The sequence below is a fragment of the Novosphingobium soli genome (genome assembly GCF_042432915.1).
In the GTDB taxonomy this organism is placed as follows: Bacteria; Pseudomonadota; Alphaproteobacteria; order Sphingomonadales; family Sphingomonadaceae; genus Novosphingobium; species Novosphingobium soli.
The window spans coordinates 57,672-114,915 of the sequence record NZ_JBHLWK010000010.1 but is presented as its reverse complement, the minus strand read 5'-3'; the positions used below and the strand labels follow the sequence as shown (position 1 = coordinate 114,915).

Below are 57,244 nucleotides of genomic sequence, written 5' to 3'. Positions count from 1 at the left end.
CGTTCGTTCATGGATACTCTCCTCGATTTCATTCTGATCCTTGCGCCGGGAAGCCGCGGGGTTGCCTGCATGCTCCGGCGCGATACTCAGGGAACGGCGTACAACCGCCGTTCGATCCACTGCCCGGCGCGCCGGGCGCGGCGTCCGTCGCACGGCACGCGCCGCGCGCGACGGACCTCACTTGCCCCAGTCGGCGCGCTGGGTGCCATCCACGGCCTTGTTCGAGCCCTCCGCGGGCGCACCGGCTCGGGGCGGTTCCTTCTCGTCGTTGCGCCCGCGGTCCTCGCCGCCGACCGCCTGGCCGGTGACGCTGCGCGAATCCACCGGCTCGTACTCGCCGCGGCCCGCGCGGGCGTCTTCCTGCTCGCGCCAGGACTTGGACGGATCGCCCGCGGTGCCGGTCACCTTGCGGGAATCCTGGGGCTCCAATTCGCCTCCACCAGACATGGTGTGCTCCTTCTCTCACGATGCGGCATTTGCAGCCGCTGCCCCCTCTCAAGAGCCGCGCCGGGCGCGGAGTTTCGCCGGGCACGCCGTGATCCGACATGCCGTGCGCGGCGGACGGCCGGGCGATCCTGTCCGCAACCGAAACGAGCGGGAACTTGCGCGAGCGGTGCGGGTTTGCGAGTGATCTTGCGACGCTACGGCCCCCCCGCCGCGGTGCGAAGGGGGACACCGAACCACATGACGCGCGACGAGGATGGCACCGGCGAGCGGTTCATGGGCTTTGGCGGCGATCTTGCGCGGCGGATCGTCGAACACGACTGGAGCCAGACACCGATCGGGCCGATCGAACGCTGGCCCGCCAGCTTGCGCAATACCGTGGGCATGATGCTCCCCTCCCCCGTCCCGCTGGTGCTGCTCTGGGGCCAGGAAGGCGTCATGATCTACAACGACGCCTATTCGCGGTTCGCCGGCGGACGCGACGCCAGCCTGCTCGGCTCGAACGTCCGCGACGGCTGGGACGAAATTGCCGACTTCAACGACAACGTCATGCGCGTCGGCCTCGCCGGCGGCACGCTGAGCTACCGCGACCACGCGCTGACGCTCCACCGCAACGGCCAGCCCGAGCGCGTGTGGATGGACCTCGACTATTCCCCCGTGCCCGGCGACGACGGCGAGCCGGGGGGTGTCATCGCCATCGTCGTGGAGACCACCGAAGCGGTGCGCGCCCGCGCCGCGCTGGAGGAGAGCGAGAACCGCCTGCGCTTCCTCGATCACCTCAGCCGCGCGGTTGCCGGCAGCCGCGACGCCGACGAGATCCTCGCCGTCACCACCCGGCTCACCGCCGAGCACCTGGGCCTCACCAACTGCGCCTACGCCGACATGGACGCGGACCAGGACGGCTTCACCATCCGCGGCAACTGGCACGCGCAAGGGTCGCCGTCGATCGTCGGGCACTACAGCCTTGCCGACTTCGGCCGGCTTGCGGTTCGCGAGCTGTCCGCCGGCCGGCCGCTCATCATCAACGACAACGCGGCCGAGATCGCGCCCGAAGAGGCCAAGACCTTCCAGGACATCGGCATCGCCGCCACCATCTGCATGCCGCTGCTGAAGGAAGGCCGGTTGACCGCGCTGATGGCGATCCACAGCAGCACGCCGCACCACTGGACCGACTACGAGCTGAGCGTGATCCGCGAAGTGACCGAGCGCTCCTGGGCCCATGTGCAGCGCGTCGGCGCCGAGAACGTGCTGCGTGAGCGCGAGGAGTACAACCGCCAGATTCTCGACGGCGCGACCGACTACGGCATCGTCGCCACCGACCTCGACGGCATCGTCACCCTGTGGAACGCCGGCGCCGCCGCGATGCTGGGGTGGACCGAAGCGGAGATGCTCGGGCAGCCGATGGAGCTGTTCTTCACGCCGGAGGACCGCGAGGCGGGCCGGCCCGCCCGCAAGCGCCAGGAGGCGCTGGAAAGCGGCCGCGCCCAGGACGCGCGCTGGCACTTGCGCAAGTCCGGCGACCGGTTCTGGGGACTCAGCGAGATGTCCCCCCTGCGCGACGAGACCGGCCAGCCGATCGGCTTCGTCAAGCTGATGCGCGACCGCACTGCCGAGCACGAGACCCACGAGGCCCTGCGGCTGAGCGAGGACCACTTGCGGCGCGCCCAGGTGGCAGGCGGGATCGGCCTGTTTTCCGTAGACATCGACAGGAACATCGTCAGCGGCACCGAGGAGTTCTGCCGGATCTTCGGCTTCGAGCCGGACGCGCTGGTCGCGCCGGGCGACCTCGAGGACATCGTCGTCCTGGCCGACCGCCACATCGCCTCGAGCAAGGCCGGCCGCGCCTCGGGCACGGCGCCGCTCGACGTCGAGTACCGCATCCTGCGCGCGGACACCGGGGAAGAGCGCGTGATCGCCCGCAAGGCGGACTTCGAATACGACGAAGACGGCCACCCGGTGCGCATGATCGGCGTGGTCCAGGACGTCACCGAGCGGCGCCGCACCCAGCTCGCGCTTGAAAAGAGCGAGGCGCAGTTCAGCCTCCTGGCCCAGAACATGCCGATCCAGGTCTGGACCGCAAGCGCCGACGGCCAGCTCGACTGGTTCAATGACCGGGCCTACGCCTTCTCGGGCGCCGAGCGCGGGAGCCTGGAGGGCGACGGTTGGATCGGCCTGATCCATCCCGAGGACCGGGGCGAGGCCATGAAGCGCTGGTCCGAGGCGGTGGCATCCGGCGGGATCTACGACGCCGAGCTGCGGCTGCGCGACAGCGAGGGCGTCTACCGCTGGCATCTCTCGCGCGCGCTGCCGCTGACCGACGCCGAGGGTGCGACCTCCGCCTGGATCGGCAGCAACACCGAGATCGAGGCGCAGAAGCAGGCCGAGGCGGCTTACGCGCAAGATCGCGACCGGCTCTGGGCGATCAGCCGCGACCTGATGCTGGTGTGCGACTACACCGGCATGATCACCGCCGTGAACCCTTCGGCCGAGCGCCTGCTGGGCTGGCACGAGGGGGAGATGCTCGGCCGGCGCATTGCCGCCTTCGTCCATCCTGACGACCGCGAAGCGACGGCTGCCGAAGTGCGCAAGCTGGCGGCCGGCGCGGGAACGATTGCGTTCGAGAACCGCTACCGCACCCGCGAGGGCGACTACCGGCTGCTGGCCTGGACTGCAGTGCCCGACGGTGGGCGGATCCACGCCGTCGGCCGTGACATCACCGAGCAGCGCGCCGTGGAGGAGGCCCTGCGTCAGAGCCAGAAGATGGAGGCCGTCGGGCAGCTGACCGGCGGTATCGCGCACGACTTCAACAACCTGCTCCAGGGCATCACCGGGAGCCTTGACGTCATGAGCACGCGGATCGCGCAGGGCCGGACCAGCGACCTCGACCGCTGGCTGGCAGGCGCGCGCACTTCGGCCGAGCGCGCCGCGGCGCTGACGCACCGCCTGCTCGCCTTCTCTCGCCGCCAGCCGCTCGACCCTCGCCCGGTCCGCAGCAATCCGCTGATCGCCTCAATGGAGGACCTGCTGCGGCGCACCCTGGGCGAGCACATCGAGTTGGAGTTCGTGCTGGCCGGAGGGCTGTGGCTGACCCGCTGCGATCCCAACCAGCTCGAGAGCGCGATCCTCAACCTGGTCATCAATGCCCGTGACGCCATGCCGGGTGGTGGCAAGCTGACGATCGAGACCTGCAACACCCATCTGGACAGCCACTACACCGCGCGGGAGAGAGACGTGCGGCCGGGCCAGTACGTCTGCATTGCCATCACCGATACGGGCTGCGGCATGACCGCCGATGCCGCGGCCCGCGCCTTCGAGCCGTTCTTCACGACCAAGCCGATCGGCCAGGGCACCGGCCTCGGCCTATCGATGATCTACGGATTCGCCCGGCAGTCGGAGGGTTACGCGCGGATCTATTCGGAAGAGGGCCAGGGCACGACGGTCAAGCTCTACCTCCCGCGCGAGCACGGCGTGGAAATCCCCGAGAGCCAGGCGCAGACGCAAGAAGAGCGGCCCTCCGCGCGCGACGGCGAGGTGGTGCTGGTGGTCGAGGACGAGCCGGTGGTGCGCGGCCTCATCCTGGAAGCGCTGGACGAGCTGGGCTACGGCGCCATCGAAGCCGCGGACGGTCCCTCCGGGCTGGCCATCCTGCAGTCGAACCGGCGCATCGACCTGCTCATCACCGACATCGGGCTCCCCGGTCTCAACGGCCGCCAGATGGCCGACGGCGGCCGCGTCTCCCGCCCCGGGCTCAAGGTGCTGTTCATGACCGGCTATGCCGAGAACGCGGCGCTCGCCTCCGGCTTCCTGGAGCCCGGCATGGCGATGATCACCAAGCCCTTCGCCATGGACCTGCTCGCGGCGCGCATTCGACAGATTATCGAGGGCTGACTACGCGCTTGCCCCGGTGCAGCCGCCCTGCCAATAGTTCCCGCCGGAAGCATGCTGGGGCAAGCGTGCGGCAAGGGACGCGATGATGGCTCAAGACACCCTCAAGTACGACGGCTTGCGAGTCCTGGTCGTGGAAGACGAGTTCCTCGTCTCCATGCTGCTGGAGGAGATGCTGGCGGACCTGGGGTGCGAGGTCGTCGGGCCCTATGCCACGCTGCCCGCCGCGCTGGCCGGTGCCCGCGGCGAAGCGTACGACGTCGCCGTGGTCGACCTCAACCTGGCTGGCGAGAAGGCCGATCCCATCATTGCCGAGCTCGCCGCGCGCAACGTTCCCCTCGCCATCGCCAGCGGCGGGTACGAGGCGGAGACCGGCCACAAGCCCACCGCGCTGCTCAACAAGCCCTACAGCGCCAACCAGCTCGACGAGACGATCGACATCCTGCGCGCCGCGCTCGACGGCCGCGGGTAAACCTCTCCCGCCTGCCTTCCGGGATCAGGCGATGATGGTGAAGGGGATCGTCACCAATCCGGCGTCCCCGGCCTTCGAGGGCTTCCAGCGCCAGCGCTTCACCGCCTGCAGCGCGGCGCGGTCCAGCGCCGCGCTACCGCTGCTGCGCGCGACCCGGATCTCCGCGACGTGGCCGTCGATGCCGACCACCACCCATAGCTTCACCGTGCCTTCCGCATGCGCACGGCGCGCTTCCACCGGATAGACCGGCGGCTTGGCGAAGAGCAGCGTGCTGGAGAGATCGCCGTTGGCAGCCGTCGTCGCGGGTGCGGGCGCCGGCGCCGGGGGCGCTTCGGCCTTCACCCCTTCGCTGGTGACGGTCGGCGGCGCGGGCGGCGGCGGGGCCTCCACCATGACCTGCTGCGGCCCCGGTCCCGGCAGTTCGATCAGCGGCTTGGGCGCGACGCTCTGCGTCTGGGCGGCCGGCGGCGTCTCGGCCTTGGGCTGCTCGGGCGGCGGCGGTGGCGGCGTCACGTCGAGTTCGCGGACATCGACCACGGTCAGGCGGCGGTGTTCTTCGTGCGCGGCGACGATGTTGAGCGTCGCGAGGCAGGCCGCCATGCCGGCGATGACGGCAACCGACGCCACGATCGCAACGGGGTTGGCGCGGGCAGGTCGGTACACCGACCGCGGCGCTTCCAGCGCAACGAACGAATCGGCGCGGAGCGGCGCCACGCGGACCGCCGGCTCCTCGGGCACACGCGGCGGAGCCGCGGTCCTCGCCAGATCCTCCAGGGCGTTCGCAGCGAGTGTCGCCAATTGTAATCTCCTGCCCACTACTATTGCGAGTGATTTGCATATACACTAAGCAGCTCGTCGTCCAGAGGGCACACGGCACCTCAAATGCGTGTGGTGGCACGCATTTTCTGCCGCGTGGAGCGCCCTCTGTCTCGAATCCAGCTTTGAAGGACGCGACATTTTGGAAGCTGCCGACGCCCTGGCCCCGCGCGCCGGAGACACGCATGACCTCGCCCCTGCGATGGATGCACCCCGCGCCGCCGCGCCCGCGCCGCCCCGACCGGCGAAGGTGCCCGCGCCGCGCAAGTCGAAGACCAAGAAGAGACGCGCCTTCTGGCTCAAGCAGCTGCACACCTGGCACTGGGTCAGCGCCGCCATTTCGCTGGTGGGAATGCTGCTGTTCGCGGTAACCGGCATCACGCTGAACCATGCCGCCTCGATCGGCGCCGAACCCGCGGTGACGCAGAGCCAGGGCACCCTGCCGGCATCCGTGCTCGCCAAGCTCCCCGCAGCCGGCGCCGCCACCGACCCGCTCCCGGCCGACGTGGCGCGCGCGGTGGCCGGAGTGGTGCCCCTCGATCCCGCCGGGCGCCAGGCCGACTGGTCGAGCGAGGACGAGGTCTATGTCGCCATGCCGGGTCCGGGCCGCGACGCCTGGGTCAGCATCGACCGGACGACGGGCGAGGTCCAGGCCGAGGTCACCGACCGCGGCTGGATCTCCTACCTCAACGATCTGCACAAGGGCCGCAACACCGGCGGCGCGTGGGCGTGGTTCATCGACCTGTTCGCCGGCGCCTGCCTGATCTTCACGATCACCGGCCTTTTCCTCCTCCAGCTGCATGCCCGTCACCGCCCGCTGACCTGGCCGCTCGTCGGCCTGAGCCTGGCGATCCCGCTGCTGCTGGCGCTCCTTTTCATCCACTGACGAGAAAGCCCGTGATGACACGATCGAAGATCCTGCCCGCGCTGCCGATGCTGGCTGCCGGTACGGCCACGACCCTGGGCGCCACCCTTGGCGCGGCGCCCGCGCTCGCCGCCTCGGTGACCATCACCATCCCGCAGGTGAAGGTGGCCGAATACCACCGCCCCTACGTCGCGGGGTGGATCGAACCGGCCGCGGGCGGCAACGCCCGCACGCTGTTCGTGTGGTACGACGTCAAGAAGCGCGGCAACGAGCCGGGCACCAAGTGGCTGGCGGACCTGCGCAGCTGGTGGCGCAAGGGCGGCCGCTCGCTCAAGCTTCCCGCGGACGGCGTCAGCGGCGCCACCCGGGCGCCGGGCACCTACACCGTCGGCATCCCCGCCAACCTCCCCGCCGGCCAGTACGTCCTGAAGGTCGAGGCCGCGCGCGAGACGGGCGGGCGCGAGCTGGTCTCGGTGCCCTTCTCGGTGCCGGCCAAGGGCGGCTCGGCGTCCGGCAAGACCGAGCTCGGCACCATCACCATCCGCTGACCACTTCCATCCTAACACAGCCTACAGGGGACCTTATATGCGCCTTAGCACCATCCTGATCGCCGCCGCGGCCTCGTCGGCACTGGCGACGCCCGCCCTGGCCCACCGCCAGTGGCTGCTGCCTTCGACCAGCACGCTCGCGGGCACCAGCGAGTACGTCACCGTCGATGCCGCCGTGTCGAACGACCTGTTCTATCCCGACCACGTCGCGATGGACCCGGCGCAGGTGGCGGTCTGGGCGCCCGACGGCACCGAGGCGAAAATCGAGAACCCCTCGAAGGGCCGCTACCGGGGCACTTTCGACGTGGCCATCAACAAGCCCGGCACGTGGAAGATCGGCATCGAGCGTTCCTCGATCATGGGCACCTTTAAAGTGGGCGAAGAGCAGTGGCGCGTCGGCGGCCGAGGCCGCCCGGCCGGCGCTCCCGGCGCTCCCGGCGCTCCCGGCGCAGCTCCCCGACCGGCCGGCGCGCCCGCGGCTGGCCCGGCAGGCCCCGGTGCGCAGCCGATGCGCATGGTCCCCACGGTTGCCGACATTCCCGCCAACGCCACCGACATCAAGCTGACGGAATCGCTCTCGCGCAACTTCGTCTACGTCACCGCCGACGCGCCGACCAAGGTCGCCCTGACCGGCAAGGGGCTGGAGCTCGATCCGGTGACGCACCCCGATGCGCTCGTCGCCGACGAGGAGGCCAGCTTCCGCTTCCTGATCGACGGGAAGCCGGCGGCAGGCGTGAAGGTCACCGTGGTCCCCGGCGGCAAGAAGTACCGCGAAGCCGAAGCGGCGCAGGAACTCGTCACCGGGCCTGACGGCGTGCTGAAGGTCCAGTGGCCGGTCGCCGGCTGGTACTGGCTGAACGCCAGCGCCGAGGACGCCAAGCCCAGCGACAAGCGCGCGACCGCCCGCCGCATGTCGTTCACCACCACGCTCGAAGTGGTCGCCCCCTGACGACGCCTCCGGCCCCGCGCCTCGCCGTCCCGCTCGAGATCGACGCCGCCTGCCTCTCCACCTGGAGGCGGGATGCGCCGGTCGTCGAGATGGGGGGCGAGACGATGGGCACCACTTGGCGCGCGCTGGTCGCTGCGCCGCCGGCGTTCGACCGGGCGGCGGCCCGCGCGGCGGTCGAGGCGCGGCTGGAGGATATCCTCGCGCAGATGAGCCACTGGCGCGAGGACTCGCTGCTCGGCCGATATAATCGCGCGGTTGCAAGCACTTGGGTGGCGCTGCCGGTCGACTTCGCGCACGTGATCGAAGCCGCGCTCGACGTGGCGGAGCGCTCGGGCGGGGCCTTCGACCCGGCGATCGGCGCGCTCGTCGACCTGTGGGGATACGGGCCCGTTAAGGTGGCATTAGCGCCCAGTCAGGAGGACGTCAGGCGCGCGCGCGCGATCTCCGGCTATGGCAGGATGGCGTGGGATTGCGCGGGACGGCGGCTGCGCCAGCCGGGAGGATTGCGGCTGGACCTGTCCGGCATCGCCAAGGGTTTCGCGGTGGACGCAGTGGCTGCCGTGCTGGAAAGACAGGGCTGTGACCACCTCCTGGTCGAGATCGGAGGCGAGCTCGTCGGCCGCGGTCTGCGCCCCGACGGCGATCCCTGGTGGGTGGACCTGGAGACGCCGGTGGAGGATGTCCGCCCCTTGCGCATCGCCCTGCACCAGCTCGCCGTCGCGACCTCGGGCGACTACGTGCGCGGGCGGCACACGATCGATCCGCGCAGCGGCTACCCGGTGGAGCATGCCGTGGCCGTCAGCGTGGTCCACGCCTCCGCCATGCTGGCCGATGCCTGGGCGACCGCGCTCAGCGTCCTGGCACCCGAAGCGATAGCGGCGCTGGCCCGGCGCGAGACGCTGCTGGTGCGGGCTCTGACACGCACCCCCGCCGGCATCGAGGAGTGGATCAGCCCTGCACTCCGAGCCCTGATGGAGCCGGAGGAACCGGCGGGCTGACAAATCGCAAGTCCGCCGGATATCGCCGATCTTCCGCAAGCCGCGACCGCTTGCGTATTTCGACATGAACATTTTTGAGATCACATCTTGATATTGAGAGTGACTCTCAATATCAGCCCCTCCGTCAGTCATTCGACTGCATGAGGGGAAGACATGTCCATCAAGCCATCCAAGGCGGCCGCGCGCCGCACGTTTCTTGCGCTGTCCTGCATCGCGCCGGCCTTCACGCCCGTCGCCCATGCGCAGCAGGCCGACACCGGCGAGCGCAGCCTCGGCGGCATGACCGTCAGCGACACGGCGATCACCGAACAGCCGGGCCGCAAGCTCGAATCGCCGAAGCGCACCCGCCCTGTGCTGGACACGCCGCAGACCATCACCGTGCTCAGCAACGAGGTGATCGAGCAGCAGAACCTGCTGACGCTGCGCGACGTGCTCTCGACCGTGCCGGGCATCACCTTCGGCGCCGGCGAAGGCGGCACCGGCCCGGGCGACAACATCACCTTCCGCGGCTACAGCGCCAGCAACGACATCACCGTCGATGGCGTTCGCGACAGCGCCCAGATCACGCGTACGGACTCGTACAACCTCGAGCAGGTCGAAGTGACCAACGGCGCGAACTCGGTGATCTCGGGCGCCGGTTCGGTGGGCGGCAACATCAACATCGTCACCAAGCGCCCGAAGGCGGACGATGCCTATCTGGCCACCGCGGGCATCGGCACCGACAACTACTACCGCGCCACGGTGGACCTCAACAAGCGCGCCAGCGACCTCGTCGCCTTCCGCCTCAACGCCATGTGGCACCGCAACGACGTGCCGGGCCGCGACGTGGAGGACTACAAGCGCTGGGGCGTCGCTCCGTCGGTCACCATCGGCATCGATGGCCCGACCAGCCTGACGCTGCAGTACAACCACCAGGAAGACGACAACATCCCGCAGTACGGGATACCGTATTACGCGGGCGAGGTCGTTCCCGGCATCCATCGCAGCGACTACTTCGGTTTTCGCAACGTCGACAAGCAGAAGATCAACGTCGACCAGTTGACCGCGATCTTCGAGCACGCCTTCAGCGACACCGTCTCGATCCGCAACCTCGCTCGCTGGCAGGATTCGCAGCAGATCACGATGGTGAACCCGCCCCAGGGGACCTACTGCCTTTCGACCGGCCTCCAGCCCACCGGCGCCGCCTGCCCGGCGACGGTTCCGGCCGGCTACTATCTGCCCTCCGGTCCCCGCGGCACAACGCGTGATACCCGCAACCAGCTGATGTTCGACCAGGTCGACCTCAAGGCGGTGTTCAACACAGGCGCCATCGAGCACACCATCGACATCGGCGCGGCGGCCACCTGGGAGAAGTACGACCTCTACAACGGCAACGTGCTGCGCAACGCCAACGGTACGGCGGCCTTCACATCCTTCCCGCTCATCTACATAGACAATCCCAATGTCGTCGTGCCCGGACCGGCAGGCCGCGTCTACGGCAACAACGTCTATACGGGGCCGGTCAACTTCATCCGGACCGGACATACGATCGGTGAACAGACGAACGTCGCCGGCTACATCTTCGACACGATGAGGTTCGGCAAGTTCGAGCTGAGCGGGGGCGCGCGCCTGGAGCGCAACAGCGGCACCTCGCGCACCGACAGCATCGCAGCGACGACCACGGCGACGGTCACGCAGGGCCAGGTGACCCCGGGCCTCAAGGCGAGGAACGCCGACACCCTGTTCTCGTACCGCGTGGGCCTGAACTACAAGCCGGTGGAAGCGGTCAGCATCTACGCCGCCTACGGCAATTCGCGCACGCCGTCGAAGAACTCGGTCAATGGTTCGTGCACGGCGGAAACACCGGGCGTCGTGAACACGACCTGCAACATCAACCCGGAATCGGCCAAGAACTACGAGATCGGCGTCAAGGGCGAGCTGTTCGACGGTGGGCTGCTGCTGACCGCCGCCGCGTTCCGCAACGAGCGCGACAAGTACGCGGTCGTCTCCGGAGATCCGACCGTGCCCAACCAGCAGCTCGACGGCAAGTCGCGCGTGGACGGGATCGCGCTGGGTGCCTCGGGCACGATCACGCCGAACTGGACGATTACCGCCAACTACACCTATCTCGACGCCGAGCTGCTGCAGTCGGTCTCCGACGAATGCCTGGCCGACCCCGGCTCGGGCACCTGCACCAACACTCCGGCAAACCCGAACCCGGGCGCTGGGCAGTTCCTGCCGCAGACGCCCAAGCACTCCGGCAGCCTGTTCACCACGTACCGCCTCCCCTTTGGCCTGACCATCGGGTATGGCTTCACCTATCAGGGCAGCTTCATGCTCACCGCCGCCACCCCGACTGCGGGCGCGATCAAGTCGGACGACTTCCTCATCCACCAGGGCTACCTGGCGTATGAGTTCTCGCCGAACTTCTCTGCACAGCTCAACGTCAAGAACATCGGGGACAAGCTTTATTACACGCGCATCCGCGGGAATGGCGTGGGCTGGGCCACCCCGGGCGATGCACGCTCGGCGGTGCTGACGCTGACCGCGAAGATGTAAGCCGACCCGCAGTCAAAAGGGGGAAGCCCGGCGCCCGCTCACCGAGTGCGTGCGCCGGGCTTTTCCTTTTGACCCCGAACATTGTCAGCGCCCGCGACTTGGGCGAGAGAGACAGGCATGGTCATCGAGATCCCCGAACTGTTCGACGCCGCCGAAGTGCGCGAGATGCGCCAGGCGCTGGAGGCGGCGGAGTGGAGCGACGGCCGCGCCACCGCGGGCCACCGCGCCGCCCGGGTCAAGGAGAACGAGCAGCTTGCGCTCGACCACCCCCTCGCCCGGCAGCTCGCCGACCGGGTGCTCGAACGCCTGGGCCGGACCCCGATGTTCATCGCAGCCGCCCTTCCCGCGCGCGTGCTGCAGCCCCGCTTCAGCCGCTACGACGGGCACGGGCACTACGGCAACCACGTGGACAACGCGATCTTCCCGATCCCCGGCACCGGCGAGCACCTGCGCTCCGACGTGTCGAGCACCCTGTTCCTGAGCGAGCCCGAAAGCTACGAGGGCGGCGAACTCGTCATCGAGGACATGTTCGGCACGCACAGGGCCAAGCTCCCCGCAGGAAGCCTGATCGTCTATCCGGGCTCCAGCCTGCACCGGGTGATGCCGGTGACGCGCGGCACCCGTCTGGTCTCGTTTTTCTGGACGCAGAGCTTCGTCGCCTCGCCCGAGCGGCGGCGGCTGCTGTTCGAGCTCGACGGCGCCATCCAGTCGGTCGCCACCGACCATCCCGAGCACCCCTCCGTCGACAGCCTGACGCAAGTGTACCACAACCTCCTGCGCCAGTGGTCGGCCACGTGAGCGAAGCGTCCCCGCCGCTGCCCCCGCTGACGGCGATCCCGGAGACTTTGCGGACGCTGTCGGACTACGAGCGGCGCGCCGAGCACCATCTCCCGGCCGAGGTGTGGCGACACATCCAGGAAGGCTCCGGCCGCGGCATCACGCTGCGCGAGAACCGCGCCGCGTTCGACCGGATCGGGCTGCTGCCCCGCGCGCTGGCGGACCTCGACGGGTCGACCGCGATCGACCTGCTCGGGCGTGCGCATGCCGCGCCCGTGATGCTCGGCCCGGTCGCCTACCAGCGACTGGCGCACCCCGAGGGAGAGCTGGCCAGCGTGCGCGCCGCGGCTGCGCTGGACGTGGGCATGATCGTCAGCACGCTTGCCAGCGTGACGATGGAGGACATCGCCGCCGCTGCCATCGCCATGGCCGGCGAGCTGGGACGGCGCCCCGCGCCGCTGTGGTTCCAGCTCTATCTCCAGCCCCTGCGCGAGCACAGCCTGCAACTGGTCCGCCGCGCCGAGGCGGCGGGCTACGAGGCGATCGTGCTCACCGTCGACGCCGCCCTCAAGCCCCAGGGCATCACGCTGCCGCCCGGGGTGGAGCCGGTGAACCTGGCGGGGATGCCGCGCCCGCGCCAGACCGCGGTGCCCGGGGGGCGGATCCTGCTCGGCACTCCGCTGGCGCAGGCCGCGCCCGGGTGGGACGACCTCGCCTGGCTGCGCCGCGCCACCACACTGCCGATCCTGCTCAAGGGCGCGGTCCTGGGCGAGGACGCGCGCCGCGCGGTGGATGAAGGCGTCGATGGGCTGATCGTGTCGAACCACGGCGGCCGCGTGCTCGACGGGGTGCCCAGCGGCCTGGAACTGCTGCAGAACGTGGCGGAGGCCGCGGCGGGCCGGGTGCCGCTGCTGGTGGACGGCGGCGTGCAGCTGGGGACCGATGTCGTCAAGGCGCTGGCGCTCGGGGCCCGCGCGGTGCTGATCGGGCGGCCGCAGATGCACGCGCTGTCGGTGGCGGGGATGGCGGGCGTGGCGCACATGCTGCTGGTGCTGCGCACCGAGATCGAGGCGGCCATGGCGCAGCTGGGCTGTCCCGAACCGCGCCTGCTTTGCCCAGAGCGGCTCGTCGCGCTCAGCTGAGCGTCAGGCCGCCGCGGCGACCATGCTCAGTTCCTCCGGGTGCGGGACCACCAGCGTCTTGCCGCTGAACTGGACAAGGCCGCGCTGTCGCAGGTCGCCCAGCACCCGGTTCACGTGGACCGGCGTCAGCCCGACGATATCGGCGATGTCCTGCTGCGTGAGCGGGATGGTGCAGCGGTCGCCCATGACGCGGTTGATCTCGCGCAGGCGGGCATAGAGCTCGGACAGAAGCGAGCCCACCCGCTCGGTGGCGGACTTGCGGCCCAGGCTGACGATCCAGTCGGTCTGGCGGTTGAGCGTCTTCACCACGCCGGCGAGGAGCTTCATGACGCCATCACCCGGCTTGGCGTGGATGCCGGCGAGCGGCATCTCGGTGACCTTCACTTCGGTGAGCGCGATGACGGGGAGGTCCGACCGGCCCGCCAGCAACCACTGCGGCTCGCAGTAGTCGCCCGGGAGAAACAGGGCGGTGATCTGACGGCGCCCGTCAGCCAGCAGGCAGTAGCGGCAGGCCCAACCCTCCTCGATACGAAAGACCTTGTCCTGGACCTCCTCCTTGCGGGCGAGGTGCTCGTGTCGACGGAAGTGGCGGATTTGGTCCGCTGCATGACTCGATCGCATGGTTTCCTCTTCCTTCACCCCCGCAACGTCAGACTGGAGTGATTCGGTGCGGGGCCGGTTGATCTATGTTACGAGCCGAGGCTCCCTAGCGATCAACCGGCCCGGAAGCGGGATGAGTGGAACCGGGACGCTCATCGGATGTTCAGCCGATCCCCGATCGTCGCCGGGCTCACGGCAGCGCATAGGCGACCACCTCGTCGCCGATCGGGGTCTCCATGAAGTGGTGCCCGCCCGGGACGATCACCAGGTACTGTTTGCCGTTCACGGAATACGTCATCGGCGTCGCCTGGCCACCGGCGGGCAGGACGTCGGACCACAGCGTCTTGCCGGTGCGCAGGTCGATGGCGCGGATCAGGTTGTCGGTCGTCGCGGCCACGAACACCAGCCCGCTGGCGGTCACCACCGCGCCGCCGTTGTTGGGAGTGCCGATCTCGAACGGCAGCATCGAGGGGATGCCGAAGGGCCCGTTGGTGCGCGCCGAGCCGAGCGGGCGGTCCCAGATGGTGCGGCCGGTCGCCATGTCGATCGCGCGCATGCCGCCGTAGGGAGGCTGCTTGCACAGCATGCCGGTGAGCGGAAGGCGCCAGCCGGCGTTGACGTCGATGGCATAGGGGGTGTGGGCTTGGGGATCGCCGGCACCCTCGGCGCCGCCGATCTCGCCGCGCGCCTGGTCGCGCGGGGCCCAGCCCTTGCGGTCCGCCTCCGCGCGCGGCACCAGCCGGACGTAGTTGGGCATGTCGTTGTAGTTGGCGACGATCACCCCGCGCCGCGGGTCGACGGCGATGCCGCCCCAGTCCGTCCCGCCGTTGTAGCCCGGATACTCGATCGAACGACGGTCGCTCTCCGGCGGCGTATAGAAGCCCTTGTAGCTCGCCTTCCGGAACTGGATGCGGCAGACCATCTGGTCGATGGGGGACATGCCCCACATGTCGCGCTCGGTCAGCGCGGGCTTGCGCAGGGTATGCCACAGCGAGACCAGCTGCGTGCTCGCCCGCTGCTCGGGCTCGACGCCGCCGCGCGGCGCGCGGATCTCGCCCACCGGGGTGAGCGGGCGCCCGGTCCTGCGATCGAGCACGTAGATGTCGCCCTGCTTGGAAGGCAGCACCAGCGCCGGGATGCCGCGATAGTCGACCAGCGTGGCCTGCGCGCCGAAGTCGTAGTCCCACACGTCGTTGCGGACCGCCTGGAACTTCCACCGCGGCTTGCCGGTGACGACGTCGAGCGCGACCAGCGAGGTGGCGAAGGCCTTCTCCTGCGGCCGGCGCAGGCTGGAATAGTAGTCCGCCGCCGCGTTGCCCATCGGCAGGTAGACGAGGCCGAGCTGCTCGTCGCCGCTGGCGGTGGTCCACATGTTGGGCGTGCCCCGGGCCCAGGTCTGGCCCTGGGGCGGATAGCCGTTCCACTCGGGATGCATCATGTCCCAGGCCCAGCGCAGCTTGCCGGTGACGGCATCGTACCCGCGGATGACGCCCGAGGGCGCCCAGCGGTCCTGCCCGTCGAGCACCTGGTGCCCGGTCACAACCACGCCGCGCACGATCGTCGGCGGCGAGTTGATCGAGACGTAGCCCGGAGGAGTCTGGCCCATGCCGACCTTGGTGTCGACCGCGCCATGGGTCCCGAAGCCGGCGCACCGGGCACCGCTGCGGGCATCGATGGCGAAGAGCCGCGCGTCGAGCGTGCCGAAGATGATCCGCGTGGCGCACGGCGCGTCCGCCGCGGCGCCCGGGACGGCGTAGTAGCTCACGCCGCGGCAGGCCGCGGTGTAGGGGATGGCGTCATCGGACACCTTGGGATCGAAGCGCCAGCGCTGCTTGCCCGTCGCCGGGTCCAGGGCCAGCACGATGTTCTTGGGCGTGCAGACGTAGAGCGTATTGCCGACCTTCAACGGCGTGTTCTCGCCGCCGTAAGTGCCGCGCACCTCTTCCGAGGAAGGCATGTCGCCGGTGTGAACGAGCCAGGCGCGCTTCAGGCTCTTGACGTTGTCCGGCGTGATCTCCCCCAGGGGCGAGAAGCGCCGCGCGCTGGTGGTGCCGCCATAGGCCGGCCAGTCGTCCCCGGCATAGGCGAGCGAGGGATCGGCCATGTCGTAGCGCAGCGCCGGCAGGGCCAGCGCCGGGCCGGTCTGCGCCATGCGGCCGAAGATCAGCGCGGTCCCGGCGGCCAGCACGACCACGGCCAGGCTCGCCCCCAGCCCCAGCCTCCAGCGATGCGGATGCGTCGATAGCGTCGGCATGACGAGCAGCACGGCGACGAGCAGGACCAGCGGCGCGACCACGCGCGGGACCAGGGCCCAGTTGTTGGCGCCGACTTCGGCGATCGCCCAGATCACCGTCAGCACGAAGATCGCGCAATAGAGCCATCCGCCCGCCATCCTGCGCCGGAACAGCAGGACGCCGGACGCCAGCATCGCCAGTCCGGTGATGAGGTAGTAGGCGGACCCGCCCAGCACCGCGAGCCACGCTCCGCCCAGGGCAAGCACCACGCCGATCGCGGCGATGACGCCCCCGAGGATCAGCGGCGACAACGGACGCGCCCGGCGTGGCGCGTTGAGACCTTGCATCGATTTACACTCCGGCAATGTACGGGCTGCGACTGTGGGAATGGGGGGAAGACGCCAAGGTTCCGCCGCTTCGCGGAAAACCCGCGAATTTCAATCACGCATGCGCAATCGCGCGGAACCGCCTGTGGACGCGTCCCCGCCGCGCCGGCCGCCACACTGATCGAAGTTAGCTGCAGTGCCAAAGGCGGGAACGGGGCCATGCACGTGCCGATTGGAGAGCCATCACAGGAAGGGATCATGACCATGTCCATGTTCGACAAGGTGATTGCCGCCATCACTCCGCCGGAGACAGCCCAGCAGCGCGCCGATGCCCATGCCAAGGCGCGCGAGGCGGCGGAACCGGGCGACTGGCTCTCGCTCGTGCTCGACCACCACGAGGAAATCGGAGCCGCCTTTGCCGCCGTTCGCGCTGCTTGCGACAGCGCCAGCCGCAGGGTCAAGCTGCGCCAGCTGGGCGTGGTGCTGACCGGCCACGCCCAGGCGGAGGAGGCCGTCCTCTATCCCGCGCTCGCCACCCACGGCGAGAAGACCCACGCCACCGCCGGCTACGAGGAGCAGTCGGTCACCAAGGTGCAGATGGCGATCCTCAAGGACCTCGATCCCATGAGCCAGGAGTTCGAGGACAAGCTGGGCCACATCGAAGGCGCGGTGCTGCACCACATCTACGCCGAGGAACACAACTGGTTCATCGACCTCAAGCAGAAGGCGCCCGCGGCCGACCAGGCGAAGCTCGCCGACCGCTATACCGAGGAATACGGCCGCTACACGGGCGTAGAGGCGATGGCCTGAGGCAACGGACCGAAAGGACCAGCACATGCACGACATCGACAAGGACGATCGCGGGCCCAACCCTAAGGAGCCGCTGGAGACGCCGCGCGGCACCTTCGGAGACGCCCGCCCGGACGAGTACCACGATCCCCGCGCCCGCCCCGGTCACAAGCCGGAAAAGGTGGAGGACCGGCCGCTCGTGAACAAGGTCAAGCCGGAAGACTACCCCGAGGCCGAACGCCGCGACGGTGACGTCACCCGCTGATCGGGTCCCGGCTTCACCTTTCCCCCAGACCCGCATGGGGGCGCGGACCAAGACCGCACCCCGCGGGAAGCCGCCCACCACGGCGCCTCATACAGCGAAGGAACCATCATGACGGACGTCGGCGACGATGCGCCCCTGACCACTTCCAAGCATGCAGATCCCGCGAACGACGCGGCTGCCCTGGGGCTGGAGCCCCATGGCGACAGCCTCATCTCCCGCTCGGTGACCATCAACCGCCCGCGCGAGGAGCTCTTCCAGTTCTGGCGCGACTTCGGCAACCTGCCCCGGTTCATGGACAACGTCGAGCGTGTCGACGTGATCGACCAGAACACCAGCCACTGGGTCGTCACCGCGCCCGGCGGTCGCACCGTCGAATGGGACGCCGCGATCACCGAGGAACGCCCCGGCGAGTACATCGCCTGGGCCTCGCAGGACGGTGCGGACGTTCCCAATAGCGGCAGCATCGCGTTCCGCGACGCCGGCGCACGCGGCACCGTGGTCACCGCGACGATCGCCTACGATCCGCCCGGCGGCGTGCTGGGCAAGGCCGTGGCCAAGCTGTTCCAGCGCGAGCCTGCCATCCAGGCGCGGCGCGACCTGCGCCGCTTCAAGCAACTCATGGAGGCGGGCGAAGTCGCCACCTCCGCCCGGAACCGCAAAGAGCTCGAAGAGGAGAACGCCTGATGCGCGCGCTGACCTGGCACGGCAAGCACGACGTCCGCGTCGATACGGTCGCGGACCCCGAGATCGTCAATCCTCGGGATGCGATCATCAAGGTCACCTCGACCGCCATCTGCGGCTCGGACCTCCACCTCTACGACGGCTACATCCCGACCATGCAGTCGGGCGACATCCTCGGCCATGAATTCATGGGTGAGGTGGTCGAGACCGGCCCCGGCTCGACGCTCAAGAAAGGCCAGCGCGTCGTCGTCCCCTTCACCATCGCCTGCGGCAGCTGCTATCACTGCGGCAAGCAACAGTATTCCGCCTGCGACAACGGCAACCCTGCCGACAACCAGGACATCGCGCAGGCCGCCTACGGCCACCCCATGTCCGGCCTGTTCGGCTATAGCCACATGACCGGCGGCTATTCCGGCGGCCAGGCGGAATACGTGCGCGTGCCGTTCTCCGACGTGGGCCCGATCGTCGTTCCCGACGATATCGAGGACGACAAGGTGCTGTTCCTCTCCGACATCCTGCCCACCGGATGGCAGGCGGCCGAATACGCCGAGATCGAGCCCGGCGACACCGTCGCGGTCTGGGGCTGCGGCCCCGTCGGCCTCTTCGCGGTGCAGTCGGCCTTCCTGATGGGCGCGGAGCGGGTGATCGCCATCGACCACTTCCCGCACCGCCTGGAACTCGCCAGGAAGTTCGGGGCCGAGACGATCAACTTCGAGGAAACCAAGACCTACGAAGCGCTGCTGGAAATGACCGGCGGCATCGGCCCCGACGCCTGCATCGACGCGGTCGGCCTGGAGGCGCATGGCTTCTTCGTCGACAACGTCGTGGACCAGATCAAGGCCTCGCTGTTCCTGGGCACGGATCGCACCCATTCAATCCGCCAGGCCATCATCGCCTGCCGCAAGGGCGGCCGCGTCTCGATGCCGGCAGTCTACGGGGGCTTCGTGGACAAGTTCCCGCTGGGCGCGTTCATGGAGAAGGGCCTCACGCTCAAGACCGGCCAGACGCACGTCCAGCGCTACCTGCCCGGCCTGCTGAACGCGATCGTCGAGGGCAAGATCGACACCACGTTCCTCATCAGCCACCGCCTGCCGCTATCGCAGGCGCCCGAGGGCTATCGGATGTTCCACGATAAGCAGAACGAAGTGACCAAGGTCGTGCTCAAGCCCGGGCTCGATCGGGTCGCCGCCTGAGGAGATCGGCATGAGCAGGAAATTCGGCATCGTCACCGGTGCCTCCACGGGCATCGGCTTCGAACTCGCCCACCTTGCCGCGCAGGACGGCTACGACCTGCTGGTGGTCGCCGACGAGCCGCTGATCGAAGCCGCCGGGCGCGACCTCCAGGCGCACGGCACCCACATCCGGGCGGTGGAGGCCGATCTCTCCACGCTGGAAGGCGTGGACCGCCTGCTGGACGCGGCGGAAGGCCGCGCGGTGGACCTGCTCTGCGCTAATGCGGGGCGAGGCCTGGGCCGCGCGTTCCTGGTGCAGGACGTGGAGGACTGGCGGCGGGTGATCGACACCAACATCACCGGCACCGTCTATCTGCTGCAGCGCGTGCTGCAGCAGATGGCGGCGCGCGACAGCGGCAAGGTGCTGGTCACGGGGTCGATCGCCGGGCTCATCCCCGGCAGCTTCCAGGCGGTGTACAACGCCAGCAAGGCCTTCGTGGACAATTTCACCGACGGCTTGCGCAACGAGCTTAAGGAGAAGGAGGGGATCACCCTCACCACGCTGATGCCCGGGCCCACCGAGACCGAGTTCTTCGAGCGGGCCGACATGCTCGATACCGACGTCGGCACGCGCGAAAAGGACGACCCGGCCAAGGTTGCGAAGGATGGCTGGGAGGCGCTGCATGCCGGCAAGTCGCACATTGTCTCGGGCTGGATGAACAAGGTCCAGGCTGCGGCCGCGCACGTTGCACCCACCGCCGCGCTGGCCGAGATGCACCGCAAGATGGCGGAACCGGGCACCGCCAAGAGCTGACAGGGGCGCCCCCTGCGCGGGGGCGCCGCTCACCCGATGCCGAGCGTGACCGTCTGGGCGGGCGCATCGCGCAGGCGCAGCCGCAGCTTGCCGTCGCCGGGCCGCGGCACCTGTATCGAGGCGCCGGTGAACCCCTGCGGCACGCTCGTCGCCTGACCGAAGGCGTCGTCGGCGGCGACCGCCTGGATCAGGAACAGGTCACGACCGCGGATCGTGCATGCGCCGGCGGGCTCGCTCCCGCAGGACACCGCCTCGATCCGGGGCAGCCGCGCCAGCGTCGTCAGCGCCAGCCAGTCGCCGGCCTGCTCGCGCCCATCCTCCATGCGCACCAGCCGGAACCGCAGCGGGCCGAAGCTCGCCGGCGGCAGATCGGCGGCGCGCAGGGTGGCGACGGCGACATCGGCGCTTTCCAGCACCAGCCCCTTGCCGGCAGAGAGCCGCGCCACGGTCTCGCCGCCGTCGAGCGCGACTTCCAGCACGTCGCGGGCGCCGAGCTTCGTCCCAGGCCCGGCCTTCACGGAGAAGACCAGCTCGCCATCGCTGCGCAGCAGGTCGCCCGTCACCAGATCGGGCCGACGACCGCCCTCATCGCCCGGGCCGGGATAGAGGGTCCGGCTCAGCACCTCGACGCGCGGCCGGGGCGGCGCGACGTGCAGCGGCAGCGTCAGGGTCCGGCCGTCGGCGAGCCTGACCAGCGCCTTGTCGGGTGCGGCGCCCGCCTCCGGCACGCGCCCGGACCCTTGCACGACCAGCCGCAGGCGATCGGCGCCGCCGTCGCGCGTCAGCCCGTCCGGACGCATCTCGAGGGAGCCCACGGTTACGGACTGCACCTGGTCCAGTCGCTGACCGCTCAGCGTGCCCTGCGCGTCGCCGGAATGAAGCGTGATCGCCTCGATCCGGCTGGCCTGCGTTCGGGCCTTGAGCGCGAGCACAGCCGGCTCGCGCGCACCGCGCTCGCGCACCTCCAGGTGCCGGGTGCCGGGCTGCGCCCCTTCCAGCGGCACTCGCACCGCCAGCTTGTCCGCCCCCTGCGGCTTCGCTGGAAGCGTGCGCAGGCTGCCGTTCGCCTGGCGCAGCGTCACCGCCTCCACGCAGGAGGGCGCGGCGCCTTCCAGCACGATGTCGTTGTCGCGCCCGACGATCAGCCCCTCGGGGTCGCCCGCAAGCTTCCATCCGCCGGCGTCGGGACGCTGCAGGACGAAGTCGGGCCCGTCGAACGCAGCGAAGCCCCATTGCCCGTGCAGGTGCGCGCGCACTGTCCCGGTGAAGGCGGCCGGCAGGGCCTCTGCCGCGATCACGAAGCCGCCCTTGTCCGCCCGCGCGGTCGCCGGCACCTCCTGCACCTGTCCCGAGCTCGAGGTCAGCCGGACCTTGGCATCGTGCGCGAAGTCGGTCGAGAACACCAGCGGCGCGCCCTCGACCGGGAGGACGACGGCGGCGCCCGCGGCGCAGATCGGCCCATCGGCGGTGCTGCGCAGCTGGGGCGGGATGTCCGCCTCGATCGCGGGCAGCGCCGCCACCATCACGGACTTGGGCTTCTTGAACGAGGGGGCCGCATTGAGCAGGAGCCCCATTGTCGCGTCGTGGCGGACGCTCAGCGTCGGCAGATAGTTGAACTGCGGGTTGTTGAAGGCGCCGAAGATCCGGGCGACGTCGCGGGCGACGGCGATGTAGGGGCTGTAGTAGCCGCCCCCCGCCTCCCGCGTGGCGCTCAGTTGCAGCGCGAGGTCGGTCGGCGTGCCCGTCAGCGTGTCGGCGAGGGAGCTGGTGTGGACGTCGTTCAGCACCAGCGCGTCGCGGTTCTGCACCAGGCAGGACGCCTGCAGCTCGATCACCTTGGAGAGGCAGTCCTCCTGGAGCTTGATCGACAGGCTGCGCGCCAGCACCGGCGCCACCGTGCGCAGGTATTCCGGCCCGTTGTCGTCCTGCGCGCGGATCGCGGCCATGAACGCTTCCAGGCGCGAATGGTCGAGCGAGGCCTGGTTGAGATCCTGGCTGGCGCGCACGAACTCGCCCGGCTTGCCGCGCACCGCATCGACGAGGACGCCCTCGGCCCCGCCCGTCTCCGGGACCATCAGCAGCACGGCCTGCCGCGCGCCCTCCGGAACGACGAGCGTGAGGGTGCGGTCCTTGTCCTTCGACTTCCAGGTCTTCGCCGTGTCGATCCAGTCCTTGGGCGGCGGATTGGTCGCGCCGCGCAGGAAGGCGGAGACCAGCAGGAACTCGGCGTCCTGGTCCTTGGGCAAGGCGGCGCGGATCACCAGGCGGTCGCCCGCCGCAAGGCTGGGCACGCGGGCGATCGGCAGCGTCCGGCCGCCGCGCGTCACCTCGATGGCGAGGTCCGGCCCGGCCAGCTCGAAGGGGGCGGGATCGGCGAGCACCGGCACGGACGCGAGGGCGGCCCCGGCGAGAACCGCCAACGGCAGCGTGCGCGACGAGACAGGATGGCGGCGCTTCTTCGATCCGTTGGACAAGCTGCTGGATTCCCGTCGTTGGTCCCGATCATGTGCCCCGCCGCGCTCTTAGCCGCAGATGCGCCCCAGGTACATGCCGGTCACTCCTGGTCGCCCGATCGCATGACCTGCGGGATGAAGCCCAGCAGTTCCCGCGCCAGGAACCCCAGCGGGCCGATCGTCTCGGCACAGCGGCGGCCGGCCTCGCCGTGCAGCCATACGGACCACAGCGCCGCTTCCAGCGGAGAACAGCCGCGGGCCAGCAATGCGCCGGTGATGCCCGCCAGCACGTCGCCCGAGCCGCCGGTGGCCAGCCCGACGTTGCCGCCCGTGTACCCATAGAGGGCGCCGCCGGGCTCCGCGACCAGCGTGCTCCCGCCCTTCAGCACCACCACCGCGCCGAACCGCTCGGCCGCCGATCGCGCCGCCGCGGCCCGGTCACGCTCGATCACCTCGGCGTCGCACTCCAGCATGCCCGCGATCTCACCCACGTGCGGTGTCAGCACGGCGGGTGCGCCGCGCGCCCGCAACGCCTCTGCATGTGCGGACAGGCCCAAGAGCGGGGCGGCGTCGATCACCAGCCCGGCGGTCCAGTCCGCCTGCGCCAGCAGCCCGCCCAGCAAGCGCGAGGCATGCGGCTCGCTCGACATGGCGGGACCGACGACGACCGCATCGCAGCGAGACAGGTGCTCGGCGATCCCCTCGGGCGGCGCGTCGATCTCACCCTCCGGGCTCACCGGCAGCGCCAGCACCGCCGCCTCGGGCAGCAGCGCGCCCAGCGCGATCGCCGCGGGCGCCACTGTGCCGACGCGGACTTTGCCGGCACCCGCGCGCAAGGCGGCTTCCGCGCTCAGGCCCACGCCGCCCGGCACGGTCAGGCACCCGCCCAGAACCATCACCCGGCCGCGCGCGTTCTTGTCCGCGCCGGAGACCGGCTGCGGCAGCGGGTGGGCGCGCAGCCATGCGACGTCGAGCGGCAGCGCCTCGGCAGGCGCGCTTTCAGCCACGGGCGGCCACCATCTGGTCCGGCTCGCGGGTGGCAGGCGTGCCTTCCCGCTCCATCGGCGCGGTGACGTTGTAGCGCTCCAGCGCGAGGCGCCCGTCGTGCCCGGCGCCGGGATCGAAGCGGTACTGCGTCACCCCGCAGTTGGCGACGTCGCCCTGCGCGTCGATGGCCAGGATCTCCGCCTCGCTCAGTTGCTCGATGACGTAGCGCATGCACAGCACGACGACCTGGTGGGCGACGATCATCACCCGCCGCCCGGCGTAGTGCAGCGATACCGTATCGAGCAGGGCACGCAGGCGGAAGATCACGTCGACCCAGCTCTCGCCGCCGGGCGGGCGATGGTAGAACTTGCCGAGCACCTGCCGGAACTGCGCCTGCTCCGGCTGGAACTCGCGTATCCCCAGGGTGGTGAGCCCGTCGAGGATGCCGAACTCCTTTTCACGCAGCCGCTCGTCGATGCAGATGCGCAAGTCCGGATCGCAGCCGCCGGCGGCGCGGAACAGCTCCGCGGTCTCGATAGCGCGCACGTAAGGGCTACATAGGACCACCTCTGGGCGCTGGCCCTCCTCGCCCTGCCCGAACCAGCGCCCCAGCGCGCCGGCCTGCTCCCGGCCGAGCTGCGACAGCGGGACGTCGACATCGCGGTGTTCGAGCTCGATGCGGTGGAGGCCGCCTTCGTGCGCGGCGTCGCGCGCGACGTTGCCGGCGCTCTGGCCGTGGCGGATCAGCCAGAGCACGCTGGGCCAGCGCGAGGCCGGGTGCGGGTGGTGTTGCATTCGGTCCATGCCCCATAATGGAGCGAGCACGTCCTCGGTTCCTTCCGCCCGCCGCCTGGAAGGCGCAGGCGCGCAAAAGCGGACACATCTACAAAATTGCGATCCGACGCCGCAACCGCGAGACAGCGGCCACCGTTAGGGAAGCAATTTCCAAGGAGAAAACACCATGGCCAAGGAAACCTTCACCGACGCGATCGCTCTCCTCAAGGCGGATCACCGCCACGTCGAAGAGCTTTTCGACAAGTTCGAGAAAGCCGGTACCGCGCAGAAGCAGAAGATCGCCCAAGAGATCTGCAACGAACTGAAGATTCACACGGTGATAGAGGAAGAGATCTTCTATCCCGCCCTCAAGGGCAAGATCGAGGACGACACGCTGAGCGAAGCCTATGTCGAGCACGACGGGGCCAAGGTGCTCATCAACGACATCATGGCCGGATCGCCCGAGGACGAGTTCTACGATGCCAAGGTGACGGTGCTGAGCGAAGAGATCCGCCACCACGTCCACGAGGAGGAGATGCGCGGCGAAGGCATGTTCGCGCAGGCGCGCAAGACCGACGTCGACCTCGTCGCGCTGCGCGACGAGATGCTGCAGCGCAAGCAGGAGCTGCTGAAGCTGGCGAAGGCCGGGGAACTGCCGCCGGCCGAGCTGCGCGTGGTGCACGCCTGACACCCCGCCTGCCATGACGCTGCCTATATACTATTGAGAATCATTCTCATCTTCTGTACACCCCTTCTCGGGCCAGCAGAGGAGATCGAGCGTCATGGCAGACCGGCAGCATCCCACCGAGGCCCGCCGCCTCCGCGCGATCACGGGGGCGCAGGCGCCGTCATGATGCATGCGCCCATCGTCCGAGCCGCGGCCCCAGCCCGGCTCGAAGGCCTGGTCACCGCCGCGGCGCGGTGCTGGCGGTCGGCCCGAGACAAGGGCGCACCGGCACCGGCCCGCCTCTACGCCCTGCTCTCGCCGGACCACTGGGAGATGCTGGTGCCGGCGCTCGACAGCCTGATGACGCTTTACGAAGGCGCGCTGCTGCGGCCGGTCACGACCGGGACCGGCGCCGAGCCGAGCCAGGACGAGGACCGCCTCGCCAGGCTGCTGATGGGCCGGCCTGCCCCCGATGAGGAGGGCATCGCCTGCCCCCCGGGCCTGGAGCGAGCCTTCACCTGCGCCTTGCAAACGACCCGCGTGATGATCGCGCTGGTGATGAGCGCGCCGATCGGGAAGCAGGCCTAGGGGGGTAGCGATCCGGCTGGCCGGGGTCGTCCTCTGCTGAGGCGCGAACTCGCCTCAGGCGGCGGCGACGTGCTCGGCGGCAGGCTGACCCGCATCGGTGCGCGCGCGCTGGATGAGGAAATCCGCAACCGCACGGGCGGCGCGCGCGGAGGCCCGACCTTCGCCGCCGGCGAACGTCTCCACCACGCCTTCCCGCTGTGCAGGCAGGTAGTCCGGGTGTGAGGCGATTGCGGCCGCAACCTTGTCGACGATCCCCGCCGCGCTCTCGTGCACCGGGCCATAGCGCCAGTGGCGATAGCTGGGATCGTCCTGCCAGTGGACCTGGTGGGCGTTCAGGAACAGGCAGGGCCGCGGCCGCACGACGTATTCGTAGACCTGGCTGCTGACGTCGCCCACGTAGACGGACGCCGCCTGGACGTACCGCATGTCCACGCTGGCCGGGCTGCCAAGGTCGATGTGGATGTTGGGCAGCATCGCGAACTCGGCGAGCTGGCGCTCCATGCGGGCACGGGCGCGGCGATTGTCGTACATCCGGATGTGGGGTGCCACGACCAGGTTGAAGCGGTCGTCGCGCGCGAACTGGCGGATGACGTCGAGGCCCATCGCCGGCCAGGACGACAGCGCCGGCGAAAAGTGCGGGTTGTAGAGCACGATCGGCCGATCCTGCGCGAACAGCCGGTCGGGCAACCGCCCTTCGACGAGGTCGAACTTGCCGTAGCCGACGATGGCATAGTGGCCGGGGCGGATCAGGCCCATGTCCAGCATGCGGCGCTCCTGCTTCTCGCCGGCGAGGAGCACGAAGTCGAACTCGCGGATGCGGGGGTCGTACCCCACCGCGCGGTCCCCGGCGCCATGGCAGGTGTGGATGAAGCAGGTGTCCCGCAAGCCCAGCCTGCGGAGCCGCAGTGAGGTCCGCTCCGGCACGACCACGGCATCGAACCGCGCGAGCAGGCGCCGCGCGGCAAGGAGCGCCGGCAGCTTCGGCGGCGTCGACTTGCCCAGCAACCGGGTCAGCGCCGACAGCAGGCGATTGCCGACGTGCACGAAGGCCATCGCGTCCACCCCCTCGCGCGCAGCGATCTCGCGCGCCAGTGCGAGGTGATCCTCGGTGAAGGCGACGATCGTGACGGCGAACCGGGGATCGCGCGCCAGGCCGAGCGCCAGCGGCATCCCGTGGTAGACGTGGTGCAGCTGGGCGTTGAAGAAAAAGCATATGCGCTGTGGTGCCGCCGGAGCGACATCGGGTCTGAAGCTTTCATGGCGCATGATCTGCTCCGTTGACCATCGAGAGCCGCCGGCGGTGACCGCCCAGACCGCATGGAGTCACCGGACTTGACCCGGATAGCCCCCAGTGCGCCATCGCGTTTGGCGGGGCAGCGCTCGCAAGCAGAAATGCGCTGCGGCGCCGTATGTTCCACGCTGGCATCAACCCCGAAGCGGGGCCGCATCCGCCGCCGTTGCCGAGAAAGTGCAACCTCGTTAACCACTTGTGGTAACTCACCTAGTAAACCCGGTGACATCGGCAAGGATGCGGTGTGCAGTTGAAGTCGATCTTTGTATTTCTCTGGCTGTGCCTGGTGGCGCAGGCATTGCCCACCCCCGCCCGGGCCGAGGTCGTGCGCCTGCGCCAGGAGCTCTGCTACGCCGCCGCTCCGGCCGATGCGCCCGCAGCCGCCGACGCGGTGGCCGCCCTGCCGTTCGACTGCGCGCGCGAGCCCGAGTACCGCGCCTATCGCGACGGCTGGGTCTGGCTCAAGCTTCGCGACCCTTCCGCCTTGCGGGCGATGCCGGGGGGCTGGCAGCTGGCCGCCGACCAGACCCGCTTCCACCGCATGGTCGCACTGGTGGTCGCGCGCGACGGCAGCGTGCAGTCGATGGACCTCACGCCCGACACCATAGGAGAGAACTGGGCGCTCGGCGGCACGCTGCGGATGAACGTGAAGCGCCCGGGGAGCGAAGTTCGTTCGGTCTATGTCGGCTTTCTGAAGCTCGACCACCTCTCGCTCATGCGCAAGCTCGTGGCGCTCAGCCCACCCGCCGCGGGAACGCTCGACCGCATGTGGCTGGGCCTCATGGGCGTGTTCGCCGGCGCCATCCTCTCCGCGCTCGCGTATAACCTCCTGATCTACACCGGGCAGCGGCTCGCCTTCCAGCGCTGGTATCTGCTGTGGTCGACGCTGGCCCTCGCCTACGGCTTCTGCTGGACCAACGTGCTTGCGTTCGCCATCCCGGGTTTCGCCGGCCCGTATGCGGTGGGTGCCGACTATATCCTGGTCGCCGCGCTGATCGGGTCGGGCAACGTGTTCTTCCTCTCGGTCATGGAGGAAGGCCTGCTGCCCCGCTGGCTGAGCCGCTGCGGGTGGTCGCTCGCCGCGCTGAACGTGCTGGCCGGCCTGGCCGCCTTCGCGAACACCACGCTGCCGCCCGCCACGGTGGACCGCTGGCTCAACGTCATCTTCGTGATGAGTTCCCTCTACGTGGCGACGGGCGTCGGCTTCGCCATCCGCGCCGGCAGCCGCGTGGTGTGGTTCTACCTGGCGGGGTGGACGCCCGTTCTGCTGGTCTTCGTCCTGCGCGTCGGCCGCAACTTCGGCCTGCTGCTGCAGGACGACACCGTCGACATGGGAACGTTCGCCGCGCTGGCGTTCGAATCCGTGGCGCTCTCGCTGGCGATCGCCGATCGTTTCCGCCGGCTGGGCAAGGAGCGGGACGCCGCGGAGCAGGCCCGCCGCGCGATCGCGATCGAGAGCGAGACCTTCCGGCGCGCCGCTCACACCGACTTCCTGACCGGCCTCGGCAACCGCGCCTCGTTCCAGACGATCCTGCGCGCGATGTGCGAGACTCCGGGCGAGCGGCACTTCATGCTGCTGCTGGTGGACGTCGACAATCTCAAGGACATCAACGACCGCCTGGGCCACGACGGGGGCGACGCGCTGCTCGAAAGCGTCGGGCGCGGGCTGCTGGAGGCCGCCGGTCCCAGTGCGCAAGTGTCGCGCATCGGCGGCGACGAGTTCGCCATCCTGCTCCCCGGCCGCGAACCCGAATGCCTCAAGGTGCAGGCTGCGCTGGAAGCCCTCCAGGGGACCACGCTGACCCACGGCGGGCGCTCCTGGTCGCTCTCGCTCAGCATCGGTCTCGCCCGCTTTCCCGAGGACGCGCGCACGAGCGACGTCCTCGTCAAGAATGCCGACCTCGCGCTCTACCATGCCAAGCAGCAGGGCCGCCGGAGCCTGCACCTCTACGCGCCCCCGATGCGCGCGCAACTCGACCGCCGCCGGATGTTCAGCGAGGAGGCCGCCGGCGGCATCGCGCGCGGCGAGTTCTCGCTCCACTACCAGCCGATCGTCGATGTCCAGACCGGCCTTCCCTGCTCGCACGAAGCGCTGCTGCGCTGGCATCACCCGCAGCACGGCACCATGACTCCGGCGGTGTTCAGCGACATGCTGAACGAGCGCACCACCGGCCTCGCCGTCCAGAACCACGTCCTCGACATGGCGCTCGAGGCGCTCCAGGCGCACCCGGAGCTGCTGCCGAAGATCTCGGTCAACTTCACCGCCGCCCAGCTCGACGGGCCGCACCCGGCGGCGCGCCTGCTCGCCCGCCTGCGCGACCACGGCATCGCGCCCGAGCGCCTCTGCGTCGAGGTGACCGAGGAGTTCGTGCTGGACCGCACCCTCGGCAAGACCGCGAAGGCGCTGGGGCTGCTCCACGAAGCCGGCATCACGGTGGCGCTGGACGATTTCGGCACCGGCTATGCCTCGTTGATCCACCTCAAGCAGTTACCGTTCGACATGCTGAAGATCGACCGGTCGTTCACGCTGGGCCTGTTCGAGGACGACGGCCACAGCGAGGAGATCATCCGGGTGATCGTCGGCCTCGGGCATGGCCTGGGCAAGCAGGTCGTCGCCGAAGGGGTGGAGACCGAGCAGCAACGCCGCAAGCTGGCGGAGCTGGGCTGCGAGTTCGGCCAGGGCTTCCTCTTCGCGCGGCCCCGCTCGCTGGAAGAGATGCTCGGCAGCTCCGCCTCCCACGCCGCCTAGCAGGGCAGCGCCGCAGTCCCCGAGCGTGACATCGCCTTGCTCGGCAACCCTGGCCGGGCTGACGCATTGCCCCGGCAGCACGCCCGTCCGCTGCGGGCGAGAAGGGAGACCTGTCTTGCCGCTTGCCCATCCGCCCCGCGCTCGGAGCGCGCTTCGTCTCCGCCTCGCGTCCCTGGCACTCGCAACGGCACCGGCGCTCGTCCTGGCTCTGGCCACACCGGCGATGGCCGATCCGATGCTGGCGGACTTCGACTATGGATGGCCGGTGCAGCGGCACACGCTGGTGAGCCAGGGCGAAGCGCTCGAGATGGCCTACCTCGACGTGCGGCCCGCGCGTCCGAACGGGCGCACCGCCGTGCTGCTGCACGGCAAGAACTTCTGCGCCGGAAGTTGGGAGGGCACGATCCGGGCCCTCTCCGATGCGGGATATCGCGTCGTCGCGCCCGACCAGGTCGGCTTCTGCAAGAGCAGCAAGCCCGGCCGCTACCAGTACGGGCTGCACGGCCTGGCCGCGAACACGCACGACCTGCTGGCCGCGCTCAAGGTGCAGAAGCCGGTCCTCATCGGGCACAGCATGGGCGGGATGCTCGCGATCCGCTACGCGCTGCAGTACCCGTCGGACCTCTCGCAGCTGGTCCTGGTCAACCCCATCGGGCTGGAGGACTGGCGGGCCGAGGGCGTTCCCAACGCCACGGTGGACGCGCTGATCGCGGCCGAGCGGCGAACCACCCGCCCCAGCATCAAGGCCTACCAGCAGAAGACCTACTACGCGGGGGAGTGGCGGCCCGAGTACGACCGCTGGGTCGACATGCTCGCCTCGATGTACGAGGGGCCGGGCGGCGACATCGTCGCGCGGCACCAGGCGTTGACCTCAGACATGGTGTTCAACCAGCCCGTGATCCACGAGATCGACCGGCTGCGCATTCCGACCGTGCTGATGATCGGCGAGAGGGACAACACGGCGATCGGCAAGGACCGTGCGGACAAGGCATTGCAGGCCCGCCTGGGAGACTACCCCCGCCTCGCCCGCCAGGCCGCGGCGCGCATTCCCGGGGCCCGGCTGGTCGCCTACCCGGATCTCGGCCATGGCCCACAGGTGCAGCGGCCGCAGACCTTTCACGCCGACTTGCTCCGCGTGCTGAGCGGCCGCTGAAGCGGCCCGGCGGAGTATCCCGCCGGGCCGACCCGCCGTCGTCAGGAACGATCGAAGATCGCTCCGCCGCCCTGCTCTTCCTCCAGCAGCACCGCCGCGTCGGACGCTGCCGAGAGGCGAACGGTGTTGCCTTCGACGGCGGCGACAAGACCGCCCGAGATGTAGTGGTGGTGATCGCCGTGCGAGCCGCTGTCTGCGCGGGTCATCTTGATCCGGTCGCCTTCGACTTTGTCGACGGTGCCGACGTGGACGCCGTCGGCTCCCACGATGTCCATGTGCTCGGTGATCTTCGTCAGGTCGCTCATGTCGTACTCCTGCTTGGAATGGCTTCACCGGTTCAACGAACGGGTCTTGGCCGCGGTCCCCTGGCGCAAAGCCGTTCGACGCAGGAATACCCCGGCCCAGGGCGGAGGGCCGACCGGCGGGTCCGCTGCCGAGCCGGGCTTCCACGAACGTCCGGACGCTTGAGGATGCCGGCTGCACCGCGCTCTCCGGAACCTCAGGGCCCTGTTCCCAGGCAGGGATCGACAGCGCGGCCCGCCTTCCTCCAGCCTCTCGGAAAACGACTGGGAGGGGCAGGATGAGCGAGGAGCAGCGCCACCGGGTGGCGCAGTGGGGCACCGGCAACGTGGGCCTGCACGCCCTTCGTGCCATCATCGAGCATCCGGGCATGGAGCTCGTCGCCCTGCGCGTGTTTTCCGGCGAGAAGCTGGGACGCGATGCCGGCGAACTGCTCGGCGGCAGCGCGGTGGGCGTTCGCGCCTGCGGCAGCCTGGAGGAGGTGCTGGCCGCCCGCCCCGACTGCGTCGTCTACCTCCCCAACCAGGCGGATGTCGACGACATGTGCGGGCTGCTGGAAGCGGGCGCGAACGTCGTCACCGGCTGCATAGGGTTCAACCGGCGCGACAGCCTCGAGCCAGCCGTGCGCGCCCGGCTGGAGGCCGCCTGCGCGGCCGGCGGAACCTCGCTCTACGCCACGGGCTCGAGCCCCGGCTGGGCGACAGAGCTCATGCCGCTCACGCTCCTGGCCATGCAGCGCCATTTCGAGAGCCTCACCATTACCGACTTTGCGGACATGGCGAGCCGCAACTCGCCGCTCATGCTGCAGCGGATCGGCTTCGGAGCACGAGTCGAGGACATGCCCCCCGATCGCAGCCCCTCCACCGTCCTCAGCACCACGTCCAGCTTCCGCGCTCTTGCCGAGGCGGTGGGGCTGCCGCTGGACGCGGTGACCGGCTCGATCGAATACGCGCGCACCCGCAGGCGAGAGGAAATCGCCGGCGGCGTGATCGAGGCCGGCACCATCGGCGCGGTCCGCATGGGCGTCTTCGGCGTGCGGGCGGGCCGGCCGATCCTGCGGCGCTATTCGACCTGGTACGTCACGCGTGACCTCGATCCCGGTTGGGCGTTGCAGGATTCCGGCTGGCGCGTGGAGGTGCGGGGCGACACCTCGCTCGACGTCTCGATCGCCTTCGATGTCGCTCCGGAAGACTATGCCGCCTACTCGCCGGGACTGACCGCCCACCCGCTGATCAACGCCGCACCCCACGTGATCGCCGCGAAGCCCGGGATCCTGGAAACGCGCGACCTTCCGGTCATCACTCCGCGCCTGATCGCGTGAGGCAATCGCGAGGGCTACGAAATTTGGCGGGGCCATCCGCCAACGAGGGAACAAGTGCCCGCGATGCACCATTAGAGACTATCCCAGTATACAATCAGCCCTCCAGACTTAGGGTTTCCCAGCTATGACATGGGTCTCGCGCAAGGCATCGCCCGCGGATGGCGCCCCCGCTTCGGGCGATCGGCCGCGCACGGGCGGGGCGCCGGTGCTTCCGCCGACGCCGGGCATGGAGCGCTTCGTCGAACGGTTGCGGCTGCGTTCGGTCCTTCCCCTCGATGCCTGCGCCGCGCTTTTGTCCCTGCGTGGCCGTACGCTCGAGGTGGGCCGCGGACACCAGCTCGCCACGCCGGGCCACGAGATCGATCGCGCCACCCTTGTGGTCGATGGGCTGCTCGGACGGTTCGACCAGATGGCCGACGGCAGCCGGCAGATCACCGCTCTCCATATTCGGGGCGACATGGCCGACCTTCATTCCGTGCCGATGCCCCTGCCCGCCTGGGGAATCGAGGCGCTCGCGCCCTCGACCGTGCTCCTGGTGTCGCATGCGGACTTGCGCAGCGTCAGCGCCGCACACCCGGCGATCGCGCTGGCATTCTGGCGCGACACGGTCGCCGATTCATCCATCCTGTCCAAATGGGCCGCGAACCTGGGCCGCACCGATGCCGCCACCCGCCTGGCGCACCTGCTCTGCGAGATGGGAACGCGCGCGCAGGTTGCCGGCATCGGCAGGCGCGAAGCCTTTGCGCTGCCGATGACGCAGGCGCAGCTGGCCGATGCGCTGGGCCTCACCACCGTTCACGTCAACCGCACCATGGCCACCCTGAAGCAGAGCTGCGGCCTGTCGATCGCCGCCGGGCACGTGCGCGTGACCGACTGGCTCGCGCTCGCCGAAATCGCGAGCTTCGACGACACCTACCTGCTGCTGGAACCGGCCGAGCCCCAGCTCGTAGCCTGAGCAGGCCGCCGCGCCCGCCTATCGCGCGAAGGCCTTGATCTCGGCCAGGCGGATCGCCTTGTTCCCCGCCGGGCGCATGGTCACGCGCAGGCGGCTCGCTGCCACCGCCGGCCACGTGATCTGCGTCACGCCACCCGCCAGGGGCGCGCGCGCGGGTGCCGCCACCTGGCGCCAGCGCCCTTCGCGCCAGACCTCGACCGTGACGCTGCGCGGGGCTGCGAAGCGCTGCCCATCGGCGAAGAAGGCCAGTTCGGCGCGTCCGAGCTCGACCGGCTTTCCGAAGTCAACCGCGTACCACTGGGGCGCCGAAGACGCGGCCGAGTCCCAGCCGTTGGGCAGCTCGGGATAGAACCAGGTGCGCCCGTCGATCGCATCGTGCAGCTTCTCGGGGTCAGTGCCGGACGATGCGCTCGGCTTCGGAAAGGCGCTGCGCACCAGCTGGACTGCCAGGTTGTCGTCCCGCTTCACCGGCACGTTGGAGCGGCGCTCCACGGGCACCTCGAGCCTGCCGAGATCCGGCCGGCGGGCCACCTCGCGGCCATCCACCGCGACCGCCAGGCCCCGCCCCTGACCATAGCGGGTGCCGTCGGCGTCCCATGTCACCGTCACCTGGTGCCCGTGGTAGGGCACGCGCGCGGCGCGGAACCACGCCAGCGCCTGCGGGTCCCCGGCCGAGGGCAGCAGCGGGTTGACCTCCAGCACGTCGTCGGCGCGCGGCCGGATCCCGACCAGCCCGGTCATCACCAGGTCGATGTAGCCGGAATGGAAGTAGTGGTGGCTGCGGTCCAGCCCGACGATGGGCGCGCCGGTCTCGGGGTGGTAATCCTCCTCCAGGTCAAGCCTGTCGCCCTGGTAGTGAAGCTGGGTGTACTGGCGCAGCAGCCGCATCCAGTCGCTCCGCCCGACGGAGCCGTGCGCCTCGTAGTGGTCGAGCAGGTTGGCCATGGCGGTGAGCACTTGCGTCGTCTGGTAAGGCCAGATCGGGCCGTTCCACTGGCACTCGGGCGCGGTGCCGAGATAGCGGTACTGGCGCATGTAGTATTCGTAGGACTTCTCGACCGTGCGCATCCCGGCCTGGCCGGCGAGCGACTGCGGGTCGACGAGATGGCTCCAGGCCCTGGCGTACTTCGCCTGGTCCGGCACCAGATCGAACATCCAGGGCAGGTAGCCCACCAGCTCGCGGTTGCGGATCGGGTCCCAGTACTTGACGTGTTCGTTGGTCAGCTGGTGACGGTCGGTGAAGTGCTCGAGCTTCGGGTTCCACAGGTCCGCCAGCACCCGCGTGCGCAGGGCCTCGGCGCGGGCGGAGTACTCCCGGGCCATCGCCTGGTCGCCCGCCAGCGCCGCCATGCGGGAGAGCGCGCGCGCATTGGCGAACATATAGCTGTTGACCGAAGGGCGGAAGGCATCCCCTCCCCGGAACCCGTCCTTGCCGCCCGAGGCGTCGATCGAGGAGACGGTGTACTCGGTCGCGTCGAGCAGCGGCTCGACGAAGTAGAGCCCCTTGTCGAAGTCGAACTTCTCGTCCCACAGGCGGTAGACGTGGCGCATGACACGAAGGTGCCTGAGCAGCGCCTCGCGATCGCCGTCCACCAGGTAGCGGCCCCAGACCGAGTCCGCCATGTGGTCGGTGAAGTGGCGGTCGTTGCCACCTTCGTACATGAAGTCGATGTAGTCGTCGGTGAAGCGGCGGTCGTTCAGCCAGCGTCCCTCGGCGATGTGGAAGCCGCTCGCGTCGTTGAGGCTGGCGAAGGGATGGCGCTGCCAGTCGACGTCGTCGGCGAACTCGGTGGTGATGTACCCCTGCGCGCCGAGATCGCGCTGGTGCGCGCGGAACAGGCCCCACCGGTAGTAATAGACCGCGTCGATCTTCGGATCGGCGGACTCGAAGAAGGGGATGCGCGGCTCGTACCAGTCGGCATCGTTGCCGTAGCGTGCCTCGACGATGGCCCGGGCGTCCAGCGAGGGAGCAGAAGTCGGCGTCCCGGCGCCGCCCGCCAGGAGCGCCACGAGAGGGAGCGCCGCGAGGGCCAGGATCTTCCGCATGTCTTCCCCTTCGTTCCAAAAGGAACAGCGCGGCCGCACCCATCGGGTGTTGGGAGAGGAAGGAGCCCCGGCAGGAGCAGCCGCGCTGAGCTGGCGGCGACGCGGAGAATGGCGTTTCCCGCGTCGCCTCCGGCCGGATCAGTCGAACTTGAAGCGAACGCCGAGGGCGAACGTCCGGTCGAGAAGGAGAGTGCTCGAGTTCATCAGGTCGGCACCGCCCGCATCACCGTACTTGTAGTAGTTCTGCTGCTTCGACTTGGTGAGGTTCACCGCGTCGAAGGTGACGGCGATGTCTTCGTTGACGTTCAGCGTCAGCTGAAGGTCGAGGCTGTCCTCGGGCTTGCGCCACATGCCGATCGCGTTGGCAAAGGCGCGGGCCTCGTTGTTGTTGAGGAAGCCCTTGCGCCACACGTACGAGAGGCGTGCACCGATCGGGCCGCGCTCGTAGGCGAGCGTGGCGTTGTACGAGAACTTGGACACCGCGAAGAACGCCGAGCGGGTCAGCACGGCGTTGCCGGCCGCGTCGGTATCGGGGATCGTCTGCTCGGAGTCCAGGATCGTCGCGCTGCCCTGGAAGCCCAGGCCGTCGAGGATGCTCGGAAGGTACGTCGGGAAATAGGTCAGGCCGATTTCCACACCCTTGAGGACGCCGTCGGACGCGTTGGTCGGACGGGTGACCTGGAAGTAGTCGGTCGCCGTGCCACCCACGATCGGGTTGTCCGGGATGTACTCGAGCGTGGTGAGCGGAACCACCAGACCTTCGATCTCGCGGCGGAACGCCGTCACGTAAATCGCGCTGTTGCGCTCGAAGTACCACTCCAGCGCGAGGTCGTAGTTCTTCGACTCCGTAGCGCGCAGGTTCGCATTGCCTGCCGAGCCGGTGCCGAAGCCCAAGCCCGAGAGATCGCCCGTCAGGCTCACGTTCGGGTTGAGGTCGGCGAAGGCGGGACGACGCAGCGTCTGGCCGTAGTTGAAGCGCACGCGCAGGTTCGGCGTGATCTCGTACCGCGCGGTGAAGCTGGGAAGCAGCTTGACCTGGCCGGTCGAAACGCTGGTGCGCGCCATGTCGTTGTAACGATCGAAGTAGTCGTAGTCGGTGTCGATCGCCACGAGCCGGGCGCCGCCTTCGACCAGCAGGGGACGACCGAAGACTTCGACCTCGCCATCGGCCAGCAGGTAAGCCGACATGGTGATTTCGTTGATGTCGAAGACACGGTCGAACGACATCTCGTCCGACAGCAGCAGGGCCGGGTTCACCGCCCGGTACAGCGACCGGATGGCGTCCGCGTTCTTGTAGAGCGCCGGGCCGTTGGCCAGCACCCAGCTGGTCGGCACGTCCGCACGGCCGTCGAAGAAGCCGCTATTGGTGAACGCGTATTCGCTGCCGAGCGACGCCAGGGTGCCGCCGAGCGCGCCCGAGCTCTGCTCGCGCACGAACGTGCTGGCCTTGCGGTTGTCGTAGCGGAAGCCCGCCTTGATGCGACGCAGGAAGCCTTCGTCCCAGTCGTAGTGGCCGTCCAGCATGAACGTCCAGGCGCTGCCCTTGGCCTTGTTGCCGTTGTCGAACAGGTCGCCCACGGTCCAGGCGTTGGGGTCGGTCAGCACTTCGGGCGTGCCGAAGCTGTACGAAGGAATGCCACCGCCGGCGTTGAAGTCGACGTCGAGGTCGAGCGGGCCGCGGTTGGTGCGCATCGCGAAGAACGAGGTCTCGTTCTTGCTGTCCTGGTAGGTCAGGTCGGCGGTGATCTTGCCGCGATCGCCCACGTCCCAGTCCGCGTTCAGCGCGTAGACGTAGCTGTCGGTCCGGTTGGTCGCATAGTCGCCGCTGTTGAAGCCGGCAACGTCGCCCATGCGGCGCGACTTGATGACGTTGGTGCCGTCGTAGAGCTCGAAGGTGTCACCCGGGTTGTCGCCCAGGCTGCCCCACCAGTCGGCGTAGCTGAACATCAGCGAGTTGAAGGTGCTGCCGCGGAAGCCGGTGTAGTAGAACTCGGCGGTGTAGGTCGAGCTCTCGTTCGGAGCCCACTGCAGCGCCGCGTTGACCGAGGGACGCTCGCGCTTGCCGTAGAGGTCGGAGCTGATGACGGCGTCGCGCGAGAGGTAGTACGGCACCTGGACGCCGTCGATGTTCAGCGTCGAGCCGGGCGTGGTCGGCAGGCCGGCGTTGAGGCCGGGCGTCCAGTACGGATTGTCCGGGTCCGTGTTGGGGAAGACGCGCTGGAGCGGCGTGAGCCAGGTTCCCTCCGGCGGGTTCTCGGTCGCGAAGGGCACGAGGGCGCCCGCCTGCACGTTCTGGTTGCGGTACTTGTAGCGGGTGTAGCTGGCGTTCACCAGCAGGCCGATCTCGCCGATGCCGGTCTCCCAGCGGTCGCTGACGAGCAGTGCGGCGTTGGGGTTCACCTCGTCGGCAAGCTCGCTGTAGATGCCGCGCGCCAGGCCTGAGACGGTGAGGCCGTCGAAGTCGAAGGGACGACGGGTCTGGACGTCGATCTGGCCGGCAAGTCCGAACTCGAGCTGGTCGGCCGAGCGCGTCTTGTAGACGTCGATCTTCTTGACGAGGTTCGCCGAGACGTCCTGCAGCGCGAACGAAGTGCCCGCGGCGGTGAAGATGTTGCGGCCGTTCCAGGTGGTGACCGGATCGGGCAGGCCGCGGATGGTGATGACGGCGGCCTCACCGCCGGCGCGGTCGGTCACCTGGATGCCGGTGACGCGCTGGAGCGCCTCGACCACGTTGTTGTCGGGGAGCTTGCCCACGTCCTCGGCGACGATCGAGTCGACGATCTGGACGTTTTCCTTGCGGCTGTTGATGGCGCCCACGATCGAGGCACGCACGCCGGTGACGATGATGTCCTCGCTGGAGGCGCTGCTGTCGTCCGCGGACTGGGCAGCGGCGGCATCCTGCGCCTGCGCAACGCCGGCGAGGCTCAGGGCGAGAATGGATGCGGTGCAGAATGCAAATGGCTTGAGCGCCATGGATCAACCCTCCCATTGGGGCTGGCCCATTACCATGCCCCTCGAATTACTCCGGCTAGTTATTAGTCGGACAATTTCGATGCAAGAGGAAAAGCGGGGGCTGTGGCAGAATCTTCGGAACCGTGTTGCACAACAGTCGCATACCCCCGGGAAAACCACGGGTTTCCCGGGGATGCGGAGGACGGCAGAGCTCAGCTCGCGATCCAAGCCGACGCCGGATCGGCGGCCGCGGCGAGTCGCACGTTGTCGGAGGAATGCGCCAGCGCGCGGTCGGGGAACGCCTGCGCCACGAAGCGGACGGTGCCGCCCTGCCCCGCCTCGCGCCGGAACCGATCCGCGCCGGGCTGGCCGCCCGCACGGTTCAGCGGTGCCAGCGTGACGGTGCCGTCGGCCGCCGCGACGAGGCACCGGTCCGGCCGGAGGATCGGAGAGAGCCGGACCGCGCCCCCTTCGGCCGGCAGCGACCGGAACTGGGTCTGCGCCAGCGGCTTCGTGCCCGCCAGCAGCCGATCGCCCTCGTGCGCCAGGAAGGCATCGCGGCGGACGGCCGGGGTCAGGCGCTCGGGCAGCGGGCCGTTGCCGACCGGGACCCCGAAGTCGGGCTGCCCCTTCGCATCGAAATAGAGGCGCTGGATGCGGGTGTGGCGATCGGGATTGAACAGCGGGTCGCCCTCGATCTTCTCGTAGTCGCGGCCGTGATAGACGAGGATGTCGCGGCCTTCCTCGTCGACGGTGAAGCTGTTGTGGCCCGGCCCATAGACCGAGGTCTCGCGGCAGGTGACGAAGACCGGCTCCTGCGACTTGGTCCAGGCGCGCGGGTCCATGATGTTCGCGGTCTCGTCCACGCTCAGCAGGCCGAGGCAGTAACGCGCGTCGGTGGCGCTGGCCGAGTAGGTCATGAACAGCCTGCCGTTGCGGTTGATGAAGGCCGACCCCTCGTTCACCTTGTACCCGCGGATCTCCCAGTCCAGCGTCGGCACCGTCAGGCGCGCGGGCGCCGCCGCCAGCGTCAGCGCGTCCTTCATCGGCGCGATGTAGACGTTGGAGTTGGTGTCGATCCCCGGCTCGCGCTGCGCCCACGAGAAGTAGCGCACGCCGCGGTGGGTGAAGATCGTCGAATCGAGGTTGAAGCTGTCCCAGGGCGCCTTGAACTCGCCCAGAACCGACCAGTTTCCAGTCATGGGATCGGGCCCGTCGCACACCACGGCATACGTGCGGATGCGGAAGACGTCCTCGCCGCCCCCGCTGGGACCGGCGGCGAAGTAAACGATCCACCGGCCGTCGACGTAGTGCAGCTCGGGCGCCCAGAGGAACCCGGACATCGGGCCGCTCGCCTGGTGGCGCCACAGCACGCGCTCCTCGGCGGTGGCGAGGCCGGCGAGCGTCCGCGAGCGGCGCAGCGCCAGGCGGTCGTACTCGGGCACCGAGCCCATCATGTAGTACCAGCCGTCGCCGTGGCGGAAGATCTGCGTGTCCGCGCGCTGGCGCACCAGCGGGTTGGTCGCGAGCGGCGCTGCGGGGGCAGGCGGGCTCGAACCCAGCACGCGCTCTCCGGCCTGGGAGCAGGCGATCGGCGCAAGGGCAGCGGCGGCGGCGAAGGTGCGGCGCGAAAGCGACAGGGTCATGGCGTCCTCTCCAAAGGTTCGGTCTGTGGGGCAGCCGGGCTGCCGGGTCTGAAAAGGACGCCCCGGCAGCAAGGCCGGGGCGCCGTCAGGTGGGTCTCAGTAGTCTGCCACGGGCCAGCCGTCGGCGTCCCAGCGCACCGGGGCGATGCGCAGCTTGGGGGCGCCGTTGGCCTGCTTGTCGTAGGCATGGTAGACGAGGTAGGTCGTGCCGTCCTGGTCGGTGAAGGCGCCGGCGTGCCCGGGTCCTCGGAAACGCTGCTGCTCCTGCAGATCGGCGCGCAGGATGATCGTGCCTCCGCCCTGCATCATGTCGCTGCCGTCCTTGCCGAGGTAGGGGCCGGTGATCTTTTTGGACCGGCCGACGACGGTGTAGTAGGTGCTGTTCACGCCCTTGCAGCAGTAGTCGTAGGACGCGAGCAGGTAGTACCATCCGCCGTGGGGAATGATGAACGGCGCCTCGACCGGCGCGGGTCCACCTGCCGGCGCGAGGCGGCGGGCGATCGAGTACGGCTCTGCGCCGGGTGCGACCTTGCCGGTCCTGGCATCCAGCGCGAAGAGCTTCAGCCCCGTCCAGAAGCTGCCGAGTGCCAGCCACTGGCCGCCCTTCGCATCGACCACGAAGTTCGGGTCGATGGCGTTGAAGTCGTCCTCCTTGGTGGACATGACGACGAGGCCATGGTCCTTCCACTTGGCCTTCGCGCCCAGCGTGGGGCTGGTGGCGAGGCCGATGGCGGAGCGGTTCGAGCCGAAGGTCGAGACCGAGTAGTACAGCCGGTACTCGCCGTTCACATAGGAGATGTCGGGCGCCCAGATGCCGTCGGTGCCGGGGATGGCCTCCTTGGCCCAGGCCGGGATCTCGGCGAAGACCGAGCCCGCGTCCTTCCAGGTCTTGAGGTCGGTCGAGGTCTTGATGCCGATGTACTTGCCCACGGTGCTGAACACGTAATACGTGTCGCCGTCGCGGATGATCACCGGATCGTGGACGACGAGGTCGCCGGTCAGCTGCGAATTCAGCGTCCCGGCGCCCTTCTCGCCGACCGGCTGGGCCCCGGCGGCGCCGGCAAACGCCAGCGCCGCCCCGAGGATCGTCATCCCGGTCAGGGCCGCCTTCATCACTGCAGTTCCAGCACCACGACCGACTTGGCCGGCAGCGTGACGACGAGGTTGCCGCCCTGCACGCTCGCGCCGCTGAAAGCGGCGGGCTTCACCACCTCGGGCGCGTCGAAGGTGTTGTGCGCGTTGATCGCCGAAGCGGTCAGCACGCGGCCGGTCACGCCGGTGGCGCTCACGCCGTCGAGCTTGATCGTCACCGTGTTCGGCTGGTTCGGGTCGAGGTTGGACAGCGCGACGTGGACCTTGCCGTCCTTCGCCCGGACCGCCGAGCCGCTGACCGCCGGCATGGTGAACTCGTCCTTGCCGTACCAGGGCGACCGGATGTCGATCGGCAGCACGGTCGCGTCCTGCCACGGCTTGTACATCTCGAAGACGTGGTAGGTGGGGGTCAGCACCATCTTGCTGCCCTCGGTGAAGATCATCGCCTGCAGCACGTTCACCATCTGCGCGATGGCGGTCATCCGCACGCGATCCGCGTGCTTGGCGAAGATGTCGAGGTGGACCGAGGCGATCAGCGCATCGCGCAGGGTGTTCTGCTGGCGCAGGAAGCCCGGATGTGTGCCCTCGTCCTGTGCATACCACGCGCCCCACTCGTCCACCGCGAGGAAGACGCGCTTGGCAGGATCGTACTTGTCCATGATCGCCGAGTGCTTGGTGATCAGCTCGTCCATGCGGCGGGCGCCGGCGAGGGCATCGGCCCAGCCATGCTCGTCGAAGTTGACCGCGGGCGCGCGCGGCGGCCAGCCGCCGGCGGGGTGGACGTAGTAGTGCAGCGAGACGCCGTCGAGCTGGTTCGCCGCGACGCGCATCATCGTCTCGGTCCAGTTGTAGTCGTCGACGTTGGCGCCGGCGGCCACCTTCAGGATCTTGGTGCCGGCGGGCGGCTTGATGAAGGTGGCGTAGCGACGGGTCTCGTCCGCGGCGAACTCGGGCCGCATGTTGCCGCCGCAGCCCCACAGCTCGTTACCGACGCCGAAGTACTTGATCTTCCAAGGCTCCTTGTGGCCGTTGCGGGCACGTTCGTCCGCCAGGCTGCCGGCGGGCGAGGTCATGTACTCGACCCATTCCGCCATCTCGCGCGGGGTGCCGTTGCCGACGTTGCCGGCGACATAGGCCTCGGCGCCGACCTGGCGGATCAGCTCGAAGAACTCGTGCGTACCGACCGTGTTCGGCTCGGTCACGCCGCCCCAGTGGGTATTGATCTTCACCGGACGCTTGGCCTGCGGGCCGATGCCCTCGCGCCAGTTGTACTCGTCGGCGAAGCAGCCGCCCGGCCAGCGGATCACCGGCACCGAAAGGTCGCGCAGCGCCTGGACGACGTCGTTGCGGAAGCCGTTGGTGTTGGGGATCTTGCTGTTCTTGCCGACCCACAGCCCGCCGTAGATGCCCTCGCCGAGGTGCTCGGCGAACTGGGTGAAGACGTCCTTGTTGTACACCGGGCCCGGCTTGCCGGCATCCAGCGTGGCGGTGGTGGGCTGGCCGTTGGTGTCGGCCTGCGCGCTGCCGGCGAGCGGGCCGGCGAGCGCGGTGGCGGCCATGAGCACGGCGAGCGTGGTACGGCGGATGGTCTTGATCATGTCCTGTCCCCTCCCTGGGGTTGTCAGTCGTGGAATGCTTCGACGGTCTGGCGATGGCCGCGCAGGAAAGCGTCGGCGACGAGGCGAAGCGGGGCGATGTCGGCATCGCTGCGGCCGCCGCGGATGAGGTTGGCGAAGCGCGCGTAGAGGCCGGGGTATTCCATGTCCTCGTTGTGCTCGGTCCCGGTGGGCAGCGTCAGCACGGCGCCCCCGTTCGAGAGCTTGAGCGTGCCCGCGTCAGTCTCCACCACGATGTCCCACGACTGCGGGCCGGTCTGGCGCCAGTCGAGGTCCATGTGGATCGTCGCGCCCGCGGTGTCGCGGAACTCGATGTCGGCGGCGATCGGCGCAGCGCGATTGGCCGGGATCTCCAGCGTCGCGCTGCGCAGGAAGAACGGGCGCGGCAGGATGTGCGTGGCGATCGAGAGGGCGTTGATGCCGGGGTCGAACACGCCCAGGCCGCCCGGCTCCCAGATCCAGGCCTGTCCCGGGTGCCAGACGCGCACGTCCTCGCGCCAGATGATCTTGGCGCTCTTCACCGTGCGCTCGGCGAGCCAGGCGCGGGCCGGGGCGACGCCCGCGGCGAAGCGCGAGTGCCACGAGGCGAACAGCGTCACGCCCACCTTCTCGGCGCGGCTCTCCAGTGCGGCCACTTCGGCCAGCGTCGCGCCGGGGGGCTTCTCCAGGAACACGTGCATGCCCTTGGCAAGCGCCAGGGCGGCAAGGTCGTAGCGCACCTGCGGCGGCGTGCAGAGCGCCACGGCGTCGACCGCCGGGCCGCTCTCGATCAGCTCTTCCAGGCTGGCGAAGTGCGGGGTGCCCTCGGGCCCGCGGTGATGCGGGCTGACGGTGGCGGCCAGGCTGAAGTTCGCGTTGCCGTTGATCGCGGGGATGTGCTGGTCGCGGGCGATCTTGCCGACGCCGACGATGGCGATGCGGATCGGGTCCATGGTCAGAGCGCCTTCACCGTGGTGGTCGGCTCGGCCGCGGCAGCGGCGCGGGCCAGCGGGTTGGAGACCGGCAGCGTGAACGGCGCGGCGGCGATCTCGAAGACGTCGCCCTCCTCGGTGGTCACGCCATCGGCGAACGACAGCGTCGCGGTGCCGAAGAAGTGGACGTGGACGTCACCGGCGCGGCGGAACAGGTCGTACTTGAAGTGATGGTGCTCGAGGTTGGCAAAGGTGTGCGACATGTTCGCCTCGCCCGAGAGGAACGGCTTCTCCCAGATCGTCTCGCCGTTGCGCACGATCTTGCTGGTGCCTTCGATCTTCTGCGGCGGCGTGCCGAGCAGCAGCTCGGGCCCGAGGGCGGCCTGGCGCAGCTTGGAGTGGGCGAGCCACAGATAGTTGTGGCGCTCGGTCACGTGGTCCGAGAACTCGTTGGCGAGCGCGAGGCCGAGGCGGTAGGCCGTGCCGTCCTCGCCGATCAGGTAGATGCCGGCGAGCTCCGGTTCCTCGCCGCCGTCCTTGGCGAAGGCGGGCATGGTCAGCGCCTCGCCCGGGCCGACCAGCAGCTGGCCGTCGCCCTTGTAGAACCACTCGGGCTGCTGGCCTTCGGTGCCGGCTTCCGGCTTGCCGCCTTCGAGGCCTTCCAGGAACATGCGCATGGAATCGGTCAGGTTGCTGCCCGAGGACGCCGCCTGGTGCATCTTGTCGCGCCCTTCGGCCGAACCGAGGTGGGTCAGGCCGGTGCCGGTCATCAGCAGGTGGGCCGAATCCTCGTGGTCGATCGGCGCGAGCAGGTTGCCGGCGGCGAACTCCGCCGCGATGTCGACCGCTTCACCCTCGCCGCAGGCCTTGGCGGCTTCGGCCAGCGTCACGCCCGCGGCGATGGCGCGCAGCGCGAGCTCGCGGGTGGTGGCGACGCCCGGGAGGACGTGGGCGGCGTCGCCCTCGGCGAGGATGACGGAACGGGCGCCGTCGGCGCTGCGATGCTGGAGCAGGCGAAGGTAGGTCATGAGTCTCTCCCTGCCGCGGCGTGCCTTCTGGGGGCGCGCCGCGGGGATTTGGCTTGGGATCAGTTGAGGGTGAGCGTGCCGTCCATCAGGCGCGGGGCGCCGTCACCGAAGGCATCGTCGCGCAGTTCGGGCGGGAGCACGCCCTGCGCGAGGTTCTGGTAGCTGACCGGGCGCAGGAAGCGGTCGATCGCGAGACTGCCGACCGAGGTCGAGCGCGGGTCGGAGGTGGCGGGGAACGGCCCCCCGTGGACCATCGCGTGCGTCACTTCGACGCCGGTGGGCCAGCCGTTGGCGAGGATGCGACCGACCTTGCGCTCCAGCACCGGCAGCAGGTGCGAGGCGGTCGCCTCGTCGGCGGCATCCATGTGCAGGGTGGCGGTCAGCTGCCCTTCGAGGCCCTCCAGCACCTGGAGCAGCTCGGCCTCGTCCTTGCAGCGCACGATGATCGAGGAGGCGCCGAACACCTCGTCGCCCATGGCCTTGTCGGCCAGGAACTTCGCGCCCGTGGTCTGGAACAGCACCGCACCGCCGCAGGTGGTGGAGCCGATCTCGCCCTCCGCCAGCTTCTCGATGCCCGGCAGGGCCGAGAGCGTCTCGACGCCCTTGGCATAGGCGGCGGCGATGCCGGTGGTGAGCATGGTCTGGCGCTTGGCTTCCGAGACGCCGGTGGTGGCGGCGGCCACGAAGGCGTCGAGCCCCTCGCCCTCGATCGCGAGGATCAGGCCGGGGTTGGTGCAGAACTGGCCGGCGCCCATCGTCAGCGAGCCGACGAAGGCAGTGCCGAGCGCCTCGCCGCGCGCCTTCAGCGCTTCGGGGAGCAGGAGCACCGGATTGATGCTCGACATCTCGGCATAGACCGGGATCGGCACGTCGCGGGCCTGCGCCAGCCTGGCGAGCGCGAGACCGCCGCCGCGCGAACCGGTGAACCCGACCGCCATGATGTTGAGGTTCTGCACGAGCGCGGCGCCGAGTTCGTTCGACGGACCCACGAGGTGCTGGAACACGCCTTCGGGCAGGCCGGCATCCTTGACCGCCTTGCTGATCGCCGCCGCGACGAGCGCGCCGGTGAGCGGGTGGGCCGGGTGGCCCTTCACCACCACCGGGCAGCCGGCGGCGAGCGCCGAGGCGGTGTCACCGCCGGCGGTCGAGAAGGCGAGCGGGAAGTTGGAGGCGCCGAACACCGCGACGGGGCCGACCGGGATCATGCGCAGGCGCAGGTCCGGGCGCGGCAGCGGCGCGCGTTCGGGCAGCGCGGGGTCGATGCGCAGCTGCTGCCACTGGCCCTTGCGCACGACATCGGCGAACATCCGCAGCTGGCCCATGGTGCGGCCGCGCTCGCCCTCGCCGCGTGCGCGGGGCAGGCCGCTTTCGGCCATGTAGGCTTCGATCAGCGAATCGCCGATGGCCAGGATCTCGTCCGCGATTCGCTCGAGGAACGCGGCGCGCGTCTCGCGGTCGGTGGCGCGGTAGGTGTCGAAGGCGGCGGCGGCGGCGGCGCAAGCCGCTTCCACGTCCGCGGGCGTGCTGACGACCAGCGGGTCGCCGTGCGGCTCACCGGTGGCGGCGACGATGGAACGGAACTCGGTCATGCTGGGATCTCCCTATTTACTCCGACATATTACCCACGCGAGAGAAACGCAATGTTTGTCGTTCCTTCGCGCACGAAGGGCTGGTAGGCTCCTGCCGGGAGGTGCCAATATCCGTGTCAGACGCCGTTTTGATGAATGCAGATGGAAATTCAAGGTCGGACGAAGGGGCTCGCGGTCCCGGACGAAGGCTGCATGGAGCCATAGCGCATAAGCTGGGCACGGCAATCTTGTCTGGCAAATATGCACCGGGGGACATCCTCTCCGGCGAAGTCGCCTTCGCCGAGGAGCTGAAGGTCTCGCGCAGCGCCTATCGCGAGGCGATCCAGGTACTCACCGCCAAGGGCCTCGTCGCCAGCCGCCCGAAGGCCGGCACGCGCGTGCTTCCCCGCGACCGCTGGAACCTGCTCGACCCCGAAGTGCTCGGCTGGGCCTTCGCCGGCGAGCCGGACATCGAATTCGTGCGCAGCCTGTTCGAGCTGCGCGCCATCGTCGAGCCCGCGGCCGCGCGCCTTGCCGCGCAGCGCCGCGACAAGGCCGACCTCAAGGCGATGAAGGATGCGCTGGGCGAGATGCGCCGGCACACCCTCACCACCGAAGCGGGGCGCGCGGCCGACCGCGATTTCCACAAGGCAATCCTGCAGGCCACGCGCAACGACGCCCTGCTCGTGCTCAGCGCCTCGATCGGCGCGGCGGTGAACTGGACCACCCAGTTCAAGCAGCGCGCCCGCGCCCTGCCCCGCAACCCGATCCCCGATCACGTGCGCGTCTACGACTGCATCGCCGCCGGCGACGCGGGCGGCGCGGCGGAAGCGATGAACGTGCTGGTCGACCTGGCGCTGGAAGATACCAAGAGCTCGATGGGAGAGCAGTAGGCCCTCGCCTCACAGGGACAAGGAAAAACCCCGGCGATCGCTCGTCGGGGTTTTTCTTTTGTCTTGGGGCAGCCCATTATTCGGCGGCGGCGGGCACCGGGTCCGGAACCGCGTTGGTCACCTTGCTGCCCCACAAGGCGTAGAACAGCACGTAGAGTTCGCATGCCGCCGTCAGCAGGAACGAGGTCTGGAGACCGTAGTTGTCGGCGATCCAACCCTGCACGATCACCAGCGCGCCACCGGCGATCGCCATGACGAGCAGGCCGGAGCCTTCCTCGGTCAGCGGGCCGAGGCCCTTGATGCCGAGCGTGAAGATCGTCGGGAACATGATCGAGTGGAACAGGCCGACGAGGATCAGCGACCACATGGCTACGGGGCCATGTGCGAAGACGGTGATCATCATGACCGCAAAAGCGCCGATCGAGAAGAACGCCAGAACATTACCGGCGTCGAAGCGATGCATGATCGCCGAACCTACGAAACGGCCAACCATCATGCCGCCCCAAAGGAAGGCCAGATGATTACCTGCATCCTGAGGTGTAAACACGTCGAGACTGGGAAGCGCAAACGGATTAATTCCAATAACGCCGATGATCGAGTTGAAGGCGTTGACGATCCACCACATCACCTCGTTGTTGCCAATGCCGGGCTGGCTCGTGAAGTTCACGAAGAGGTTGGCGACGCCGATCTCCGCGATCAGGTAGATGAAGATCGCCGGCACGCCGAACACCAGATTGCGGTGGTTCCACAGCGACAGGTGCTTGCGCTCCTCCTTGGCCACGCGCGATCCGGCCGAGCCCATCGCAGGCAGCGGGAACTTGGCGATGATGACCGCCAGGATCACCAGCACCACGGCCACCAGGCCATAGGGCAGGATCACCGAGTGCGCGTCGGCCATGCGCTCGGCTTCGGTCAGCACCGTGCCGGCAGTGGCGGTGCCGCCCTTGGACCGGCCGAGGATCAGGTAGGCGCCGAAGAGCGGGGCGAGCATGGTGCCCGCCGAGTTCAGCGCCTGCACCAGGTTGAGGCGCGAGGACGCGGTCTCGGGCTTGCCGACGACGGCGACGTAGGGATTGGCGGCCACCTGCAGCAGGGTGATGCCGCTGGCGATCACGAACAGCATGACCAGCGTCACCCCATAGGACGGGATGCTGGCGGCCAGCATCATGCCGCAGGCGCCCGCGGCCATGATGAGCAGGCCGGTGACCAGCGACTTCTGGTAGCCGATCCGCTCGATCAGCTTGGCCGAGGGAATCGAGGCGACGAAGTAGGCGATGAACCAGACCGATTCGATCAGCGTCGTCTGCGTGTAGCTGAGTTCGAACACGCTGCGCAGGTGCGGCAGCAGCGTGTTGTTGATGACCGTGATGAAGCCCCACATGAAGAACAGGCTGGCAAGCAGCGTCAGCGCGGGGCCGTAGCGGACGCCCGGCTGCTGCGCGTGGACCGCGGGGGCGTCGGCGGACGAGACCACTGGGGGCATGACATTCCTCTCTAGACGGAACCGGCGCGTCTTCAGGCAAACCGGCTTGCGCTCTTTCTATTTGTCGGACTATATGCGCGGCAGGGCGCCGTCAATGGCCGCGTCACGCATGTATCGATAGAAATCGACGTCCACATTATAACGCTGGAGCTACGGGAATGAGGAAACCGGTCAAGGCCATGCTCACCACGGCGGCATCGCTGTTAGCGCTCGCTGCAACCCCGGTCCTGGCCGCCGACGCCACGCAGGCGAGCGCCGGCCAGCTGTCCGACGGCACCCCCGTCACCGCCGTCACGCTGAAGGCCGCCAACGGCGTCTCCGCCACGGTCCTGACCTACGGCGCCACCCTGTGGAAGCTGTACGCCCCCGACCGCGACGGCCAGGTCGCGGACGTGCTGCTCGCCTACGACGACCTCGCCGGCTTCGAGAAGCGCCCGAACTTCTGGGGTGCGACGATCGGCCGCTACGGCAACCGCATCGCCGGCGGCAAGTTCACGCTCGACGGCAAGACCTACACCCTGCCGCAGAACGACCATGGCCAGTCGCTGCACGGCGGCGGCAAGGGCTTCGACGTCCAGAACTGGAAGCTCGAATCGATCAAGTCGGGCAAGGTCGCCACGGCCGTGTTCTCGCTGGTCAGCCCGGACGGTGACGCCGGCTACCCCGGCACCGTGAAGGCCAAGGTCACCTACTCGCTCGACGAGTCCGGCAACCTGCAGATTGCCTTCGACGCCACGACCGACAAGCCCACCGTCCTGAACCTCACCAACCACGCCATCTTCAACATGGCCGGCGAAGGCTCCGACCGCGACGCCACCACCAACGTGCTGACGATCCCCGCCAGCCGCTACACCCCGGTCGACGCGACGCTGATCCCCACCGGCGAGCTGCGCGCGGTGGACGGCACCCCCTTCGACTTCCGCAAGGGCAAGCCGGTGGTCCAGGGCATCCGCGACGGCAAGGATCAGCAGATCGTCTACGGCCGCGGGTTCGACCACAACTTCGCGCTCGACAAGGGCGTGACCAAGACCCCCGAGCTGGCCGCAAGGCTGGAGGACCCGGTGTCCGGCCGCGTGCTGGAACTGCTGACGACCGAGCCCGGCGTCCAGTTCTACTCGGGCAACTTCCTTGACGGGACGTTCATCGGCAAGCAGGGCCACCTCTACCGCATGGGCGACGGCATCGCGCTGGAACCGCAGAAGTTCCCCGATGCCCCCAACCACGCCAACTTCCCCTCCACGCGCGTCGATCCCGGCAAGCCCTACCGGCACGTCATGATCTACCGCGTGTCCACGTCGTCGCGCTGATCGAAAAGAAGCCAGAACCCATGACCGAACAGACCCCGCCGAACACCGGCCCCAAGCTGCGCTCGCGCGCCTGGTTCGACAACCCCGAGAACATCGACATGACGTCGCTCTACCTCGAGCGATACCTGAACTTCGGCCTCAGCCTGGAGGAGCTGCGCTCGGGCAAGCCGATCATCGGCATCGCCCAGTCGGGCAGCGACCTGTCGCCGTGCAACCGCCACCACCTGGTGCTGGCCGAGCGCATCCGCGAAGGCATCCGCGAGGCTGGCGGCATCGCGCTGGAGTTCCCGGTCCACCCGATCCAGGAGACCGGCAAGCGCCCGACCGCCGGGCTCGACCGCAACCTGTCGTACATCGGCCTGGTCGAAGCGCTCTACGGCTACCCGCTGGACGGCGTCGTGCTCACCACCGGCTGCGACAAGACCACGCCGGCGATGATCATGGCCGCCGCCACGGTGAACATCCCCGCCATCGCGCTGTCGGTCGGCCCGATGCTCAACGGCTGGCACAAGGGCGAGCGCACCGGCTCGGGCACGATCGTGTGGAAGGGCCGCCAGATGCTGGCCGCGGGCGAGATCGACGACGAGGGCTTCATCAAGCTCGTCGCCTCCTCCGCCCCCTCCACCGGCTACTGCAACACCATGGGCACGGCGACGACGATGAACTCGCTGGCCGAGGCGCTGGGCATGATGCTGCCGGGCTCGGCCGCGATCCCCGCGCCCTACCGTGATCGCCAGGAGTGCGCCTACTACACCGGCAAGCGCATCGTCGACATGGTGCGCGAGGACCTCAAGCCCTCCGACATCCTGACGCTGGAGGCGTTCCACAACGCCATCGCCGTGAACGCCGCGATCGGCGGGTCGACCAACGCCCCGATCCACCTCGCCGCCATCGCCCGCCACATCGGCGTGGAGCTGCCGCTGAAGGACTGGGAGCGCATCGGCCACAAGATCCCGCTGCTGGTGAACCTGCAGCCGGCCGGCGAATACCTCGGCGAGGACTACTACCGCGCCGGCGGCGTGCCCGCCGTGGTGGCGCAGCTCATCAAGCAGGGGCTGATCCACGAAGGCGCGATGACCGTCAACGGCCAGACCATCGGCGACAACTGCCGCGAGGCCACCATCGAGGACGAGAAGGTCATCAAGACCTTCGACCAGCCGCTGGTGGAAGAGGCCGGCTTCCTGGTGCTGTCGGGCAACCTGTTCGACGCCGCGATCATGAAGACCAGCGTGATCTCCAAGGAGTTCCGCGACCGCTACCTCTCCAACCCCGAGGACCCCGACGCGTTCGAGGGCCCGGCCGTGGTGTTCGACGGCCCCGAGGACTATCACCACCGCATCGACGATCCGGCGACCGGCATCACCCCGGACACGCTGCTGTTCATGCGCGGCGCCGGCCCGATCGGCTACCCGGGCGCGGCCGAGGTCGTGAACATGCGTCCGCCCGCCTACCTCATCACCGAGGGCGTCCACGCGCTGCCCTGCATCGGCGATGGCCGCCAGTCGGGCACCTCGGGCAGCCCCTCAATCCTGAACGCCTCCCCCGAGGCGGCGGCGATGGGCGGCCTGGCGCTGCTCAAGACCGGCGACCGGGTGCGCATGGACCTCAAGAACGGCAGGGTGGACGTCCTGATCTCCGACGAGGAGCTGGCCCAGCGCCGCGCCGCGCTGGAAGCCAGCGGCGGCTATCCGTACCCGGCCTCGCAGACGCCGTGGCAGGAGATCCAGCGCGCGCTGGTGGGCCAGATGGACACCGGCGCCATCCTCGAAGGCTCCGAGAAGTACCAGCGCATCGCCCAGACCATGGGCCTGCCGCGCGACAACCACTGACCCTGCCGGCACTGCCGTGACGCGCCCCGTCGTTCCCGCCTGTCGGGAGACGACGGGGCCTCACGGCAAGACGGCCGACGGCCTCGGAACCGGGAGAGAGAACCGATGACCCTCTGGCGCAAGATCGAGCGCGACGTGCGCGACACGCTGGGCGAAGGCGCTTTGTGGAGCGCGCGCGACGGCGCCTTCTACTGGGTGGACATCCTCGCCCCGGCGCTCAACCGCCTTCACCTCGCCAGTGGCGCCATCGACCGCTGGGACATGCCCGCGCCGCTGGGCTGGGTGGCCGAGCGGGCCTCGGGCGGGCTCGTCGGCGGCTTTCGCGACGGGGTGGCGCCGATCGCGCTCGACCCGCTCGCGATCGGGGCGCGCTCTGATCCCGAACCGCACCTGCCGGGCAACCGCATGAACGACGGCAAGGCCGATCGCCACGGCGCCATCTGGTGCGGCACCATGGACATGGCGGAGGAACAGGCGAGCGGCTCGCTCTACCGCCTCTCGCCCGCGGGCGCATGGCAGGTGATCGACACCGGCTACACCGTGACCAACGGCCCGGCCTTCTCGCCCTGCGGCGGCTGGCTCTACCACACCGACACCGGGCGCCGGGTGATCTACCGATTCGCCCTGGACGAGGGCGGCGCCCGCGATCGCGAGGCGTTCATCCGCTTCTCCGAGGAGGAAGGCTACCCGGACGGCATGACCACCGATGCCGAGGGCTTCCTATGGGTCGCCCACTGGGACGGCGGGCGCATCACTCGCTTCGCTCCCGATGGCCGCCCCGACCGCTCGATCGCACTGCCCGCCCGGCGCATCACCAACATCGCCTTCGCCGGTGACGATCTGGACCGCATGTTCGTGACCTCGGCCGCGACCGGCCTGCCGCCTTCGGATTTCGACGGCGCGCTGTTCGAGGTGGACGCTGGCGTACGCGGGAACCCGGCCGGGATCTATCGCGGATAGCGACGGGGCGGGGCTCGCCTCCCCGCCCCGTCGCCTGCGGCCTGCCGGCTAGCCGGCCGCCTCGCGCTCGGCCCTTGCCAGCACGAGCGAGAAGTCTTCCTGCGGGTCGGTCCAGTGCTCGACCTGCGTCCAGCCGCCCGCGGCCAGCAGCAGGCCCACTTCGCCGGGCCGGTACTTGTGGCAGTTCTCGGTGTGGATCGTCTCGCCCGCAGCCATGCGGAAGCGGCGCCCTGCGACTTCGAACCCCAGGTCCCGGCGTGCTTCCAGGTGCATCTCGATCCGGCCCTGGCCCTCGTTCCAGCGCGCGACATGGCGGAAGTCGGCCACCGGCACGGTGCCGTCGAGCTCGCGGTTGATCCGCTCCAGCAGGTTGAGGTTGAACTGCGCCGTCACCCCTTGCGCATCGTCGTAGGCGGCGACGAGGCGGGCGGGGTCCTTGACCCGGTCGATGCCGATGAGCAGCTGCGCGCCCTGCCCCAGCGTCGCGCGCATCGAGCGCAGCAGGTCCACCGCTTCGGCCGGCGTGAAGTTGCCGATGGTGGAGCCGGGAAAGAAGCCCAGCGCGGCGCCGCGCGCGCCCGGACCGGACAGCGGCACCGGCAGCTCCACCGGCCGCGTGAAGTCCGCCTCCACCGGCATGATCCGCAGGACCGGGAACAGCGCCTGGAGCGCGTCGCAGGCTTCCTCCAGGAACTCCCCGCAGATGTCGATCGGCACGTAGGTGGCGCGCGGCATGGCCTTGAGGAGGATGCGCGTCTTGATCGAGCTGCCCGAACCGAACTCGACCACCACCGCGTCGTCCCCGAGGATGCGGCCGACCGCCGGAGCGTGGGCGTGCAGCAGCGCCGTCTCGGTGCGCGTGGGATAGTACTCCGGCACTTGCGTGATCGCCTCGAACAGCTGCGAGCCGCGCATGTCGTAGAACCAGCGCGCGGGGATCGCCTTCTGGCTGCGGGCGAGCCCGGAGAGCACGTCGGCGCGGAAGGCGGGGTCGGCCTGCGGGGGCGCGCGGCGCTCGGGTGCGGTCTCGTCGGTCCGCGTCGGCGTGAAGAGCATGTCAGAGGCTCCGTGCAAGGCGCAGGCCCGTGAACTGCCAACGCTGGTGGGGATGGAAGAAGTTGCGGTAGGAGGCGCGCACGTGCCCGCGGGGGGTGGCGCAGCTTCCGCCCTTGAGCACGAACTGCCCCGACATGAACTTGCCGTTGTACTCGCCCACCGCGCCCGCGGCCGGACGGTAGCCGGGCCATGGGCGATAGGCCGAGCCGGTCCACTCCCAGACGTTGCCGAACAGCGCGCCAAAGCCCTCGCCTGCCCGCTCTCCGCGCGGCGCCACGGCCCCCGCGGTGTCGAGCTGGTTGCCCGACAGCGGGTCCGCGCCGCCGGCCGCGGCTTCCCATTCCTGCTCGGTCGGCAGGCGCGCGCCCGCCCAGGTGGCGAAGGCGTCGGCCTCGTAGAACGAGATGTGCGTGACGGGCGCATGAAGGTCCACCGCCTGCCATCCGGCGAGCGTGAAGTGCTCCCACTCCCCGCCCTCTCTCTGCGCCCCGCCCCCTCTGTGCGGACGCCAGTAGAGCGGCGCCGCCACCCCCTCGCGCCCGACCCAGTCCCACCCGTCCGACAGCCACAGCGAGGCCGTGGCGTAGCCCTGGTCGGCGATGAACTCCGCCCACTCGCCGTTGGTCACCGGACGGTTGGCGAGCGCATGCGGGGCCAGCCACGAGGGGTGCCGCGGCAGCTCGTTGTCGAAGGCAAAGCCCTCGCCGGTGCTGCCGATCTCGGCCAGTCCCTCGCGCCCGGCGATCCAGCGCAGCGGGTCGCTCCCCACCGGCGCCGTCGCCAAGCGGCCCGGCGCGCGGGCGTAGGCCGGGCCCAGCGGGTTGCGCGAGAACAGGTGCTTGATGTCGGTCAGCAGCAGCTCCTGGTGCTGCTGCTCGTGCTGGATGCCCAGCTCCACCAGGTCGGCGTGCCGTTCGAGCAGCCGCGGCAGCGCCGCCAGGAGCGCCTCCTCCACGTGCGCGCGATAGGCCAGCACCTCGGCCATCGTCGGGCGCGTCAGCAGGCCCCTCTCGGGCCGCGCCAGCCGGGCGCCCTCCGCCTCGTAGTAGCTGTTGAACAGGAACGGCCAGCGCGCGTCGAACAGGCGATAGCCGGGCACCTGGTCGCGCAGCAGGAAGGTCTCGAAGAACCAGGTGGTATGCGCCAGGTGCCACTTCGCCGGCGAGGCGTCGGGCATCGACTGCACCGCCGCGTCGGCCTCGTTCAGCCCCGCAACCAGCGCGCGGCTGAGCGCGCGGCAGCGCAGGAAGCGCTCTTCCAGCGACTCCCGCAGGCCGAAGGACGCGGGCGGGGCCGACGGGTTCTTCATATGCGCTCCTTCCCGCTGCCCGCGTGGGCACGCCCGCACTCTCCCGGGCGCTCCGGGAGGGCTTAGAAGGGTATCGCTCGGCACGCGCTGCGGTTCCGTCCCGGCCCTCGCCGCAGCACCAAAAAGCCCGCGCCCTTCGAAAACGCCAGACGCTTCACGCGGCCGTCACATCCCGGACGGATAAGGGCCGGCCATGGACAGACCGATCCCACCTTCGATCACGGCGGATGCGAGCAGCACGGACCTCGGCCGCCCGCCCCTCCGGGTGATCGTGCTCGCCGGCCGGGGTGGCGGCGCGGGGGCGGGCGGCAGCCCCGACCCGCTCGCCCGCCGCTTCGGCCAGCAGCACAAGTGCCTGGTCCCGCTGGCCGGACGCCCCCTCGCCGCGCACGTGCTGCAGACCGCCGCGAGCCATCCGGCGGTGGAGAGCCTGGCGATCGCCATCGAGCGGGAGGCGTTCGACAGTCTGTTCGACGTGCTCTCGCAGATCCCCGGCCGCGGCATCGTCAAGCTGGTGGAGGCGCGCCGCAACCTCGTCGACAGCGTCATGGCCGCGGCGCAGGGCTGGGACGGCGCCCTGCTGGTGACCACCGCCGACCACGCGCTGCTCACCGCCGGCTCGATCGACCGGATGATCGCCGCGCTCGACCGGGCCGAGGCCGTGTTCGCCATGGCCCCGCGCGATGCCGTGCTCGCCGTCCATCCGCAGGACCGGCGACGGTTCCACGCCTTCGCCGACGGCGCCTTCGCGGCGTGCAACCTCTACGCCGCGAGCGGGCCCGAGGCCCTGCGCGCGGCCGAGGCGTTCCGCGGCGGCGGCCAGTTCGCGCGCCGCCGCTGGCGCGTGGCGCGCGCGGTGGGGATGGTCGACCTGGTGCTGCTGTGGGCCCGCGCGGTCACCCTGGCCGAGGCCGCGGAGCGCCTCTCGCGCCGCTTCGCGCTCAAAGTGGCGCCGGTCGTGCTCGACGACGGCTCGCAGGCGGTCGACGTCGACGACGACGACAGCCATGCCCTGGCCGAAAGCCTCCTGCTGGCCCCGGCGCCCTCCCGCCCCGGCGCCGCGTTCACCGCGGCCTCGGCCCCCGCCTGGGCGGGGTAGGCCCGGCACCCGCGCGTGGTGCCGCAGGGGCCTTCGCCACGCTCAGGCCGAGCGGGATGGACAGCGTGCACAGCGGAGAACCGCCCGCCCAAGGCCCAGTCTCACCGCCCCCGATCACCCGCACATGCTGGCTTGCCCAAGCATGGAAACCTCGCCCACCCGCTCCCCTCCGCACGCGCTGCGTGCTATAGGATACAAAGCGCGCCTGGCCCTGCCGAGTCTCCTCGACGCCAGCGCGCCCGCTTTTCTATTTCATCGAACAAACCGCGTCATTTTATCCCTCTTCATGGAAGTTCGGGCGAGCGGCACAAAGACCTCACGGGGCGCCGCCGCGCGACAGGAGGACCGACCGATGACCCTCATCGCCACCGGCACGCCCTCTCCCCAGCTTCTTCTACCACGAAAGGATCAGCATCATGGCATACGTGACCACCCAGGACGGCGTTGCAATCTTCTACAAGGACTGGGGCCCCAAGGACGCCCAGCCCATCGTGTTCCATCACGGCTGGCCGCTCACGTCGGACGACTGGGACGCGCAGATGCTGTTCTTCCTGTCGAAGGGCTACCGCGTCGTCGCCCATGACCGACGCGGCCACGGCCGCTCCGAGCAGGTGAGCGACGGGCACGACATGGCCCACTACGCCGCCGACGCCGCCGCGGTGGTGGAGCACCTGGACCTGAGGAACGCCATCCACGTCGGCCACTCCACCGGCGGCGGCGAAGTGGCGGCCTATGTCGCGCGCCACGGCATCCCGCAGGGCCGCGTCGCCAAGGCGGTGCTGGTCAGCGCGGTGCCGCCGATCATGGTCCAGACCGAGCGCTACCCCGGCGGCCTCCCGATGGCGGTGTTCGACGGCCTGCGCGCCGCCCTCGCCGCCGACCGCGCCCAGTTCTTC

General features: G+C 69.5%; 47 protein-coding genes (2 of these 47 only partly in view). 26 read left to right on the top strand and 21 right to left on the bottom strand.

Features of this window, described 5'->3' with window-relative positions; all coding sequences use genetic code 11:
- Together ACFFJC_RS07060 and ACFFJC_RS07055 are read right to left on the bottom strand one after the other, a co-directional pair.
- A protein-coding gene (locus ACFFJC_RS07060; protein WP_379486793.1) for a BON domain-containing protein crosses the window boundary here: on the bottom strand, positions 1 to 11 show its 5' end (the start). It extends 1,162 nt beyond the left edge of the window; 11 of the gene's 1,173 nt are visible here — the first part of the coding sequence; the start codon lies at positions 9 to 11; its stop codon lies off the left edge, out of view.
- A 166-nt stretch (positions 12 to 177) separates the two neighbouring features.
- Positions 178 to 447, bottom strand: a complete 270-nt coding sequence (locus tag ACFFJC_RS07055; protein WP_379486792.1) for a hypothetical protein — start codon at positions 445 to 447, stop codon at positions 178 to 180.
- A gap of 237 nt (positions 448 to 684) precedes the next feature.
- Between ACFFJC_RS07055 and ACFFJC_RS07050 the strand changes: the two genes are divergently transcribed.
- On the top strand, positions 685 to 4,332 hold the full coding sequence (locus ACFFJC_RS07050; RefSeq protein WP_379486791.1) for a PAS domain S-box protein: 3,648 nt from the start codon (positions 685 to 687) through the stop codon (positions 4,330 to 4,332).
- Positions 4,333 to 4,417: 85 nt separating this feature from the next.
- On the top strand, positions 4,418 to 4,801 hold the full coding sequence (locus ACFFJC_RS07045) for a response regulator (protein ID WP_379486790.1): 384 nt from the start codon (positions 4,418 to 4,420) through the stop codon (positions 4,799 to 4,801).
- A 24-nt stretch (positions 4,802 to 4,825) separates the two neighbouring features.
- Here ACFFJC_RS07045 and ACFFJC_RS07040 read toward each other — a convergent pair whose 3' ends face one another.
- The gene (locus ACFFJC_RS07040; RefSeq protein WP_379486789.1) at positions 4,826 to 5,599 is read right to left on the bottom strand and encodes an energy transducer TonB; all 774 of its coding nucleotides are present in this window, start codon (positions 5,597 to 5,599) and stop codon (positions 4,826 to 4,828) included.
- Between the two features lie 268 nt (positions 5,600 to 5,867).
- Here ACFFJC_RS07040 and ACFFJC_RS07035 point away from each other — a divergent pair, with 268 nt between their 5' ends.
- From ACFFJC_RS07035 to ACFFJC_RS07005, 7 genes are all read left to right on the top strand, one after another.
- Positions 5,868 to 6,503, top strand: coding sequence for a PepSY-associated TM helix domain-containing protein (locus ACFFJC_RS07035; RefSeq protein ID WP_379487206.1), 636 nt, complete (start codon positions 5,868 to 5,870; stop codon positions 6,501 to 6,503).
- A 14-nt stretch (positions 6,504 to 6,517) separates the two neighbouring features.
- Entirely contained in the window at positions 6,518 to 7,030 is a 513-nt protein-coding gene (locus ACFFJC_RS07030) for a DUF2271 domain-containing protein (protein ID WP_379486788.1), read from the top strand.
- 37 nt (positions 7,031 to 7,067) lie between these two features.
- Positions 7,068 to 7,979, top strand: a complete 912-nt coding sequence (locus ACFFJC_RS07025; protein ID WP_379486787.1) for a DUF4198 domain-containing protein — start codon at positions 7,068 to 7,070, stop codon at positions 7,977 to 7,979.
- A 104-nt stretch (positions 7,980 to 8,083) separates the two neighbouring features.
- Entirely contained in the window at positions 8,084 to 8,977 is an 894-nt protein-coding gene (locus ACFFJC_RS07020) for an FAD:protein FMN transferase (RefSeq protein ID WP_379486786.1), read from the top strand.
- 153 nt (positions 8,978 to 9,130) lie between these two features.
- Positions 9,131 to 11,515, top strand: coding sequence for a TonB-dependent receptor (locus tag ACFFJC_RS07015; RefSeq protein WP_379486785.1), 2,385 nt, complete (start codon positions 9,131 to 9,133; stop codon positions 11,513 to 11,515).
- 117 nt (positions 11,516 to 11,632) lie between these two features.
- Complete coding sequence (locus ACFFJC_RS07010; RefSeq protein WP_379486784.1) at positions 11,633 to 12,313, top strand: Fe2+-dependent dioxygenase; 681 nt, start codon at positions 11,633 to 11,635, stop codon at positions 12,311 to 12,313.
- Complete coding sequence (locus ACFFJC_RS07005; RefSeq protein ID WP_379486783.1) at positions 12,310 to 13,434, top strand: alpha-hydroxy acid oxidase; 1,125 nt, start codon at positions 12,310 to 12,312, stop codon at positions 13,432 to 13,434. The genes ACFFJC_RS07010 and ACFFJC_RS07005 overlap by 4 nt, the downstream gene beginning before the upstream one ends.
- Before the next feature lie 3 nt (positions 13,435 to 13,437).
- Here the strand turns inward: ACFFJC_RS07005 and ACFFJC_RS07000 are convergent, their stop codons facing one another.
- Both ACFFJC_RS07000 and ACFFJC_RS06995 read right to left on the bottom strand, forming a co-directional pair.
- Entirely contained in the window at positions 13,438 to 14,055 is a 618-nt protein-coding gene (locus tag ACFFJC_RS07000; protein ID WP_379486782.1) for a Crp/Fnr family transcriptional regulator, read from the bottom strand.
- A 169-nt stretch (positions 14,056 to 14,224) separates the two neighbouring features.
- Positions 14,225 to 16,615 (bottom strand): membrane-bound PQQ-dependent dehydrogenase, glucose/quinate/shikimate family, encoded by a 2,391-nt coding sequence (locus ACFFJC_RS06995; RefSeq protein ID WP_379486781.1) that lies wholly within the window; start codon positions 16,613 to 16,615, stop codon positions 14,225 to 14,227.
- A 237-nt stretch (positions 16,616 to 16,852) separates the two neighbouring features.
- Between ACFFJC_RS06995 and ACFFJC_RS06990 the strand changes: the two genes are divergently transcribed.
- From ACFFJC_RS06990 to ACFFJC_RS06970, 5 genes are all read left to right on the top strand, one after another.
- On the top strand, positions 16,853 to 17,404 hold the full coding sequence (locus ACFFJC_RS06990; RefSeq protein WP_379486780.1) for a hemerythrin domain-containing protein: 552 nt from the start codon (positions 16,853 to 16,855) through the stop codon (positions 17,402 to 17,404).
- 25 nt (positions 17,405 to 17,429) lie between these two features.
- On the top strand, positions 17,430 to 17,648 hold the full coding sequence (locus ACFFJC_RS06985) for a hypothetical protein (RefSeq protein ID WP_379486779.1): 219 nt from the start codon (positions 17,430 to 17,432) through the stop codon (positions 17,646 to 17,648).
- 108 nt (positions 17,649 to 17,756) lie between these two features.
- Complete coding sequence (locus ACFFJC_RS06980; protein ID WP_379486778.1) at positions 17,757 to 18,332, top strand: SRPBCC family protein; 576 nt, start codon at positions 17,757 to 17,759, stop codon at positions 18,330 to 18,332.
- The gene (locus ACFFJC_RS06975) at positions 18,332 to 19,522 is read left to right on the top strand and encodes a zinc-dependent alcohol dehydrogenase (protein WP_379486777.1); all 1,191 of its coding nucleotides are present in this window, start codon (positions 18,332 to 18,334) and stop codon (positions 19,520 to 19,522) included. Before ACFFJC_RS06980 ends, ACFFJC_RS06975 begins: the two co-directional genes overlap by 1 nt.
- Positions 19,523 to 19,532: 10 nt before the next feature.
- Positions 19,533 to 20,315, top strand: a complete 783-nt coding sequence (locus ACFFJC_RS06970) for an SDR family NAD(P)-dependent oxidoreductase (RefSeq protein ID WP_379486776.1) — start codon at positions 19,533 to 19,535, stop codon at positions 20,313 to 20,315.
- A gap of 29 nt (positions 20,316 to 20,344) precedes the next feature.
- Here the strand turns inward: ACFFJC_RS06970 and ACFFJC_RS06965 are convergent, their stop codons facing one another.
- The 3 genes from ACFFJC_RS06965 to ACFFJC_RS06955 form a co-directional block, all read right to left on the bottom strand.
- Positions 20,345 to 22,789: a hypothetical protein gene (locus ACFFJC_RS06965; RefSeq protein ID WP_379486775.1), complete on the bottom strand. Its 2,445-nt coding sequence runs from the start codon at positions 22,787 to 22,789 to the stop codon at positions 20,345 to 20,347.
- Between the two features lie 80 nt (positions 22,790 to 22,869).
- A complete protein-coding gene (locus tag ACFFJC_RS06960) occupies positions 22,870 to 23,775 on the bottom strand; it encodes an NAD(P)H-hydrate dehydratase (RefSeq protein ID WP_379486774.1) in 906 nt (301 codons plus the stop codon).
- A complete protein-coding gene (locus tag ACFFJC_RS06955; RefSeq protein WP_379487205.1) occupies positions 23,768 to 24,550 on the bottom strand; it encodes a histidine phosphatase family protein in 783 nt (260 codons plus the stop codon). Before ACFFJC_RS06955 ends, ACFFJC_RS06960 begins: the two co-directional genes overlap by 8 nt.
- A 166-nt stretch (positions 24,551 to 24,716) precedes the next feature.
- Between ACFFJC_RS06955 and ACFFJC_RS06950 the strand changes: the two genes are divergently transcribed.
- On the top strand, positions 24,717 to 25,217 hold the full coding sequence (locus ACFFJC_RS06950; RefSeq protein WP_379486773.1) for a hemerythrin domain-containing protein: 501 nt from the start codon (positions 24,717 to 24,719) through the stop codon (positions 25,215 to 25,217).
- A gap of 162 nt (positions 25,218 to 25,379) precedes the next feature.
- Positions 25,380 to 25,784 (top strand): hypothetical protein, encoded by a 405-nt coding sequence (locus ACFFJC_RS06945; RefSeq protein WP_379486772.1) that lies wholly within the window; start codon positions 25,380 to 25,382, stop codon positions 25,782 to 25,784.
- A 54-nt stretch (positions 25,785 to 25,838) separates the two neighbouring features.
- On the opposite strand, the gene ACFFJC_RS06940 is transcribed toward ACFFJC_RS06945, so the two are convergent.
- Entirely contained in the window at positions 25,839 to 27,050 is a 1,212-nt protein-coding gene (locus ACFFJC_RS06940; protein WP_379486771.1) for a CDP-glycerol glycerophosphotransferase family protein, read from the bottom strand.
- Positions 27,051 to 27,319: 269 nt separating this feature from the next.
- Between ACFFJC_RS06940 and ACFFJC_RS06935 the strand changes: the two genes are divergently transcribed.
- Both ACFFJC_RS06935 and ACFFJC_RS06930 read left to right on the top strand, forming a co-directional pair.
- Entirely contained in the window at positions 27,320 to 29,824 is a 2,505-nt protein-coding gene (locus ACFFJC_RS06935; RefSeq protein ID WP_379486770.1) for a putative bifunctional diguanylate cyclase/phosphodiesterase, read from the top strand.
- 223 nt (positions 29,825 to 30,047) lie between these two features.
- Positions 30,048 to 30,977 (top strand): alpha/beta fold hydrolase, encoded by a 930-nt coding sequence (locus ACFFJC_RS06930; RefSeq protein WP_379486769.1) that lies wholly within the window; start codon positions 30,048 to 30,050, stop codon positions 30,975 to 30,977.
- A 41-nt stretch (positions 30,978 to 31,018) separates the two neighbouring features.
- Here ACFFJC_RS06930 and ACFFJC_RS06925 read toward each other — a convergent pair whose 3' ends face one another.
- The gene (locus ACFFJC_RS06925; RefSeq protein WP_379486768.1) at positions 31,019 to 31,282 is read right to left on the bottom strand and encodes a DUF2171 domain-containing protein; all 264 of its coding nucleotides are present in this window, start codon (positions 31,280 to 31,282) and stop codon (positions 31,019 to 31,021) included.
- A 275-nt stretch (positions 31,283 to 31,557) separates the two neighbouring features.
- Here ACFFJC_RS06925 and ACFFJC_RS06920 point away from each other — a divergent pair, with 275 nt between their 5' ends.
- Positions 31,558 to 32,598 (top strand): NAD(P)H-dependent amine dehydrogenase family protein, encoded by a 1,041-nt coding sequence (locus ACFFJC_RS06920; protein WP_379486767.1) that lies wholly within the window; start codon positions 31,558 to 31,560, stop codon positions 32,596 to 32,598.
- A gap of 124 nt (positions 32,599 to 32,722) precedes the next feature.
- Positions 32,723 to 33,553 (top strand): Crp/Fnr family transcriptional regulator, encoded by an 831-nt coding sequence (locus tag ACFFJC_RS06915; RefSeq protein ID WP_379486766.1) that lies wholly within the window; start codon positions 32,723 to 32,725, stop codon positions 33,551 to 33,553.
- Between the two features lie 18 nt (positions 33,554 to 33,571).
- Here the strand turns inward: ACFFJC_RS06915 and ACFFJC_RS06910 are convergent, their stop codons facing one another.
- The 8 genes from ACFFJC_RS06910 to ACFFJC_RS06875 all read right to left on the bottom strand — a co-directional run bounded on the left by ACFFJC_RS06910 (position 33,572) and on the right by ACFFJC_RS06875 (position 46,433).
- Positions 33,572 to 35,599, bottom strand: coding sequence for an MGH1-like glycoside hydrolase domain-containing protein (locus ACFFJC_RS06910; protein ID WP_379486765.1), 2,028 nt, complete (start codon positions 35,597 to 35,599; stop codon positions 33,572 to 33,574).
- Between the two features lie 138 nt (positions 35,600 to 35,737).
- Positions 35,738 to 38,572 (bottom strand): TonB-dependent receptor, encoded by a 2,835-nt coding sequence (locus ACFFJC_RS06905; RefSeq protein WP_379486764.1) that lies wholly within the window; start codon positions 38,570 to 38,572, stop codon positions 35,738 to 35,740.
- Positions 38,573 to 38,763: 191 nt separating this feature from the next.
- The gene (locus tag ACFFJC_RS06900) at positions 38,764 to 40,197 is read right to left on the bottom strand and encodes a family 43 glycosylhydrolase (protein WP_379486763.1); all 1,434 of its coding nucleotides are present in this window, start codon (positions 40,195 to 40,197) and stop codon (positions 38,764 to 38,766) included.
- Positions 40,198 to 40,293: 96 nt separating this feature from the next.
- The gene (locus ACFFJC_RS06895) at positions 40,294 to 41,310 is read right to left on the bottom strand and encodes an arabinan endo-1,5-alpha-L-arabinosidase (RefSeq protein ID WP_379486762.1); all 1,017 of its coding nucleotides are present in this window, start codon (positions 41,308 to 41,310) and stop codon (positions 40,294 to 40,296) included.
- On the bottom strand, positions 41,310 to 42,887 hold the full coding sequence (locus tag ACFFJC_RS06890; protein ID WP_379486761.1) for an alpha-N-arabinofuranosidase: 1,578 nt from the start codon (positions 42,885 to 42,887) through the stop codon (positions 41,310 to 41,312). Before ACFFJC_RS06890 ends, ACFFJC_RS06895 begins: the two co-directional genes overlap by 1 nt.
- A gap of 23 nt (positions 42,888 to 42,910) precedes the next feature.
- Positions 42,911 to 43,837: a Gfo/Idh/MocA family protein gene (locus ACFFJC_RS06885; RefSeq protein WP_379486760.1), complete on the bottom strand. Its 927-nt coding sequence runs from the start codon at positions 43,835 to 43,837 to the stop codon at positions 42,911 to 42,913.
- Between the two features lie 2 nt (positions 43,838 to 43,839).
- Positions 43,840 to 44,844 (bottom strand): AraD1 family protein, encoded by a 1,005-nt coding sequence (araD1, locus tag ACFFJC_RS06880; protein ID WP_379486759.1) that lies wholly within the window; start codon positions 44,842 to 44,844, stop codon positions 43,840 to 43,842.
- Positions 44,845 to 44,903: 59 nt separating this feature from the next.
- Complete coding sequence (locus ACFFJC_RS06875) at positions 44,904 to 46,433, bottom strand: aldehyde dehydrogenase (NADP(+)) (protein ID WP_379486758.1); 1,530 nt, start codon at positions 46,431 to 46,433, stop codon at positions 44,904 to 44,906.
- A 131-nt stretch (positions 46,434 to 46,564) separates the two neighbouring features.
- On the opposite strand from ACFFJC_RS06875, the gene ACFFJC_RS06870 reads away from it, so the two are divergent.
- Positions 46,565 to 47,305, top strand: coding sequence for a FadR/GntR family transcriptional regulator (locus tag ACFFJC_RS06870; protein ID WP_379486757.1), 741 nt, complete (start codon positions 46,565 to 46,567; stop codon positions 47,303 to 47,305).
- A 76-nt stretch (positions 47,306 to 47,381) separates the two neighbouring features.
- On the opposite strand, the gene ACFFJC_RS06865 is transcribed toward ACFFJC_RS06870, so the two are convergent.
- The gene (locus ACFFJC_RS06865; RefSeq protein WP_379486756.1) at positions 47,382 to 48,788 is read right to left on the bottom strand and encodes a sugar MFS transporter; all 1,407 of its coding nucleotides are present in this window, start codon (positions 48,786 to 48,788) and stop codon (positions 47,382 to 47,384) included.
- Positions 48,789 to 48,946: 158 nt separating this feature from the next.
- On the opposite strand from ACFFJC_RS06865, the gene ACFFJC_RS06860 reads away from it, so the two are divergent.
- The 3 genes from ACFFJC_RS06860 to ACFFJC_RS06850 all read left to right on the top strand — a co-directional run bounded on the left by ACFFJC_RS06860 (position 48,947) and on the right by ACFFJC_RS06850 (position 52,884).
- A complete protein-coding gene (locus ACFFJC_RS06860) occupies positions 48,947 to 50,095 on the top strand; it encodes an aldose epimerase family protein (RefSeq protein WP_379486755.1) in 1,149 nt (382 codons plus the stop codon).
- A gap of 20 nt (positions 50,096 to 50,115) precedes the next feature.
- On the top strand, positions 50,116 to 51,924 hold the full coding sequence (locus ACFFJC_RS06855; protein ID WP_379486754.1) for an IlvD/Edd family dehydratase: 1,809 nt from the start codon (positions 50,116 to 50,118) through the stop codon (positions 51,922 to 51,924).
- Between the two features lie 105 nt (positions 51,925 to 52,029).
- Complete coding sequence (locus ACFFJC_RS06850; RefSeq protein WP_379486753.1) at positions 52,030 to 52,884, top strand: SMP-30/gluconolactonase/LRE family protein; 855 nt, start codon at positions 52,030 to 52,032, stop codon at positions 52,882 to 52,884.
- Between the two features lie 48 nt (positions 52,885 to 52,932).
- Here ACFFJC_RS06850 and egtD read toward each other — a convergent pair whose 3' ends face one another.
- Positions 52,933 to 53,940 (bottom strand): L-histidine N(alpha)-methyltransferase, encoded by a 1,008-nt coding sequence (gene egtD / locus ACFFJC_RS06845; RefSeq protein WP_379486752.1) that lies wholly within the window; start codon positions 53,938 to 53,940, stop codon positions 52,933 to 52,935.
- 1 nt (position 53,941) lies between these two features.
- Positions 53,942 to 55,249: an ergothioneine biosynthesis protein EgtB gene (egtB, locus tag ACFFJC_RS06840; protein WP_379486751.1), complete on the bottom strand. Its 1,308-nt coding sequence runs from the start codon at positions 55,247 to 55,249 to the stop codon at positions 53,942 to 53,944.
- A 193-nt stretch (positions 55,250 to 55,442) separates the two neighbouring features.
- On the opposite strand from egtB, the gene ACFFJC_RS06835 reads away from it, so the two are divergent.
- Complete coding sequence (locus ACFFJC_RS06835) at positions 55,443 to 56,348, top strand: NTP transferase domain-containing protein (protein ID WP_379486750.1); 906 nt, start codon at positions 55,443 to 55,445, stop codon at positions 56,346 to 56,348.
- A gap of 416 nt (positions 56,349 to 56,764) precedes the next feature.
- Positions 56,765 to 57,244: the 5' portion of an alpha/beta fold hydrolase gene (locus tag ACFFJC_RS06830; RefSeq protein WP_379486749.1), read on the top strand. The gene runs 357 nt beyond the window's last position; only the first 480 of its 837 coding nucleotides appear in the window; it begins with the start codon at positions 56,765 to 56,767; its stop codon lies off the right edge, out of view.

Coding starts and splice junctions, on each gene's coding strand:
- ACFFJC_RS07055 (WP_379486792.1), bottom strand. CDS start 447: ATGTCTGGTGGAGGCGAATTGGAGCCCCAGGATTCCCGCAAGGTGACC.
- ACFFJC_RS07050 (WP_379486791.1), top strand. CDS start 685: ATGACGCGCGACGAGGATGGCACCGGCGAGCGGTTCATGGGCTTTGGC.
- ACFFJC_RS07045 (WP_379486790.1), top strand. CDS start 4,418: ATGGCTCAAGACACCCTCAAGTACGACGGCTTGCGAGTCCTGGTCGTG.
- ACFFJC_RS07030 (WP_379486788.1), top strand. CDS start 6,518: ATGACACGATCGAAGATCCTGCCCGCGCTGCCGATGCTGGCTGCCGGT.
- ACFFJC_RS07025 (WP_379486787.1), top strand. CDS start 7,068: ATGCGCCTTAGCACCATCCTGATCGCCGCCGCGGCCTCGTCGGCACTG.
- ACFFJC_RS07020 (WP_379486786.1), top strand. CDS start 8,084: ATGGGCACCACTTGGCGCGCGCTGGTCGCTGCGCCGCCGGCGTTCGAC.
- ACFFJC_RS07015 (WP_379486785.1), top strand. CDS start 9,131: ATGTCCATCAAGCCATCCAAGGCGGCCGCGCGCCGCACGTTTCTTGCG.
- ACFFJC_RS07010 (WP_379486784.1), top strand. CDS start 11,633: ATGGTCATCGAGATCCCCGAACTGTTCGACGCCGCCGAAGTGCGCGAG.
- ACFFJC_RS07000 (WP_379486782.1), bottom strand. CDS start 14,055: ATGCGATCGAGTCATGCAGCGGACCAAATCCGCCACTTCCGTCGACAC.
- ACFFJC_RS06995 (WP_379486781.1), bottom strand. CDS start 16,615: ATGCAAGGTCTCAACGCGCCACGCCGGGCGCGTCCGTTGTCGCCGCTG.
- ACFFJC_RS06990 (WP_379486780.1), top strand. CDS start 16,853: ATGACCATGTCCATGTTCGACAAGGTGATTGCCGCCATCACTCCGCCG.
- ACFFJC_RS06985 (WP_379486779.1), top strand. CDS start 17,430: ATGCACGACATCGACAAGGACGATCGCGGGCCCAACCCTAAGGAGCCG.
- ACFFJC_RS06980 (WP_379486778.1), top strand. CDS start 17,757: ATGACGGACGTCGGCGACGATGCGCCCCTGACCACTTCCAAGCATGCA.
- ACFFJC_RS06975 (WP_379486777.1), top strand. CDS start 18,332: ATGCGCGCGCTGACCTGGCACGGCAAGCACGACGTCCGCGTCGATACG.
- ACFFJC_RS06970 (WP_379486776.1), top strand. CDS start 19,533: ATGAGCAGGAAATTCGGCATCGTCACCGGTGCCTCCACGGGCATCGGC.
- ACFFJC_RS06955 (WP_379487205.1), bottom strand. CDS start 24,550: ATGCAACACCACCCGCACCCGGCCTCGCGCTGGCCCAGCGTGCTCTGG.
- ACFFJC_RS06950 (WP_379486773.1), top strand. CDS start 24,717: ATGGCCAAGGAAACCTTCACCGACGCGATCGCTCTCCTCAAGGCGGAT.
- ACFFJC_RS06945 (WP_379486772.1), top strand. CDS start 25,380: ATGATGCATGCGCCCATCGTCCGAGCCGCGGCCCCAGCCCGGCTCGAA.
- ACFFJC_RS06940 (WP_379486771.1), bottom strand. CDS start 27,050: ATGCGCCATGAAAGCTTCAGACCCGATGTCGCTCCGGCGGCACCACAG.
- ACFFJC_RS06930 (WP_379486769.1), top strand. CDS start 30,048: ATGGCCGATCCGATGCTGGCGGACTTCGACTATGGATGGCCGGTGCAG.
- ACFFJC_RS06925 (WP_379486768.1), bottom strand. CDS start 31,282: ATGAGCGACCTGACGAAGATCACCGAGCACATGGACATCGTGGGAGCC.
- ACFFJC_RS06920 (WP_379486767.1), top strand. CDS start 31,558: ATGAGCGAGGAGCAGCGCCACCGGGTGGCGCAGTGGGGCACCGGCAAC.
- ACFFJC_RS06915 (WP_379486766.1), top strand. CDS start 32,723: ATGACATGGGTCTCGCGCAAGGCATCGCCCGCGGATGGCGCCCCCGCT.
- ACFFJC_RS06910 (WP_379486765.1), bottom strand. CDS start 35,599: ATGCGGAAGATCCTGGCCCTCGCGGCGCTCCCTCTCGTGGCGCTCCTG.
- ACFFJC_RS06905 (WP_379486764.1), bottom strand. CDS start 38,572: ATGGCGCTCAAGCCATTTGCATTCTGCACCGCATCCATTCTCGCCCTG.
- ACFFJC_RS06900 (WP_379486763.1), bottom strand. CDS start 40,197: ATGACCCTGTCGCTTTCGCGCCGCACCTTCGCCGCCGCCGCTGCCCTT.
- ACFFJC_RS06895 (WP_379486762.1), bottom strand. CDS start 41,310: ATGAAGGCGGCCCTGACCGGGATGACGATCCTCGGGGCGGCGCTGGCG.
- ACFFJC_RS06890 (WP_379486761.1), bottom strand. CDS start 42,887: ATGATCAAGACCATCCGCCGTACCACGCTCGCCGTGCTCATGGCCGCC.
- ACFFJC_RS06885 (WP_379486760.1), bottom strand. CDS start 43,837: ATGGACCCGATCCGCATCGCCATCGTCGGCGTCGGCAAGATCGCCCGC.
- araD1 (WP_379486759.1), bottom strand. CDS start 44,844: ATGACCTACCTTCGCCTGCTCCAGCATCGCAGCGCCGACGGCGCCCGT.
- ACFFJC_RS06875 (WP_379486758.1), bottom strand. CDS start 46,433: ATGACCGAGTTCCGTTCCATCGTCGCCGCCACCGGTGAGCCGCACGGC.
- ACFFJC_RS06870 (WP_379486757.1), top strand. CDS start 46,565: ATGAATGCAGATGGAAATTCAAGGTCGGACGAAGGGGCTCGCGGTCCC.
- ACFFJC_RS06865 (WP_379486756.1), bottom strand. CDS start 48,788: ATGCCCCCAGTGGTCTCGTCCGCCGACGCCCCCGCGGTCCACGCGCAG.
- ACFFJC_RS06860 (WP_379486755.1), top strand. CDS start 48,947: ATGAGGAAACCGGTCAAGGCCATGCTCACCACGGCGGCATCGCTGTTA.
- ACFFJC_RS06855 (WP_379486754.1), top strand. CDS start 50,116: ATGACCGAACAGACCCCGCCGAACACCGGCCCCAAGCTGCGCTCGCGC.
- ACFFJC_RS06850 (WP_379486753.1), top strand. CDS start 52,030: ATGACCCTCTGGCGCAAGATCGAGCGCGACGTGCGCGACACGCTGGGC.
- egtD (WP_379486752.1), bottom strand. CDS start 53,940: ATGCTCTTCACGCCGACGCGGACCGACGAGACCGCACCCGAGCGCCGC.
- egtB (WP_379486751.1), bottom strand. CDS start 55,249: ATGAAGAACCCGTCGGCCCCGCCCGCGTCCTTCGGCCTGCGGGAGTCG.
- ACFFJC_RS06835 (WP_379486750.1), top strand. CDS start 55,443: ATGGACAGACCGATCCCACCTTCGATCACGGCGGATGCGAGCAGCACG.